Annotated in this window: 48 protein-coding genes (1 of these 48 only partly in view); 23 read left to right on the top strand and 25 right to left on the bottom strand. The window is 43.2% G+C overall.

Annotation, left to right across the window (positions count from 1 at the left end):
- Positions 1–100: 100 nt before the first annotated feature.
- Positions 101–631 (bottom strand): transposase, encoded by a 531-nt coding sequence (locus Q8M62_RS19235; RefSeq protein ID WP_304900331.1) that lies wholly within the window; start codon positions 629–631, stop codon positions 101–103.
- 197 nt (positions 632–828) lie between these two features.
- Entirely contained in the window at positions 829–1,956 is a 1,128-nt protein-coding gene (locus tag Q8M62_RS19230; protein ID WP_304900330.1) for a Fic family protein, read from the bottom strand.
- Between the two features lie 230 nt (positions 1,957–2,186).
- Between Q8M62_RS19230 and Q8M62_RS19225 the strand changes: the two genes are divergently transcribed.
- The gene (locus Q8M62_RS19225) at positions 2,187–3,695 is read left to right on the top strand and encodes a sulfatase (RefSeq protein WP_304900329.1); all 1,509 of its coding nucleotides are present in this window, start codon (positions 2,187–2,189) and stop codon (positions 3,693–3,695) included.
- A gap of 12 nt (positions 3,696–3,707) precedes the next feature.
- On the opposite strand, the gene Q8M62_RS19220 is transcribed toward Q8M62_RS19225, so the two are convergent.
- Both Q8M62_RS19220 and Q8M62_RS19215 read right to left on the bottom strand, forming a co-directional pair.
- Positions 3,708–4,874: a S9 family peptidase gene (locus Q8M62_RS19220; RefSeq protein WP_305668239.1), complete on the bottom strand. Its 1,167-nt coding sequence runs from the start codon at positions 4,872–4,874 to the stop codon at positions 3,708–3,710.
- Positions 4,875–4,891: 17 nt separating this feature from the next.
- The gene (locus tag Q8M62_RS19215; RefSeq protein WP_304900327.1) at positions 4,892–6,523 is read right to left on the bottom strand and encodes a sulfatase; all 1,632 of its coding nucleotides are present in this window, start codon (positions 6,521–6,523) and stop codon (positions 4,892–4,894) included.
- Between the two features lie 323 nt (positions 6,524–6,846).
- Here Q8M62_RS19215 and Q8M62_RS19210 point away from each other — a divergent pair, with 323 nt between their 5' ends.
- The 4 genes from Q8M62_RS19210 to Q8M62_RS19195 all read left to right on the top strand — a co-directional run bounded on the left by Q8M62_RS19210 (position 6,847) and on the right by Q8M62_RS19195 (position 13,380).
- Positions 6,847–7,422 carry an NADPH-dependent F420 reductase gene (locus tag Q8M62_RS19210; protein WP_304900326.1) on the top strand — a complete coding sequence of 192 codons (576 nt, stop codon included), beginning with the start codon at positions 6,847–6,849 and terminating at the stop codon, positions 7,420–7,422.
- A gap of 209 nt (positions 7,423–7,631) precedes the next feature.
- Positions 7,632–8,588 carry a calcium/sodium antiporter gene (locus tag Q8M62_RS19205; protein WP_304900325.1) on the top strand — a complete coding sequence of 319 codons (957 nt, stop codon included), beginning with the start codon at positions 7,632–7,634 and terminating at the stop codon, positions 8,586–8,588.
- 153 nt (positions 8,589–8,741) lie between these two features.
- Entirely contained in the window at positions 8,742–11,135 is a 2,394-nt protein-coding gene (locus Q8M62_RS19200; protein ID WP_304900324.1) for a TonB-dependent receptor domain-containing protein, read from the top strand.
- Between the two features lie 67 nt (positions 11,136–11,202).
- On the top strand, positions 11,203–13,380 hold the full coding sequence (locus Q8M62_RS19195) for a DUF5916 domain-containing protein (protein WP_304900323.1): 2,178 nt from the start codon (positions 11,203–11,205) through the stop codon (positions 13,378–13,380).
- A gap of 70 nt (positions 13,381–13,450) precedes the next feature.
- On the opposite strand, the gene Q8M62_RS19190 is transcribed toward Q8M62_RS19195, so the two are convergent.
- Complete coding sequence (locus Q8M62_RS19190) at positions 13,451–14,020, bottom strand: pyridoxamine 5'-phosphate oxidase family protein (protein ID WP_304900322.1); 570 nt, start codon at positions 14,018–14,020, stop codon at positions 13,451–13,453.
- Positions 14,021–14,175: 155 nt separating this feature from the next.
- On the opposite strand from Q8M62_RS19190, the gene Q8M62_RS19185 reads away from it, so the two are divergent.
- Positions 14,176–14,928: a carboxypeptidase-like regulatory domain-containing protein gene (locus Q8M62_RS19185; protein WP_304900321.1), complete on the top strand. Its 753-nt coding sequence runs from the start codon at positions 14,176–14,178 to the stop codon at positions 14,926–14,928.
- Between the two features lie 140 nt (positions 14,929–15,068).
- Here Q8M62_RS19185 and clpB read toward each other — a convergent pair whose 3' ends face one another.
- Complete coding sequence (clpB, locus tag Q8M62_RS19180; protein ID WP_304900320.1) at positions 15,069–17,690, bottom strand: ATP-dependent chaperone ClpB; 2,622 nt, start codon at positions 17,688–17,690, stop codon at positions 15,069–15,071.
- Between the two features lie 296 nt (positions 17,691–17,986).
- Here clpB and Q8M62_RS19175 point away from each other — a divergent pair, with 296 nt between their 5' ends.
- Both Q8M62_RS19175 and Q8M62_RS19170 read left to right on the top strand, forming a co-directional pair.
- On the top strand, positions 17,987–18,244 hold the full coding sequence (locus Q8M62_RS19175; protein WP_092728020.1) for a DUF6364 family protein: 258 nt from the start codon (positions 17,987–17,989) through the stop codon (positions 18,242–18,244).
- The gene (locus tag Q8M62_RS19170; RefSeq protein WP_304900319.1) at positions 18,241–18,669 is read left to right on the top strand and encodes a PIN domain-containing protein; all 429 of its coding nucleotides are present in this window, start codon (positions 18,241–18,243) and stop codon (positions 18,667–18,669) included. Before Q8M62_RS19175 ends, Q8M62_RS19170 begins: the two co-directional genes overlap by 4 nt.
- 46 nt (positions 18,670–18,715) lie before the next feature.
- Here Q8M62_RS19170 and Q8M62_RS19165 read toward each other — a convergent pair whose 3' ends face one another.
- Positions 18,716–19,960 (bottom strand): dipeptidase, encoded by a 1,245-nt coding sequence (locus tag Q8M62_RS19165; RefSeq protein WP_304900318.1) that lies wholly within the window; start codon positions 19,958–19,960, stop codon positions 18,716–18,718.
- 176 nt (positions 19,961–20,136) lie between these two features.
- On the opposite strand from Q8M62_RS19165, the gene Q8M62_RS19160 reads away from it, so the two are divergent.
- The 5 genes from Q8M62_RS19160 to Q8M62_RS19140 all read left to right on the top strand — a co-directional run bounded on the left by Q8M62_RS19160 (position 20,137) and on the right by Q8M62_RS19140 (position 26,285).
- On the top strand, positions 20,137–21,861 hold the full coding sequence (locus tag Q8M62_RS19160; RefSeq protein ID WP_304900317.1) for an alpha/beta hydrolase-fold protein: 1,725 nt from the start codon (positions 20,137–20,139) through the stop codon (positions 21,859–21,861).
- An 8-nt stretch (positions 21,862–21,869) separates the two neighbouring features.
- The gene (locus Q8M62_RS19155) at positions 21,870–22,751 is read left to right on the top strand and encodes an ATP-binding protein (protein ID WP_304900316.1); all 882 of its coding nucleotides are present in this window, start codon (positions 21,870–21,872) and stop codon (positions 22,749–22,751) included.
- 225 nt (positions 22,752–22,976) lie between these two features.
- Entirely contained in the window at positions 22,977–23,975 is a 999-nt protein-coding gene (locus Q8M62_RS19150) for an acyl-ACP desaturase (protein ID WP_092728015.1), read from the top strand.
- Positions 23,976–24,057: 82 nt separating this feature from the next.
- Positions 24,058–25,353: a Zn-dependent hydrolase gene (locus Q8M62_RS19145; RefSeq protein WP_304900315.1), complete on the top strand. Its 1,296-nt coding sequence runs from the start codon at positions 24,058–24,060 to the stop codon at positions 25,351–25,353.
- A gap of 77 nt (positions 25,354–25,430) precedes the next feature.
- Positions 25,431–26,285: a pirin family protein gene (locus tag Q8M62_RS19140; RefSeq protein WP_304900314.1), complete on the top strand. Its 855-nt coding sequence runs from the start codon at positions 25,431–25,433 to the stop codon at positions 26,283–26,285.
- On the opposite strand, the gene Q8M62_RS19135 is transcribed toward Q8M62_RS19140, so the two are convergent.
- From Q8M62_RS19135 to Q8M62_RS19115, 5 genes are all read right to left on the bottom strand, one after another.
- The gene (locus Q8M62_RS19135) at positions 26,286–27,059 is read right to left on the bottom strand and encodes a Rossmann-like and DUF2520 domain-containing protein (RefSeq protein WP_304900313.1); all 774 of its coding nucleotides are present in this window, start codon (positions 27,057–27,059) and stop codon (positions 26,286–26,288) included. It lies immediately after the preceding gene.
- Positions 27,060–27,143: 84 nt separating this feature from the next.
- Entirely contained in the window at positions 27,144–28,541 is a 1,398-nt protein-coding gene (gene lpdA, locus Q8M62_RS19130; protein ID WP_304900312.1) for a dihydrolipoyl dehydrogenase, read from the bottom strand.
- Positions 28,542–28,592: 51 nt separating this feature from the next.
- Positions 28,593–28,946: a four helix bundle protein gene (locus tag Q8M62_RS19125; protein WP_304900311.1), complete on the bottom strand. Its 354-nt coding sequence runs from the start codon at positions 28,944–28,946 to the stop codon at positions 28,593–28,595.
- A 99-nt stretch (positions 28,947–29,045) separates the two neighbouring features.
- A complete protein-coding gene (gene odhB / locus Q8M62_RS19120; RefSeq protein WP_304900310.1) occupies positions 29,046–30,584 on the bottom strand; it encodes a 2-oxoglutarate dehydrogenase complex dihydrolipoyllysine-residue succinyltransferase in 1,539 nt (512 codons plus the stop codon).
- Positions 30,585–30,680: 96 nt separating this feature from the next.
- Complete coding sequence (locus Q8M62_RS19115) at positions 30,681–33,473, bottom strand: 2-oxoglutarate dehydrogenase E1 component (RefSeq protein ID WP_304900309.1); 2,793 nt, start codon at positions 33,471–33,473, stop codon at positions 30,681–30,683.
- Positions 33,474–33,819: 346 nt separating this feature from the next.
- On the opposite strand from Q8M62_RS19115, the gene Q8M62_RS19110 reads away from it, so the two are divergent.
- Complete coding sequence (locus Q8M62_RS19110) at positions 33,820–34,323, top strand: antitoxin Xre/MbcA/ParS toxin-binding domain-containing protein (RefSeq protein ID WP_304900308.1); 504 nt, start codon at positions 33,820–33,822, stop codon at positions 34,321–34,323.
- Positions 34,323–34,781: an RES family NAD+ phosphorylase gene (locus tag Q8M62_RS19105; RefSeq protein ID WP_304900307.1), complete on the top strand. Its 459-nt coding sequence runs from the start codon at positions 34,323–34,325 to the stop codon at positions 34,779–34,781. The genes Q8M62_RS19110 and Q8M62_RS19105 overlap by 1 nt, the downstream gene beginning before the upstream one ends.
- 62 nt (positions 34,782–34,843) lie before the next feature.
- On the opposite strand, the gene Q8M62_RS19100 is transcribed toward Q8M62_RS19105, so the two are convergent.
- From Q8M62_RS19100 to Q8M62_RS19090, 3 genes are all read right to left on the bottom strand, one after another.
- Positions 34,844–36,988 carry a cytochrome c biogenesis protein CcdA gene (locus Q8M62_RS19100; RefSeq protein WP_304900306.1) on the bottom strand — a complete coding sequence of 715 codons (2,145 nt, stop codon included), beginning with the start codon at positions 36,986–36,988 and terminating at the stop codon, positions 34,844–34,846.
- Positions 36,989–37,076: 88 nt separating this feature from the next.
- Positions 37,077–38,465 carry a dipeptidase gene (locus tag Q8M62_RS19095; protein ID WP_304900305.1) on the bottom strand — a complete coding sequence of 463 codons (1,389 nt, stop codon included), beginning with the start codon at positions 38,463–38,465 and terminating at the stop codon, positions 37,077–37,079.
- 158 nt (positions 38,466–38,623) lie between these two features.
- Positions 38,624–39,019 carry a GxxExxY protein gene (locus tag Q8M62_RS19090; RefSeq protein ID WP_304900304.1) on the bottom strand — a complete coding sequence of 132 codons (396 nt, stop codon included), beginning with the start codon at positions 39,017–39,019 and terminating at the stop codon, positions 38,624–38,626.
- Between the two features lie 73 nt (positions 39,020–39,092).
- On the opposite strand from Q8M62_RS19090, the gene Q8M62_RS19085 reads away from it, so the two are divergent.
- Positions 39,093–40,067 (top strand): NADPH:quinone oxidoreductase family protein, encoded by a 975-nt coding sequence (locus Q8M62_RS19085; RefSeq protein WP_304900303.1) that lies wholly within the window; start codon positions 39,093–39,095, stop codon positions 40,065–40,067.
- A gap of 61 nt (positions 40,068–40,128) precedes the next feature.
- Here the strand turns inward: Q8M62_RS19085 and Q8M62_RS19080 are convergent, their stop codons facing one another.
- The 5 genes from Q8M62_RS19080 to Q8M62_RS19060 all read right to left on the bottom strand — a co-directional run bounded on the left by Q8M62_RS19080 (position 40,129) and on the right by Q8M62_RS19060 (position 46,347).
- Positions 40,129–40,794 carry a YceI family protein gene (locus Q8M62_RS19080; RefSeq protein WP_304900302.1) on the bottom strand — a complete coding sequence of 222 codons (666 nt, stop codon included), beginning with the start codon at positions 40,792–40,794 and terminating at the stop codon, positions 40,129–40,131.
- Entirely contained in the window at positions 40,787–41,410 is a 624-nt protein-coding gene (locus Q8M62_RS19075) for an intradiol ring-cleavage dioxygenase (protein WP_304900301.1), read from the bottom strand. Before Q8M62_RS19075 ends, Q8M62_RS19080 begins: the two co-directional genes overlap by 8 nt.
- Before the next feature lie 78 nt (positions 41,411–41,488).
- Complete coding sequence (locus Q8M62_RS19070; protein WP_304900300.1) at positions 41,489–42,316, bottom strand: LytTR family DNA-binding domain-containing protein; 828 nt, start codon at positions 42,314–42,316, stop codon at positions 41,489–41,491.
- Between the two features lie 260 nt (positions 42,317–42,576).
- Positions 42,577–43,701: an amidohydrolase family protein gene (locus Q8M62_RS19065; protein WP_304900299.1), complete on the bottom strand. Its 1,125-nt coding sequence runs from the start codon at positions 43,699–43,701 to the stop codon at positions 42,577–42,579.
- Positions 43,702–43,794: 93 nt separating this feature from the next.
- On the bottom strand, positions 43,795–46,347 hold the full coding sequence (locus tag Q8M62_RS19060; protein ID WP_304900298.1) for a M14 metallopeptidase family protein: 2,553 nt from the start codon (positions 46,345–46,347) through the stop codon (positions 43,795–43,797).
- A 92-nt stretch (positions 46,348–46,439) separates the two neighbouring features.
- Between Q8M62_RS19060 and Q8M62_RS19055 the strand changes: the two genes are divergently transcribed.
- The 4 genes from Q8M62_RS19055 to Q8M62_RS19040 all read left to right on the top strand — a co-directional run bounded on the left by Q8M62_RS19055 (position 46,440) and on the right by Q8M62_RS19040 (position 47,754).
- A complete protein-coding gene (locus Q8M62_RS19055; protein WP_304900297.1) occupies positions 46,440–46,691 on the top strand; it encodes a PLD nuclease N-terminal domain-containing protein in 252 nt (83 codons plus the stop codon).
- Positions 46,692–46,699: 8 nt separating this feature from the next.
- On the top strand, positions 46,700–46,924 hold the full coding sequence (locus tag Q8M62_RS19050; protein WP_304900296.1) for a PLD nuclease N-terminal domain-containing protein: 225 nt from the start codon (positions 46,700–46,702) through the stop codon (positions 46,922–46,924).
- Positions 46,925–46,927: 3 nt separating this feature from the next.
- Positions 46,928–47,095, top strand: a complete 168-nt coding sequence (locus Q8M62_RS19045; protein WP_304900295.1) for a PLDc N-terminal domain-containing protein — start codon at positions 46,928–46,930, stop codon at positions 47,093–47,095.
- A 272-nt stretch (positions 47,096–47,367) separates the two neighbouring features.
- Positions 47,368–47,754, top strand: a complete 387-nt coding sequence (locus Q8M62_RS19040) for a type II toxin-antitoxin system VapC family toxin (protein ID WP_304900294.1) — start codon at positions 47,368–47,370, stop codon at positions 47,752–47,754.
- A gap of 9 nt (positions 47,755–47,763) precedes the next feature.
- Here the strand turns inward: Q8M62_RS19040 and Q8M62_RS19035 are convergent, their stop codons facing one another.
- Positions 47,764–48,657 (bottom strand): TIGR01777 family oxidoreductase, encoded by an 894-nt coding sequence (locus Q8M62_RS19035; protein ID WP_304900293.1) that lies wholly within the window; start codon positions 48,655–48,657, stop codon positions 47,764–47,766.
- A 150-nt stretch (positions 48,658–48,807) separates the two neighbouring features.
- Here Q8M62_RS19035 and Q8M62_RS19030 point away from each other — a divergent pair, with 150 nt between their 5' ends.
- On the top strand, positions 48,808–50,022 hold the full coding sequence (locus Q8M62_RS19030) for a voltage-gated chloride channel family protein (protein ID WP_304900292.1): 1,215 nt from the start codon (positions 48,808–48,810) through the stop codon (positions 50,020–50,022).
- Positions 49,982–50,503, top strand: a complete 522-nt coding sequence (locus Q8M62_RS19025; protein ID WP_304900291.1) for a GNAT family N-acetyltransferase — start codon at positions 49,982–49,984, stop codon at positions 50,501–50,503. Before Q8M62_RS19030 ends, Q8M62_RS19025 begins: the two co-directional genes overlap by 41 nt.
- Here the strand turns inward: Q8M62_RS19025 and Q8M62_RS19020 are convergent.
- Genes Q8M62_RS19020 through Q8M62_RS19005 form a run of 4 tightly spaced genes read right to left on the bottom strand, consistent with a single transcriptional unit; the run spans position 50,500 to position 55,619 of the window.
- Positions 50,500–51,309, bottom strand: a complete 810-nt coding sequence (locus Q8M62_RS19020) for an ion transporter (RefSeq protein ID WP_304900290.1) — start codon at positions 51,307–51,309, stop codon at positions 50,500–50,502. The genes Q8M62_RS19025 and Q8M62_RS19020 overlap by 4 nt on opposite strands.
- 23 nt (positions 51,310–51,332) lie before the next feature.
- The gene (locus Q8M62_RS19015; protein WP_304900289.1) at positions 51,333–53,801 is read right to left on the bottom strand and encodes a bifunctional UDP-N-acetylmuramoyl-tripeptide:D-alanyl-D-alanine ligase/alanine racemase; all 2,469 of its coding nucleotides are present in this window, start codon (positions 53,799–53,801) and stop codon (positions 51,333–51,335) included.
- Position 53,802: 1 nt separating this feature from the next.
- Complete coding sequence (locus Q8M62_RS19010) at positions 53,803–54,867, bottom strand: lysylphosphatidylglycerol synthase transmembrane domain-containing protein (protein WP_304900288.1); 1,065 nt, start codon at positions 54,865–54,867, stop codon at positions 53,803–53,805.
- 2 nt (positions 54,868–54,869) lie between these two features.
- Complete coding sequence (locus Q8M62_RS19005) at positions 54,870–55,619, bottom strand: ScpA family protein (RefSeq protein ID WP_304900287.1); 750 nt, start codon at positions 55,617–55,619, stop codon at positions 54,870–54,872.
- 178 nt (positions 55,620–55,797) lie between these two features.
- Here Q8M62_RS19005 and dxs point away from each other — a divergent pair, with 178 nt between their 5' ends.
- Positions 55,798–57,671 carry the 5' portion of a 1-deoxy-D-xylulose-5-phosphate synthase gene (gene dxs / locus Q8M62_RS19000; RefSeq protein WP_304900286.1) on the top strand. 40 nt of this gene lie beyond the right edge of the window, so 1,874 of the gene's 1,914 nt are visible here — the first part of the coding sequence; the start codon lies at positions 55,798–55,800; its stop codon lies beyond the right edge, outside the window.

Below are 57,671 nucleotides of genomic sequence, written 5' to 3'. Positions count from 1 at the left end.
GCCTCGAAATTGCAAATTTCGAGGAGCTCAGCTCGCAGCTGCTCGAGGTTTGTAACCTCGAGAACCTATAAAGGGATTTGTAATCTATTTTGAAAGAGCTTTAACCAAAAAATTCCAATTCCAAAAGTCCTCTTCTGGTTCCATAAAAGTCCCCTGCACTGCTTAAAATGTAATCTTCTGGCTTTTCTACTATTCCTGCCCGAACAGGGTTTTCATGGATATATTTCACTTTGGTTTCAAAAAATGGCAGAGAGAAAATTTCCTCGCCATGATATCCACCTTCCCAAAACCAAATTTGGTTCTCGAAAGTAAGTGTCATTTCAAGCCATTTTTTCCGGCTTTCTTGGGTGTTCTCTTGAATGGCTTTGAATATCTTTTTCGCAGTGAATTTGCGAAAGTCCCGAATTACATCGGGGAGATTTTCATTTTTTGCTCTAATGATCAGGTGACTGTGATTGCTCATGATTACCCAAGCAAATATTTCTAGTCCCTTATTTTTTTGACAAAATCTCAAGCTATCCAATAGGATTTCACAATAAATTCTTCTTGTAAACACATCAACCCATTGGTGAACAGTAAATGTCACAAAATGGACTGCTCCTCGATTTTTAGCAACATATTCTTTACCCATAAAAAGTCGGTTTAAAAATGATAGATTAAAAATCTAGTGATAAGTCCTCGAAATTGCAAATTTCGAGGAGCTTTCCGCTGCTCGAGGTTTGTAACCTCGAGAATTTATCAAAGGATTTGTAATCCAAAATTCAATTAATAGATTAAAAATCTAAGGATAGGGCCTCGAAATTGCAAATTTCGAGGAGCAAGGAGCTTTCAACTCCCCAAAATCCGATACAACTCCAGATTCAGGTAATAATGTCCGCCACTTATTTCCCGCTTTTCGCAGATTCCCAGTTCTACGAGTTGATTTAAGTATTGGCGGGCGGTGTTTTCCGCATAGAGTTTTTTGTCCACCAGATGCTTGACTTTGGTAAAAGGTTGGGTGAAAATGGCCTCCAAGATCGATTCGGGTCGTGCGATGCTGGTTTCCTTTTCCAATACCTGAAGAATGGCTTCTTTGGCATCAAGGATATCGGTGATTTTTTGAAAAGTATCCAAAGCCGTCTGCTCAATCCCCCGAAACAGGAACAGAAACCACTCCTTCCAAGCTGCCCGATGGGTCACTCCGGCGAGGTTGGCGTAATACTGATCTTTTTCCCTTAAAATGTATTTGCTCAAATAGAGAATAGGTAAATCCAGCAATCCACTTTGAACCAAGTAATGGATGTTGAAAATCCGCCCTGTTCGGCCATTTCCATCACGGAAAGGGTGAATCGCTTCAAATTGCAAATGTGCAATCGCCACTTTGATCAAGGGATCGAGTTCAGGATTCTGGGTCTGATTGACAAACTGTACCAGATTCCCCATCAAATCTTCCAATACACCTTCGCCCCGTGGAGGAGTATAGATGGGTTTGCCGGCATTCGGTCCGGATCCACCCTGCCGGATGTAAGTCTGCGCAAACGGCTTTCGCAGGCCATCGGAATATTGGGTGGTCGTTCGATAGATTAATTCGAAGTATTCCAAATCGAAGGTTTGCCGTTGATCAAGATATTCCTGTCCGGACCAGATAGATTCCCGATAGCGCAAGACCTCTTTTGCAGGTCCTTGGATTTGGGAAGATTCATCACTGAAAGCCTTGTACAATTCATCATCCGTGGTGAAAATATGCTCGATTTCACTCGATGCTTTTGCCTCTTGCAAACTGATCGTATTGACCAGAATCCCCTGATTTGGAATAGCAATGCTGCGACCTTGAAGCTTTCCAAGTGCAGCCTTTGCTTTTCCCAAACTCTCAAAAACATCTAAATCCCTGTAAAACGAAGCATCAATTGGAAGTTTCGGGAGGTTATTCCAAGGAAGTGTTCGGTCTGGGTTGATTCGATAAAGCTGATCTGACATTAAAATTCCTTTATTTTAATGTAAGGTAGATAATCTGACCTTAAATTCAATACATATTTCGAGATTTAACATTAAAAAATGGAAAAAATAAGGTGAGCGTGGTTTTTAGACCTCAAATGTGAGGTCTAAAATGGTATTAGCCTCAAAAAATAGGAATTTTGAGGTTCGATTTACCTTTGTCAACCTCTCTTTTTCAAGTAACTTATGTGAGTTTCCCAAAATGACTTCTTATGAAATTGATCGGATTTGCTCTGCTTTTATTCCTTTTTCCCTTCCAAAAGCCAATAGAGAGCAATCCGCCAAATATCCTCTTTCTTATAGCGGATGACTGGTCTTATCCACATGCGGGAGTTTATGGCGATCCGATAGTTCGTACGCCTACCTTTGATTGGCTTGCTAAGGAGGGCGCACTTTTTACTCACGCATTCACTGCCTCGCCATCCTGCTCACCATCTCGGGCGTCGATTTTATTGGGTCGATATCCTCATCAAAATGGCGATGGAGGTAACCTTTGGTCTGAGTTCCCAAATGTCCATCCCACCTACGTTCAGATTCTGGAAGCAAATGGCTATTTCTCCGGTTCCACACGAAAAGGATGGGGACCGGGAGAACATAAAGTCACAGGTTTTGCCAATAACCCTGCTGGGAAATCCTTTGATGATTTTGCCACATTTCTAAATGAAAAGCCAAAAGATCAGCCTTTTACTTTTTGGTTTGGGAGCTCAGACCCCCACAGGGAATATGTGACAAACACAGGAATCCAATCGGGAATGAACCTTCGGGATGTAATTGTCCCTGGTTTTTTTCCCGACAATGATTGTGTGCGAAATGATATTTTGGATTACTACTTTGAGATCGAACGATTTGATCGGGAAAGTGGTCAACTCATCGCGTTGCTGAAGGAAATGGGTGAATTGGATAACACGATCGTCGTGATGACTAGCGATAACGGGATGCCATTTCCTCGGGCAAAAGCTAATCTTTACGATTACGGAACCCGAATGCCTCTGGTCATACGCTGGCCTGAAAAGATCAAACCCGGAACAGTAGTCGATGAGTTTGTGAATTTTGTGGACTTTGCTCCAAGTTTTGTGGAAGCGGCAGGTTTGAGTCAAAGTAGCATGTCAGGCCAATCTCTCTGGGGACTGTTATCAGGGGAAAAGCAGGAAAGAGCACAGGTATTTCTTGAGCGGGAACGCCATGCCAATGTGAGAAAAGGCAATTTGAGTTACCCGATGCGAGGAATTCGCGATCAGGATTATTTGTATATCTGGAACCCAATGCCTGAGCGCAATCCAGCAGGGGATTCCACTGTCCATCAATCCGTAGGTCAATTTGGAGACGTGGATCATTCGATCACCAAATTTTTAATTATGGAACTGGCGGGGAAAGCTACAGAAGGCAAGCCGGATCTATTCAATTTGAGCTTTGGCCAACGGCCCGAAGAGGAACTCTATGATGTGAAAAATGATCCATATCAACTGAATAACCTAGCTGCTGACCCTGCACTTTCTTCCATTAAGACGAGGCTGAAATCTGAGTTGCTCCAATGGATGACAGAAACCGGTGATTTGCGGGCTGATTATCCACGCTCGACGTTTTGGGATGAAGTTCGGTATACGCCAACGTACCAAATGACAGATGCTGATGTTTCGCAAAAAATCAAAGAATACCGGATTATGACACCTTTTGGCACTGCTTCGCAAAAGGGGATTCCGTGCTTATCGGAATCAAACTGACAGTCTTTAATTCTATTTTAGATTCAAATACCTGATCACCGCCTCCTCCCCTTTCAGCGCATTTGAAGGAATCGGAGTCTGCTCATTGAACACCCGCAATTCATCTGCAGAAAGTAGCGTCACAAAGCTTTCATCAAATCCATCCTGATAGGGTGGTATCCGACCCGCATTCAGGCCCAGGTAATGACCGAAGAAATTGTAAACCGCCGCCCGCTTATTTTTTCCATAGTCATGCCGCTCTCCAGGTAAGTGGACATTATCTGTTCTACTTTCTGCGTCGAAGGAGGCATATACTTTTTGGACATAGGGAAATTCAATTCTCGGTGTGTTTTTCGTCCAATCTCCACCATCCGAAACCAACAACATTGGCCTTGGCGCTGCCAAAGCTGCGATTTCCACATTGTTGGTTTGGTGATGCTCACTTTTGTGAATGGGCATCCCGCTTTCGCATTCACAGCCGCCAAAGAAGTATGCGGAAACCATCACCACAGGCGCAGAGACGGTGATCCGTGGATCCAAAGCTGTGATCAGGATCGTCTGGGTACCTCCTCCGGATTCTCCTGTTACCCCGATTCGCTCGGGATCCACATCGGGGCGGGAAATCAGGTAATCAAGTACCCGCTGGGAATTATAAGTTTGGATCGTTAGTGCGATAGGAATCTTGTGATCAACCTGCTTGGAGTCACCATAACCAATCATATCATAAGCAAATACCACAGCGCCCATACGGGCAAAGGCCGCACTGCGCTTTTGCATACTTTCCCCAAATCTTAAATCCGGTCCATGGCCATGAACACTGAGGATGCCTGGATTTTTCTGAAAAGGAGTTGGGTTCAAAGGACGATAAAGATTCCCTGTGATAAAGAATCCAGGAAAACTCTCAATGGCAATGTTCTCGACAATGTATCCATCCATTTCGCGTGTGCTGTGGATGATGGGGTTAAAGGATGGGGTTCGAAGAGGCATTTGCTCCAGCTTCATTCCGTCAATAATTCCTTTCCGGATCATTTTGGCCCTTCTTTCCCAATCCGCTTGACTGGACCATTCCGATGCAGTTTTTTTCATAAAAACGGCAGCCTCATCCTCTGTCCAATAAGCTCCTTGACAAAGCATGTTTTCCTGAGCAAAAATGGCGTTGCTCAACCAGAAGAGGAAATACAAACTCATTACCTTTTTCATAAATACGGTCGTCAAAATCATTTCAGGATTAGTGCAATTTCACTTGGTTCAAAGCCGATCCGATGAGCATTCACATAGAGCGAATCTCCGGGGTTACCTTCAAAAGGTCCAACGTAAACTTTCCAACCTACATTTTTTGATTTTCTGTAAGCAATAGAAGCACTTGATGTAGCCGAACTTAAGGTTACTTTTCCATTTTCAAATTTGACTTGGGCAGGTTCGGTGGTCGGTGCTCCATCCTTCCCTCCCCACCAGTTTCGGACCATTTCCATTTCGTTCAAGGCACCCATATCTCCATATTTAGCAATCCAATCTTCATGTGCTTTGCGAAGCTCAGTGAGCTTTCCGGAATACTCTGGATTGCCTGCCAGATTATTAAATTCCCATGGGTCGGATTTGGTATCGTAGAGTTCTTCATCAGGCTTGGATTTGGCAAACCATCGCGCTTGATTCTTGTCAAGAAGCCCTTTTTTATTCAAATCCAAAAGATGAACCATCAGCGGATTCTGAAGCCGATACTGAACATTTTGATAGTTAGGCTTCTCCGGCATGTAATTTCGGATGTATTTGAACCGGCCGTCGCTGACAGCACGGACTCGATCATATTCGGAGTCCATGCGATCCCGGGCGGCAAAGCTGTATTTTCTGGGGTTTTCAGCTTTTTGGGATCCGAGGAAAGCTTGCCCTTGCATACTTTCCGGAATAGGAATTCCAGCCAATGAAAGCAAGGTTGGAGCAAAATCCACAAAGCTGATCAGCTCCTCCGATTGAGTTCCTCCATCCAGAAAAGGAGCTTTGATCAACAGTGGAGCCCGCAAACCCCGATCATACAACTCTCTCTTATAATACGGCATCCCGTCTCCATGATCAGAGTAGAAAAAAATAATTGTGTTTTCGTACAATCCATCTTCTTTCAACTGTGCGATGACTTCACCGACCTGCATATCCATTCGCATGGCGTTGGTGATAAATCGAGCCAAAACATGTCTTGTAATCGAGTCATCAGGATAAACTGGAGGAACCTTTACGTCTTTTGGATCTACCAACAGCTCTTCATTGGCACGCACCCAAACCTGAGATTCGTGGCTTATCGTGAAATTGAAAATTGCGAAAAATGGCTGATTTGGATCGGGTCGGTTACGATAATGAGCTTTGGGACTGCTTTCGTCCCACATCGTTACCGGGCTTTTAAACTGATAGTCTTCTTTGGAATTATTACTTGTGTAATACCCTGCCATTCGGAGTAGCTCGGGATAGGTTTTCATACCCTCAGGAAGAACAGTAGAATATCCCTTGAATCCGGTTGGATAAGCATCACCTGCGGCTGCTGATGGGGCAAGTGTTCGCATGTGCATGGCGCCGATGGAAGTTTGATACGCTCCTGTGATCAGTGCCGCGCGGCTTGGCGCACATACTCCCGCTGTTGCAAAAACTTGATTGTACTGCACTGATTCAGCCGCTAGGGCATTCAAAAATGGAGTTTTCCCACCTGTGCCGCCATAGGTTTCCAAATGCTCGGGGGACAAATCCTCACATACGATCCAAACTATGTTTGGCTTTTCCGGATATTCGGGTTGTTTGATTTCCGTAGGGGTGCCTTTGCAGGCAAAAAACAGGACAGCGAACAGAGGAAAGAGGCGAATCTTCATAGGTTGTGGCTTTATTGATTTTTAAAAGATAGACTTTAATTTAAAAAAATCTGTCCTATTGGGTCATGGGAATACCTACTTCTTCCATCTTTCCTTGTGACATAAAAAAAATAGTCGGTAGGTTTTGACTATTGATAATAAGATCAAGGGCAGCTCAAAAAAGAGGTATAATGTCAAAGCCAAATTCTCTGCTAATCTGCCAAATAAAATTGGACAAAAACTAAAATTTCAGAAAATGGAACTGATTTTCAGGTAAATCTGTCATTACTTAGCTTGTGTACTTTTCTGTAAGCATAGTCTTAGATATTTTAAATTAGTAATGAATGAAAAAAATAGGCGTTTTAGGCTCAGGAGTTGTAGGAAGAACTTTGGCCGACGGATTTGTAAAGCGGGGCTTTGAGGTCATGCTGGGTACTGGAAATCCAAACAAACTTTCTGACTGGCAGTCTGGGGCAAATGGGAAAGTAGGTAGCTTTGAAAAAGCTGCTGACTTTGGAGACTTGATCATCCTGGCGGTGAAGGGAACAGCTGCCCTAAAAATCGCCGAGCAGGTAAAAGTCGGGATTAGCGACAAGACAGTTCTGGATGTCTGTAACCCAATTGCTGACGAATCTCCAAAAGATGGCGTTCGCAAATTTTTTACCACAGAAGAATCCCTGATGGAAATGCTTCAAAATCTTGTTCCTGAGGCCCGTTTTGTAAAAGCTTTCAATTATATAGACAGTAAGGCGATGATCAATTCAGCCAAATCAAAGGCTCAGATTATGAATATTTGTGGCAACGAAGACGTGGCAAAAACCGAAGCTAAAGAGGTTTTGGCACTATTTGGATTTAAGCCAAAAGACATGGGAAAGGCTGAAGCGGCAAGAGAAATCGAACTAATGGCTATTTCCATTTAATAGTTAAGCAACAAAACTCAGTTCCAAAAATCCAGATCATAACGGTCTGGATTTTTTTCAGAACTTTGAAAAATTCAATCATTCAGACCTGTCTTGGGAGGATTTGGGGTATTGTAACTTTTCAAAAGGCATAAGAATTTTTAATGTTAGCTTTGGGGCTTGATTCTTAAAAAGGCTGCATATACCCCTGAAATCCCTTTCTCAAAGCTATGATTATACAGCTTGTATTACTTGTCGTTGGATTAGTACTATTGGTCAAAGGAGCGGATTGGCTCGTAGACGGTGCCTCTGTCCTAGCAAAGAAAAACAACATCTCTGATCTCGCAATCGGATTGACCATTGTGGCTTTTGGAACATCAGCCCCGGAATTGGTTGTGAATGCCGTTGCCGCATCAGGCAATTATCCGGATATCGTTTTTGGAAATGTCATCGGCTCCAATAATTTCAACCTCTTTGCCATTCTTGGAATAGCGGGATTGATCACACCATTGGCTGTTCAATCGAGTACAGTATGGAAAGAAATCCCTTTCTCGCTGGTAGCTGCTCTTGTATTGTTGGTTTTGGCAAATAATTATTTCTTTTCTGAACCCACTCATCTCTCGCGATATGATGGCTTTATTTTATTGGGCTTATTTGCTGCATTCCTCTATTATGTGGCCACCCAGCTCAAAGCTGACCCATTGGTGGAAGGGGTGGAAAACAAGGATTATTCCACAGGAAAGATCTGGTTTTTAATCCTAATCGGTCTAGCAGGCTTAGTTGGTGGCGGTAAACTGGTCGTAGACAATGCTGTGTCGATAGCTCAAGCACTTGGAGTGAGTGAAAAAATAATAGGTCTCACCATTATAGCAGCAGGGACATCACTTCCTGAATTGGCCACTTCTGTGGTAGCAGCGATGAAGAAGAATGCGGACATTGCCATCGGGAATATTGTGGGATCCAATATCTTCAACATTCTTTTGGTGTTGGGGGTTAGTGTACTTGTTCGTCCACTTGACTTCAATACCGCCTTTAATACAGACATTTACTTACTTTCTGCCGGTACGGCTTTCTTGTTTATTTCCATGTTTATTGGTAAAAAATACCGGCTGGACAGATGGCAAGCTGCTTTGTTATTGATGATTTTTGCATCATATACTACGTATCTAGTCATGCTTGAGCTTTGATCTTCTTGGGTGTTCCTCTTGCAAAGGGTTTCTGAATAAGAACCCTTTTTTTTTGCCATTTGTAAAAATTAGAATGCTCCAGTCTAGGTTTCGTTCTAAATTTCAGCCAGTTAATTTGAGATTATTTTTGGATTAGCTAAGAAACCCAAACCTATGAAGCCTATTTTGCCCAAAAACCTATTGGTTATTCCGATTTTATTATTGGGAATGATCACCACCCACTCTTTTGCTCAGCAAAACCGGGGTAAGATCCGAGGAACCATCGTTGAAAGATCGAGTGCGGAGCCCCTTCCCTTCACTACAATTGGTGTGTATACTGAGAAGGACAGTCTCGTTGGTGGAGGCATCTCTGATGAAAACGGGAAATACTCGATCGATCTTCCCTTTGGAAAATTCTATGCCTTGATCGAGTTTATGGGTTTTGAGGCTCAAAAAACAAATTATTTCGCTCTTACGAGGGAAAACCAAAATTTGGATCTTGGCGAAATTGGACTTTCACCTACAGCTTCTGATCTCAGTGAAGTCGTGGTCCAGGGAGAAAAAACCATCATGGAACTTTCCCTCGACAAACGGATTTTCAATGTCGGAAAGGATCTGGCAAATGCCGGTGGAAATGCCTCAGATATTTTGATGAACCTACCTTCGGTCGCGGTAGATCCTGATGGAAATGTCCGACTTAGAGGCTCAGCAAATGTGCGGATCCTTATCGATGGGAAGCCATCAGGTTTGGTCAGTTTCAAAGGGAGTAGTGGACTGCGTCAGCTTCCCGCCAATATGGTGGATCGGGTGGAAGTAATCACCAATCCATCTGCTCGATACGAGGCAGAAGGAATGGCAGGGGTAATCAATATTATTCTTAAAAAAGACAGCAAACAGGGATTCAATGGCTCATTTGAACTAATTGCTGGCTATCCGGTAAACACGGGTTTTACGACTAATCTGAATTATCGGCACAACCGGATCAATTGGTTTATCAATTATGGGCTTTCCTACCGGCGGACACCCGGGATCAGCGAACTTTATCAGGAGGTGTATAATGAGGATGGCACGACTTCCATCCTGAGCCAAAACAATTCATCGACTGTCACTGGACTAAATAACAATCTTCGTGGCGGATTGGATTATTACTTCAACGAGAATAGCATCCTGACTGGCTCTTATCTCTGGAGAAGAAGCGATGTAAGAAGGATAACAGATATCCGATACGAGGATTATCTGAATAGTTTTGACGATTACCTGGGGTATTCGCTTCGAAGACAAGATGAAACAGAAGCCGAGCCAAACAAAGAGGCAATCTTAAACTATAAACGAACTTTTGCTCAAAAAGGACATGAATTCACCGCTTCCTTCACCTATCTCAACTATTGGGAGCGATCCGATCAGCTTTTTACTGAAAATGCTTTTTCTACTCAAGGTGTGATAATTCCCGAAGGGGCGCTGGTACAGACCTCACTCAATGACGAATACGAAAATCAGTATTTACTTCAGATGGACTATGTGAAACCTTTTGCTACCAAAGGGAAATTTGAGTCAGGAATTCGAACCAGTTTTCGCGAAATGGAAAACGATTACTTGGTTCAGGAACAAAATGAGTCAGGAGGTTTTGTGACACTCCCCGGGCTGGACAATATCTTTCTCTACAATGAAAATATCCTGGCTGCATATGGGATCGTCGGGAATGAAACGGGAAAATGGAGCTATCAGGGAGGACTGCGGGCAGAATATACCGATGTGGAGACTATCTTGGTTGAAACCAATGAAAGCAATCCAAGAGCCTATACGAACCTCTTTCCATCTGCACATTTAACTTACAATGTGACAAAAGAAAATGCCTTCCAACTGAGCTATTCCAAGCGGGTCAGAAGACCGGTCTACAATGATCTTAGCCCTTATGTCACCTTCTCCGATCAACGAAATTTCTTCAGTGGAAATCCCGATTTGGATCCAGAATTCACAGATGCTTTTGAACTGGGCCACATCAAATATTTCGAAAAAGCCACTTTATTCTCCACGGTTTATTTCAGAAACACCGTGGATAAAATTGAACGGATCAGACAAGTGAAGGAGGACGGATTTTCGGTTACTGCTCCCGTCAACTTAACCGGAGAAAAGTCCTTTGGATTGGAATTCAGCGGAGACTATCGGGTAAAAGACTGGTGGAAGCTGGACTTCAACGCCAACTTTTTTCACGCCCGAATTGATGCCAGCAACATTGGGCAAACTGAATTAAGAAAAACCTACTCCTGGTTATTCCGACAGACTTCCCGATTTAGCTTTGGAGAAGGATGGGATGTCCAAGCCCGGGCAAATTATGAAGCAAGACAGAAAACAGCTCAAGGCGTCAGAAAGGGCATTTTCTTTATGGATCTCTCGGCAAGTAAGCGAATCCTTCAAGACAGGGGAACATTGGTCTTGAACGTAACGGATGTGTTTAACACAAGAATCAACCGGTACATCTTCGAGGGCTTTAATTTCTTTACCGAAGGAGAATCTCAGATGATAAGAAGACAAACAAATCTTACATTCGCCTACCGAATCAAGCAATAAATCTGTATTTGAACCCGAGGAAAACTTTAGCCCCCTATTTTCTCAAGGTTTTAACCTAATCGCGACTATGCGTTTCCTAATTACATTCCTTCTGTTTAGCCTTGGCTTGACTGCTTCTTCTTTTGCCCAAAAAATCAATGCGGATTACCGACTTGCAATTCAAAAAGCAAGCTCAGCCATAATCATTGATGGGGTTTTGGATGAAAAAGCCTGGGAAGATGCTGCTGTGGCCACGGACTTTTTCATGATTACACCGATGGACACGAGCTTTGCACGGGTGAAAACAGACGTGCGGATGAGTTATGACGAAATTAATTTGTACCTGATCGTAGTCAATCACCATGCGCTTGAAGGGCCCTACATGGTGGAGTCGCTGAGGAGAGATTTCAGTTTTGGAAAAAACGACAATTTTCTCCTTTTTATGGACCCTTTTGATGACATGACCAATGGGTTTTCGTTTGGAGCAAATGCAGCAGGAGCCCAATGGGACGGACAAATGCACAGTGGAGGCAGCATTGATCTCAGCTGGGACAATAAGTGGGTTTCGAAAGTCAAAAACTACGAGGACAAGTGGATTTTTGAGGCAGCGATTCCATTCAAATCCATCCGATATAAAAAAGGGATTTCTGAGTGGGGGATTAATTTTTCAAGACTGGATCTGAAAACTACCGAAAAATCAGGCTGGGCGCCGGTTCCTAGACAATTTCCTTCAGCATCACTTGCTTACACGGGCACACTCGTTTGGGATAATCCACCACCTGATGCGGGATCCAATATTTCGGTTATTCCGTATGTTTTGGGTGGAATTAGCAAGGATTTTCGAAGTGAAGGATCAAATCAATATCGTAGAGATGTGGGAGTCGATGCGAAGATTTCCCTGACTTCCTCACTGAACTTGGACCTGACTGTAAATCCGGATTTTTCTCAGGTGGAGGTGGACCGTCAGGTGACCAATTTGGATCGATTTGAGCTCTTTTTTCCGGAGCGAAGACAGTTTTTCCTGGAAAATGGCGATTTGTTTGCAGGTTTTGGATACAGTACGATCCGGCCCTTTTTCTCGAGGAGAATAGGACTCGAGGCACCCATTCAGTTTGGTGCGAGAATGAGTGGAAAAATCAACAAAAACTGGAGAATGGGCGCCATGAACATGCAGACCGGAGAAGTTGAAGAAAGAGCCTTGCCATCACAAAACTTTACCGTAATGTCCTTGCAACGACAGGTTGGAGCCCGATCAAACATCGGAGCAATCTTAGTCAACAAGCAATCGTTGAACTACAATCCCGATCCTGAGTCAGGGCAGCCTGTTTATTCGCAATTCAACCGAAATGCAGGCCTGGAATACAACCTCGCTTCTGCCAACAATCTCTGGACAGGAAAAGCCATGGTCTTGCAATCCTTTGGTCCGGATAATGTGGGGAATGGTCTGGTCCATGCCGCCAATCTCCGATATTCCAGCGGAAATCTGACTTGGAATTGGCAGCACGAGTACGTATCTGAAAATTATACCGCTGAGGTGGGTTTTGTCCCTCGAAATGGATTTTACCGTATCAATCCGATGCTCGGATATCGCTGGTTTCCAAAAAGTCAAAAAATCCTAAGTCACGGACCTGACTTCAACACGTCCTTGTTTTTTAATATGGGGGGAGAAAAAACTGACAATACCAGCTATATAGCTTACAATGTTCGATTTAGAAGTCAAAGTAATCTGACGGCATGGCTTGCCTATGATTTTGTAAAGCTACAGCGGCCCTTTGATCCTACTAATTTCTCAGGGATCAGTTTGGAGACAGGTACCGAACATAGCTGGAATGCAATGGGAATGGAATACTCCTCAAAGCCCCAAAGTGTATTTACCTATTCATTTTCGACTCGTTTTGGAGGTTATTTTGCGGATGGGGAGCGGTTTAACTTTACCACTGATTTTGGGTACCGTTTTCAGCCGTATGTGAGTTTGGCTTTAAGTACCAATTTCAATCAGATTAATCTCCCAGAGCCTTGGGGAGAAACGAGTTTTTGGTTGATCGGTCCGCGGGTGGATGTCACGATGACCAATACGGTCTTTTTCACAGCTTTTGTCCAATACAATGAACAGATTGAAAACATTAACCTGAATACCCGATTTCAGTGGCGCTTCAAGCCAGCCTCTGATTTATTCATCGTCTACACAGACAATTACCTGCCGGCACCATTCAATGTAAAAAACAGGTCGATTGTATTGAAATTCACCTATTGGTGGAATGTTTAAAAAAGTCGGAAGACCGGAGACCGGAGACGGAAGAACTTTTGTCTTCGGTCTCCCGTCTTCCAGCTCTTTGCTATGGTACGAGCCACTGACCTTTCCAATTCTCACTTTTTGAAAATAGAATTCTCAAATGTTTTAACCCATTTAGCTGTAAGGCTTCTACTGTTTCTGGAATAAATTTCAATACAGCAAAGGAACTATCATCGCCATTTTCTGGCCAATCAAATCCCTGATTTGGATCTGAGATTGGCGTACTCGGAGCCAAGGTTGAAGTGTACCCTTTCTGCGCTTCGCCCTGAACTTTCGGCCAAAAGCCTTTACTTACTTCATTTTGGTTGTGAATTTCAGCTTTAGCTTTGATTCGGATTTGGACTCTTTTTCCCGGGTGGTAAAAATGAAGGGTCGCTGATGGATTTGCGCATAATTCATTGACTTTCTCAGAGCGGGAATCTGTGAAAATATGGAACTCCAATTCTTTGCTTACAGACCTGACCACGACGGTTCGTATTTCAGGACTTATTTTCCCAATTGTACCTAAGTTGACATAGCGAAAGGGATGCTTGGGATCAAGTGCTCCTCTATGAAGCTCATGACTTATGGATTTCCAAATTTCTGATTGTAATTCGTTTTCGGAGAATAGCATTTTAAACGGTTTTGCATGTAAACCCTTCCTGACAAATAGAGTTCAACTGACGGAATTTACATTAATTGCGTCAACTGACTGACGGAATTAACATTAATAGCGTCAGTGAATATTTTAGTTAATGTTAAACGTCTTTGATTTTTTACCAAGAAACAATGGAAAATTTATCCCTCAAAATACCAAATCCCTGTTCCCAAAACCCAAGGAATTTTACGCCTACTGGTAAAGGCGGATTTTGCCAATCTTGTCAAAAGGAAGTGGTGGATTTTAGGAAAATGAGTCAAAAGGAAGTTGTTGATTTTTTGAATAACAACTCATCCAGTCGATGTGGTATTTTTGTTCCTTCCCAGTTAGAATTCAAGGAAATATCAAAAAAGAGAGTCCAAAAATCATGGATTTGGGGATTGGGAATTATCGGAATTTTAGGCTTGGCATTACCCGGTTATTCTAAGACAGCTCCTGCGTCCTCCACTGAAAGAAGCGACACATTAAAAACATCAAAAACACTAAAACCAAAATCCAATTTCTCAAGAATTGTCAAAGGCACTGTCCGAGACCTTGAAAATCAAATGGAAGTTTCGGGAACCACCATCCTAATCAAAGGCTATAAAATTGGAACAGCTGCCGATGTAAATGGGAATTTTGAAATTATCATTCCCAATTCTATTCAAGACAAGAAAATTGTTTTAGTTTTTTCCTTTAACGGGTATAACATGAAAGAAATCTCCTTTCACCAAAATCAGCTTCCTTTGACTATTGGGGAGGTTTTCTTGGAGCAAGACAATTCAGCAATTCTTGGAGAGTACGTGTATATCTCACAGAAAAGAAATTTTTGGCAAAAACTTAAAGGCATTTTCCAAAAAGATGACAAAGCAAATTGCTCCATCCCATCCCATTTGCATTCTTAAATAAAAACCCTCAAAGTCACTAAAGACCTTGAGGGTTCTAACCTATCTCGCGAAGCTTATTTCATCCGCGTAGCGGATTTATTTCACAAAGCGAAGCGAAGTATATCTAGCGCCAGCGTATTTCGCGAAGCATATCTCTCTTATACCTCCACAGCTGCATCTACATTCTTGAAATAAACCTGCTTATCGGCATCCAAGTCCACCAACACCGCTGAGTCATTTTTAATATATCCTGAGAGAATCTGCTTCGAAAGCTCGTTTAAGACCAATCGTTGCATGGTTCGCTTCAAAGGCCTCGCTCCGAAATTCGGATCAAACCCCACCTCGCCCAAATAATCCAGAACCTCGGTCGTAGCCTCAATCTCGATATTCGCTTCAGAAAGACGCTTCTGAATTTCTTTCCACTGAATGTCTACAATCTTTCGGATGATATCCTTGCTCAGTGGCTCAAACATGATCGTTTCATCGATTCGATTTAAGAATTCAGGCCGCACGGCTTTCTTCAGCATTTCGTACACCTCGACTTTGGTCTTTTCCAAAATCTCCTCCCTGTTCCAGTCTTCCATCTCGGCAAATCGCTCCTGAATCAAGTGCGAACCGATGTTGGTCGTCAGAATGATGATGGTGTTTTTGAAGTTGGCCAATCGACCTTTGTTGTCTGTCAAGCGTCCATCGTCCAAAACCTGCAGCAGAATGTTGAACACATCCGGGTGAGCTTTTTCAATCTCATCCAACAGGATCACAGAGTAAGGCTTTCTTCGCACCGCTTCGGTCAGCTGTCCGCCTTCATCGTATCCCACATAGCCCGGAGGCGCTCCCACGAGTCTGCTGACGGCATGGCGCTCCTGATACTCGGACATATCGATTCGCACCATGGCATTGTCATCGTTGAAGAGATATTCTGCCAGAGCTTTTGCCAGTTCAGTTTTACCGACACCTGTGGTGCCCATGAAGATAAAGCTTCCAATCGGTCGCTTTGGATCCTGCAAACCAGCCCGGCTTCTTCGAACAGCATCGGACAAAGCAACAATCGCCTCTCGCTGACCGGCCACCCGTTTTCCTAATTCCTCTTCCAAATGCAGGAGTTTTTCCCGTTCGGATTGGATCATCTTAATTACAGGAATTCCAGTCCATTTCGAAACTACCGAAGCGATGTCTTCCTGATCCACTTCTTCTTTCAGAAGAGGTGAACCAGCCTGCATTTCCGCCAGTTGGCTTTTGAAGGATTCCAGCTTCTTTTCCGCATCCACGATTTTACCGTATCGGATCTCAGCCACTTTGCCAAAATCTCCGGCTCGTTCGGCCTGTTCTGCTTCCAGTTTCAGCTTGTCAATGGCTTCTTTTTCTCGGCGAATGCCCATGATGACTGCCTTTTCGCTTTCCCATTTGGCTTTCACATTTTGACGCTTCTCGGATAGTTCGGCGATTTCCTTGCTCAGGACAGTTTCCTTATCCCGATTATTTTCCCTTCGGATTGCTTCCCGCTCAATTTCCAGCTGCATGATCCTTCGGTTCAGTTCATCCAATTCCTGAGGCAAAGAGTCAATCTCCATTCTCAATTTGGCTGCTGCCTCATCCATCAGGTCAATGGCTTTGTCAGGGAGAAATCGATCGGAAATGTAACGCTGAGAAAGTTCCACGGCGGCGATCACCGCATCATCCTTGATTCGCACCCCGTGGTGCAGTTCGTATTTGTCTTTGATCCCTCGAAGGATGGATATCGCATCGGCAGCGTCCGGTTCGTCGACAATTACCGCTTGGAATCTACGCTCCAAGGCCTTGTCTTTCTCGATGTATTTCTGGTATTCCTTTAGCGTAGTTGCACCGATTGCATGGAGTTCGCCCCTTGCCAATGCCGGCTTCAGTAGATTTGCCGCATCCATTGCCCCTTCTCCTCCACCACCGGCTCCGATCAAAGTATGGATCTCATCGATGAAGAGAATAATCTCCCCCTCAGCATCTGTCACTTCCTTGATTACCGCTTTGAGTCGCTCTTCGAATTCCCCTTTGTACTTGGCGCCTGCTACAAGCAAACCCATATCCAAAGAGATCAAAGTCTTAGACTTGAGGTTTTCGGGTACGTCGCCGGAGACGATTCGCTGAGCCAAGCCTTCGACAATAGCCGTCTTACCCACACCCGGTTCACCGAGGAGGATGGGATTGTTTTTGGTGCGTCGGGCGAGGATTTGCAGCACACGTCTGATTTCTTCATCTCGGCCAATAACAGGGTCGATTTTACCCTTTTTGGCCATATCGTTCAGGTTTTTGGAGTATTTCTCCAGTGCCCTGTACTTGCTTTCTGCGTTTGGATCAGTCACTTTATTTCCTTTTCTAAGTTCCTTGATTGCTTCGATCAGTGGCTTCTCAGCCAATCCCTGATTTTTGAGTAGTTGAGCAGTGGCATCGCTTCCTGCCAGTATCGCCAAGAGTAAATGCTCAATGGCAACGTATTCGTCCCCAAAAGTCTTGAGGTAATCTTTTGCTTTGGTCAGGACTTGATTCGCCGCATTGGATAGGTAAGGCTGTTGGTTTCCCCCGCTTACTTTGGGCAGCTTGGCCAATTCCTGATCCAGCTTTTGATCGATTAGTTGTTTATTCGTTCCGAGTTTTTTGAATAGAAAATCAGTTACATTCTCGTCTTCCACAAAGATTCCCTTTAGCAAATGAGCCGTTTCAATAGCCGGAGTTCCTGACCCGGTTGCCAGTTCAGCGGCTTTCTGAATCGCTTCCTGAGATTTGATAGTGTATTGTTTGAAGTCCATTTTGAAAGTTAGTGGTTAGTTGTCTACCCTCTTGGGTCAAATCTTTCGCCAACCCCAAATTTCGGACAGAATGGCCGTAAATCAGGGGTTTTGAGAATGAAATCAGGAAATTTTGTCTGTATTCAGGGATATTTCCCCTTTAATTTGGACAGAATATCAGTGGAGAATAAGGAATTTGGAAGTCGCAATTTGCGACTTCAAATTGGAATAAACGGAGACGGCTATATAATTTAGAAAAACTGAAAATTTGAATTGACGTATAATTTATTTTGATTTGTACGTCAAATAACTCAAGTATGGATACCAAGCTTACATTAAGATTAGATTCAGAGATAATCGAACGGGCGAAGAAATATGCTTCTGATCAAAAAATCAGCCTTTCTAAACTTGTGGAGACCTATTTGGATACAATATCAAAGTCCAATTCAGAAGAGTCGAATGATATACAATTAACTCCCTTAGTGAAAAGTCTCTTGGGGGCCGCTGGTTCTTTGCCAGAAAACTATGATTACAAAAAAGAGTACAGGGATTACCTCGACAAAAAATATCAATGAAGAAGTTATTTATTGATACCAATATCCTCATTGATTTTTTGACTCAAAGAAAGCCTTTTGATTTTCAGGCAGGGAAGATATTTTCATTGGCAGAACAAAATTTAATATCCTGTGGCGTTTCCTCACTTTCAATCGCAAACACCCATTATCATCTTCTCAAATTGATGAATCCCAATGCAGTAAATGAACTTTTGCGAAGATTTAAAATTTTGCTCAAAGTCCATCCTCTGGATGAAAAACTGATTGATTTGGGATTGAATAGCTCAGATTTCAGTGATTTTGAATATTCCCTTCAATATTTCACCGCACTTGAGTTTGAGTATGATGGGATCATCACCCGTAATCAAAAGGATTTCAAAAAATCAAGTCTTCCGATTTTGGCTCCTGATCAGTTTCTTGAAATCTTTAAAAAAGAAGAACTCTGATTTTTCAATTCAGAGTTCTTAAAAAAGGCATTTTGTTTAGGCTCTATTACTGATTAGCTGCATAATCCTCTACGGCTTTCCAGACCCGAAAGACATTTTTGTAGCAGATTTTTTCAATGTCTTCTTTTGAATATCCTCTTTTCAAGAGTTCGGCAATTAGATTTGGAAACATCGACACATCTTTAAGTCCGGTAGGAAGTGAATCACCCACACCATCAAAATCAGAACCCAAACCTACATAGTCGATACCCACCAAGTTTTTCACGTGATCGATGTGATCAGCTACTTTCTGTACAGTTGGGAAAGGATTGTTGGCTGCAGCATATTCGTTGATGTAGACTTGGGCGGCGGAATCTCTGCGGCTGAGATTATTTTCTGCCAACCAATTCACAATGTGTTCCCGTACCTTTGCTCCGCCTGCTGCATAGGCTGAATCAATGAAACTGCCTCCAAAATTGATCATCATCACGCCGCCGTTTTTGGCCATAGCTTGGATCAATTCATCACTCATGTTGCGCTCAAAACCTGGAGTAAACTTCCGGACAGAGGAATGAGAAGCAATCACGGGTGCTTTAGAAATAGCCAAAGCATCCCTAAAAGTATTATCAGAAACGTGGCTCAAATCCACCATGATTCCGACTCGGTTCATTTCAGCAACTACTTTTTCCCCAAATTCACTTAAACCTCCATAAGTGCCCGTTGTATCATAGCTCGCATCGCCGATAAGATTATCTGTGCCGTGAGTTAAAGTGATGTATCGAATTCCCCGCTTGTGAAAATATTGCACATTTGCCAGATCGTCTTCGATTCCTGCGCCGTTTTCCATTCCCATCGGCAGTGAAATCAAGCCTTTGGCAAAATTCGCTTCGATATCTGTCGGACTGTAGGCCATTGCAAATTTATCAGGAAAAGTAGAAGCCAATCGCTCAGTCATCAGAATGAGGGAATCTGCCAATGCTTTAGAAGCGCCCGGGATTTTTTGATTTGATGCAGGAATATAAATGGACATAAATGGCGCATCCAATCCCCCTTCTTTGGCTCTTGGATAGTCAAAATTCCCATCCGGAGTTCGGACTGAGACGTCAAGGATTTCGCGTTGGAGGGTAAATCCTCCAACCTTCATCCGGTAGGGAAGATCCACGTGCCCATCTACCATAATGGTAGATTGCGCGATCTGAGTCGCTGCTTTGAGCCGCTCCTCATCTGTCATTTTTGTATAATCGATTACCGCTTCCTTTTGACTACAGGAAAATGCTCCGACTAGAAATATTAAGGCAAAAATCTTTTTCATTCGAATGGTGGTTTTTAGAATTACTAAGTTAGGCCCTTTTCAATATCTGCTACAGAATAATCCATAACCGGCTCCAAAAACAAAATAAAATCAAGGTTAGGGTTTGAATAAAACTAGACTTCAGAAGATTAATCCGAAATTGAGTAAATTAGCTTTTGCATCCAACCACAATTCCAATGATTAAATCACTTTTCCTTTTTCTCCTAGCAGTTCTTTTTTGGAATTGTTCCGGTTCTACCTCGGAAAATATCGAGATCAAAATAGATTCTGAACTTGAATCAGACCTCAAGGATGGCCGGTTACTTCTGATCTTTTCGAAAAATCATGAGGCAGAACCGAGATTTGGAATCAATGACAATGTAGGCACAAATCAGGTTTTTGGGATGGACTTTGAAAACTTCAGTGCGGGGAAACCCTTGATTTTTGACCCAAAAAGCTTTGGCTATCCCATACAAAACCTGCACGAAATCCCTTCAGGAGAGTATACCGTTCAGGCTTTCATTCAAAAATATGAAACCTTTACCCGCTCGGATGGGCATACTGTTAAACTACCCATGGATCAAGGTGAAGGCCGCCAATGGGCAAGAGCTCCAAAAAATATTTACTCGGCCCCTGTAAAAGTCAACTGGGAAAAAGGCAAAAGTTTAACACTTGATATAAATCAGATCATTCCGCCAGTAGAGGAACCTCAGGACACCAAATACATTAAACACATCAAAATCAAGAGTGAAAAACTCTCTGAGTTTTGGGGCAGAGACATGTATCTGGGAGCACATGTTTTAATACCGGAGGGTTTTGAGGAAAACCCAAATCAATATTATCCTTTGATGATCTATCACGGTCATTTTCCTTCTGATTTTGGAGGATTCCGAACAACTCCTCCTGATCCGGAATTAGGTGATGACGATTACAGTGCACGATTTGGGATCTATGGATATGCCAAAATGCAGCAACAGGAAGCGTTTGACTTCTACCAAAAGTGGATTTCACCTGATTTCAAGCGTTTTATAATAATCGAAATACAACATGCCAACCCATTTTACGACGACAGCTATGCGGTCAATTCCGCAAACCTCGGACCTTACGGAGATGCTATTACCTATGAATTGATTCCCCATATTGAGAAAGAGTTTAGAGGAATTGGTGAAGGTTGGGCAAGGTTTTTATATGGAGGATCTACAGGAGGATGGGAGGCCTTAGCCGTTCAGGTTTTTTATCCTGACGAATACAATGGATGTTTTGCCGCTTGTCCGGATCCAATAGATTTCAGAGCATATACCACAGTAGATATTTATCAAGATCAAAATGCGTACTTCAAAGAAGGGGAGTTTAGAAAAACACTTCGTCCCGGGCACCGCAATTATTTAGGTCATGTAGACGCCATGGTGCGGGATATGAATCATCGAGAGTTGGCGATCGGTGGCGACAAATCCAGGTCTGGAGACCAGTTTGACATCTGGCAAGCGGTTTATTCTCCTGTTGGAGATGATGGCTATCCAAAGCCAATTTGGGACAAATATTCCGGAGAAATTGACAAAGAAGTGTCTGCCTATTGGAAAGAAAATTTCGACCTTCGCCACATCATGGAGCGGGATTGGGAGAAATTAGGACCAAAATTGGAGGGGAAAGTCCATATTTACTGTGGTGACATGGATAACTATTACCTCAACAATGCGGTTTACCTAACTGAAGATTTTCTGGAACAAACCAAAAAACCATACTATGATGGAAAAGTGGCTTATGGAGATCGGGCAGAACATTGCTGGAACGGAGATCCAAATCTTCCCAATTACATCACCAGACTCCGATACAATACGATGTATCTGGATGAAATTCAGAATCGATTCCTGAAATCCGCTCCGAAAAACTTTAACCAAAAGAATTGGACAATAATCAAATAATCTAAAAAATGAACACTACGCTTAAAATCGGGCTTATGGGCCTTTCTGCAACACTTCTTTTCTCCCAATGTGCGCCACAAAAAACAGAAGAAGTTGTGGAGGAAATCCTCGTTGAGGCTAAAACTCCAACGCTCACCTTACTTTGGGAGACAGAAGCTTCTCTAACTACAAACGAGTCCGTCCTTTTTGACGAGGCTTCAGGTACCATTTATGTCTCAAACATCGGAGGTATGGATCCTCAAGCTAAAGACGGAAAAGGATCCATCGCAATTATTGACAAAGATGGTAAAATCGTTAATCCAGTGTGGGTTGGTGGATTGAACAGCCCCAAGGGAATGGCCATTTCGGAGGGTAAACTGTATGTCACCGATATCGATGAATTGGTTGAGATAGACATTTCCACGGCAAAAGTTTCCAACAAATGGAAAGTAGAAGGTGCAATATTCCTAAATGACGTTGCTTCACATGAGGGAACTGTATATTTCACTGACATGAACACCGGAAAAGTTCACGCTTATGCAGATGGCTCGATCTCAATGGTATCAGAAGGACATGCTTCGATCAATGGCATTGCAGTAGCCAAGGACGGGACGATCTATGGCCTTGATGGCTCAGGGCTTAAAATGTGGAATGCAGATGGCACCGCCTCTGTCGTAAATGCAAACGTGACCGGAGGTGATGGTTTAATCATCTTGGGTGATGGCAATTTTGTTGCTTCAAGATGGCAAGGTGAAATATGGTTTGCATCTGCTGATGGAGAGACCAAGATGCTGGACACAAAATCTGTAGAATCAAACACGGCCGATATTGGATACAATGCAGCCGAAAAGATCCTTTACGTTCCTACCTTTTTCAAAAATAAGGTGGCTGCATATAAGTTAGATTATTGATTCAATCGACTTGAAAGGCACATTACTTTCAAAATGGACCTTTTAATGATATTTTCACGTTAACAGAATCAAAGGAAGTTACTAAATCACGTAAATTCCATTCATGGAAACTGGTGCCAGAATTAGAATTTTTCTACAATCAATCCAGTGATTTGTGAGTAACTTTCCGAACCGAACAAGTCAACCCTACGCAATTTTAGCTTTGCGTAAATTTCAAGTAACCTAATGAAAACAGGCGAAATCAATTACGAACTAGAAAAGAATATTGAGGTCATTTCCCAATTGGATGGCTTAGTTGCTGATGCTGTGGATAATATTCTGGTAGATCCGGATAAATGTTGGCAGCCATCAGATTTTCTTCCGGATTTTGGAGATCCCAATATCCATGAAGAAATCAAGCTTCTTCAAAAAAGAGCAGAAGGAATTCCCGACACGGTATTGACGTCCCTGATTGGTAATATGATCACTGAGGAAGCCCTTCCCAGTTATCAGACCTATTTCAATCTGTTGGAAGGCATAAATCCAGAGCGAAATCTGCTTGCTCCGGGAGGCTGGGTAAGATGGTCTAAGTCTTGGACTGCTGAGGAGAACAGACACGGCGACTTGCTCAATAAGTACCTTTACATGACGGGGAGAGTGGATATGAAAGCCGTAGAGCGAACTATTCATAGACTGTTGACCAATGGATTTGATCCCAATTCGGGTGGAGATCCTTATCAGGCGATTGTCTATACATCCTTTCAGGAAAGAGCGACCAAGATATCACATGTCAATACCGGAAAACTGGCAGATATAGCCGGGGATTCTGTGTTGGGAAGAATATGCAAACAAATCGCTGGTGATGAAGCGAGACATGAAAAGGCATACAAATCTTTCATGTCAAGAATCTTCGAGATCGATCCAAATGGTGCGATCCTCGCTTTTGAGAAATTGATGAGAAAGCAAATCGTCATGCCGGCGGTATTGATGGGTGAAGGAAGTTCAAATCCGTCCCTGTTTACTCAATTTTCTGAGATTACCCAGAAAGTAGGGATCTATACTAGTTGGGATTATGCACGAATCATCGATCACCTAGTTGGACTTTGGAAGATCGAGGCGCTCACAGGATTGGATGCAGCCGCGGCAAAAGCGCAGGATTACCTAGCGAAATTATCGGAGCGATATATGAGAGTAGCTGACCGAATGAAAGCTCCTGATGAAGTAAAACTCGCTTGGCTTAAATAACTGAAATTTACTTCAAAGAAGTCCTTCCCAAAAGAAGGACTTTTTTTATGCTATCTTGAACTGTTTAGAATTCCATCTTCCCATGACAAAATCCTTATTCCCATTCCTTATTCTGCTGATCACCTTTGCTTTCACTGGTTACGGACAGGAAATCAGCGTTAATTCTGATCGATTGCATGAAAGTCTGATGAAGCTTTCTTCCTACGGGAAAAATGCAAATGGCGGATCTGATCGCCAAGCGTACACCAAACATGATATCGAAGCTCGAGCGTATGTGAAAGCGCTGATGGAAGATGCAGGAATGCAGATTTTGGTTGATTTTGCGGGGAATATAATTGGAAGGAAAGCTGGTAAAAATCCAAGTCTTAAACCGATTGCATTTGGTTCGCATATCGATGAAGTGCCAAATGGAGGAGATTATGATGGGCCGGTCGGGTCAATGGGCTCCATAGAAGTGGTGAAAACCTTGTCTGAAAAGGGGATTCAAACCGATCACCCTTTGGAAGTGATCATTTTTACCAATGAAGAGGGAGGAGTCGTCGGAAGTAGGGCCTTGGTTGGGGCTTTGAGTAAAGAAGCATTGCAGGTGGTGAGTTCGAGCGGATTCACACAATATGAGGGGATCAAACTACTTGGAGGAAATCCCGATCGTATTCCTGAACTCAAAAGAAACGTCGGAGACTTGGCTGCATTTCTGGAACTGCATATTGAGCAAGGCGGAAATCTATACTCTGAAAAATTGGATATAGGTGTGGTGGAGGGAATTGTGGCGATCGAGTGGTGGGAGTTTTCTTTCTTGGGAAAAGCCAATCATGCAGGTACGACTCCAATGAATATGAGAAAGGACCCGATGCTTCCGGCTGCAAAATTTGTTTTGGCGGTCAATGAAATCGTTAACAGCTATGAAGGTCGGCACGTGGGTACGGTTGGCAAAATACAAGCTTTTCCCGGAGCCGGAAATGTGATACCGGGAGAGATTAAAATGACCTTGGAAATACGTGACCTTTCTTCAGAAAAAATTTGGGAGATTTATTCGCAAATAGAGAAAAGCGCAAAATCACTGGCTTCAGCAAGTGAAATCGGATTGGATATCAAGCATATAGAAGTTGCCAGTAAGCCTGCTTTGGCTGATCCCATGATCCGTGAAATCATCAAATCCCAAGCAGAAAAGTTGGGATTCACCACCAAAAGCCTTCCAAGCGGTGCTGGTCACGACGCACAAGAAATGGCGCGTATCGCTCCCATGGGAATGATTTTTATCCCAAGCAAAGATGGAATCAGTCACGCTCCGGAAGAGTTTTCGACGAAAGAAGACATTGCAAACGGGACAAATGTCCTGATGAATACGATTTTGGAATTGGACAAAAGGCTAAAGTAGCCGAGTAAAAAAACTTGTTGTGGTAAACTTTTTTGCTTCAAATTGTATTTAATGTATATACACTAAATAAACTCAAAATGAGATCCATTAAAAAGATACATAAAGCCGAATATAGACCGATTGCTGATTTGGTGACATACAGTCCAATGCCGACACGCAGTCTTCAGCAGATTGACCCCTTCATTTTCTTAAACCATCACGGCTTTCAGACTTATCCTGAGCGAAATCAAGGCTTACCATTTGGTCCCCACCCACATCGGGGAATGGAGACGGTGACGTTCATATTGGAAGGTGACATCATGCACAAGGATTCTTCAGGCCATGAGTCGGTCATTGGACCGGGAGGAGTACAATACATGACTGCAGGAAGCGGATTGATCCATGCTGAAGTGTCGAGTACTGACTTTAAGCGAAATGGTGGGGATCTTGAGATTTTGCAACTTTGGCTCAATTTGCCTGCGGCAAAGAAAATGATTACTCCGAATTACCTTGGCTTGCAGCAAGAGGACATTCCTACCTTTGATTTGGATGGAGGAAAGCTAAAAGTACAGCAGCTTTTCGGAGAGTGGAATGGAGTGGAGGGCGCTTTTGAGGGTACTTTTCCAATCACCATGAGTACAATCTACCTCGAAAAGGGAGGGAAATTCGAAAAAGAAATTTCTGCTGAAGAAAATATCTTTTTCTATATCGTGCGAGGTGAACTTAATGTGAATGGAACAGAAGTGATGTTTAGAAATCTGGTGGAATTTGGCAATTCAGGACAAAAAATTGAGGTGGAGGCGCTTGAAGATTCAATCCTGATTTTAGGTCATGCATTGCCTTTCAATGAACCGATGGTGGCTCAGGGGCCATTTGTGATGAATACCCAACAACAAATTCAGGAAGCTTACACGGATTATCAAGCCGGAAAATTTGGGGCCTGGAACCATTGATCAACTGTCAATAATATCCTGGGAGATCAGCTTGTATATTTCGGCTAACGATTCATTGTAGCTGAGAAATCGATGGTGATCTTCCAGGGTTTCATAGTCTTCGCGGATTGCGGGTCCGGTTTGGGCATTTTTGGCTCCGAGCTGAAGGCTTTTAGAAATGGTTTCGATGATCAGGGGTTTTAGCATTTCAAAGTCTGCGCCTTGCCTTCGCATAATTTCCTCGGCAATGCGGATCATGTGATTGGAAAAGTTGCTTGCAAATACCGCTGCAACATGTATGCCTTTCCGATCCTTTGATCGAACTACATAGGTAAGTGGAGAAAGGCTTTTTGCCAGTTTTTTAAGTTTTTGTAGTGTCTCTTCATCATCTGCTTCCAGCAAGAATGGAACTTCGTCAAGATCGATTTTCCTCCCTTTTGTAAAGGATTGGAGTGGGTAAAAAATCCCGGTATAACTCGCCGAACTGTAACCTAAAATGTCCAAAGGCATTGTGCCGGAGGTGTGAATCAAAATGCTTTCCTCAGGCAAAATGATCTGATCCGCAATTTCAGCGATTGCGGAATCCTTTACTGAGAGAATGAAAATTTTGGCTTTACTTTCCGAAAAGTCGAGGTCGTCTTTGGGCTCAGCGGAATAAACCCGCTCAGTTATTTGCTTGGCTTTTTCAATATCTCTGGCATAGATTTCAGTGATCTCGTGACCGGCATCTTCCAATGCTGGCGCTAAATGCCAAGCCACATTTCCTGCACCCAAAATGGCAATTTTGAACTTCATGACGGAATTAAACCAATTTTAAACAAAACAAAAAGCCATCTCGATCAATCGGGATGGCTTCAATATAATTCAGTGTTTTAAACCTTAAATATGTAATGCTCGATTGTCAGTAGCAGCCAAGCAGGCCTCTTTGAATGCTTCAGTATAAGTTGGGTGTGCGTGGGACATTCTGGCAATATCCTCAGCCGAAGCGCGGAATTCCATCGCTACGACCGCCTCAGCGATCATGTCAGCTGTGCGTGGACCGATCATGTGTACGCCTAGGATTTCGTCCGTCTCGGCATCTGCCAAAACTTTCACCAAACCATCCGTATCCATCGATGCTCTTGCACGGCCGGAAGCCATGAAAGGGAATTTTCCGGTTTTATATTTTCTTCCCTGCTCCTTCAGTTGCTCCTCAGTGTAGCCAACTGCAGCGACTTCTGGCCAAGTATAGACTACACCTGGAATCAGTAGGTAATTAATATGGGGTTTTTGTCCGGCGATCGTTTCAGCAACGAACACACCTTCTTCTTCAGCCTTGTGAGCGAGCATGGCACCTTTGACCACATCACCAATGGCATAAATATGAGAAACTGATGTCTGCAGATGCTCATTCACTTCAACTTGACCTCTTTCAGTGATTTTTACGCCGGCAGCTTCAGCATTCAATCCATCGGTGTAAGGTTTACGTCCGATAGAAACCAAGACATAGTCTCCTTTGATTTCGATGGTTTCGCCTTTTCCGTTTTCGGCTTTAACTACTACTTCTTTTCCGAGATTTTCTACGCCGGTTACTTTATGCTTGAGATAAAATTCAAAGCCAAGCTTCTTCAGTGACTTCTGAAGCTCTTTGCCCATTGTTTTATCCATTGATGGGATCAAAGAATCCATGAATTCTACCACAGAGACTTTCGCTCCCATTCGTCCATAGACCGAACCCAGTTCCATTCCGATCACACCACCGCCAATGACAATCAGGTGTTTTGGGATTTCTTTCATCTTCAAAGCCTCGGTAGAAGTGATTACTCGCTTTTTGTCCAGTTTGATAAATGGAAGCGAAGCAGGTTTTGATCCGGTTGCGATAATGATGTTTTTGCCTTGAATGTCATTGGAGGAACCGTCATCTTTAGTCACTTTCACGGTGTTGGCATCAACAAATGAACCGACTCCTTGGAGGACTTCGATTTTGTTTTTCTTCATCAAAAACTGAATACCATCCACATTTTGCTTAACTACATCGTCTTTTCGGGCGATCATTTGTGCCAAATCAACTTTCAAACCGTTGAGGTTGATCCCGTGAGTTTTGAAGGTATGGGCGGCGTTGTGGTAGTGCTCTGAAGAGTCCAAAAGTGCCTTGGAAGGAATACAGCCCACGTTGAGGCAAGTACCACCAAGCGTTGGGTATTTTTCAATAATTGCGGTTTTCATGCCAAGCTGTGCTGCTCTGATAGCTGCAACATATCCACCCGGACCGGAACCGATTACTATGACGTCGTACATTTTTTTGTAGTTGTACGATGTACGAGGTACCAAGTACCAAGTACACCGAGGTTATACATTTAAACTTTGCTTGAGCTTCGCGATCATATTTTGAATATGCTCAAGCTCCGATTCAATTTTTTCAAAATCATCTGAAGAGACATATCCTAGCCGATTTGAAATCACGAGTTGAGTATCTAATTCAAATGAAGACCCTAAGGAAATTCCAAGAAAATTATCAAAATCCTTTTTGGTATTTCTCCCCGCTCCTTCAGCAATATTTGAAGGAATTGAAACTACACAACGGTTAATTTGACTGATTAACCCGTATCGTTCTTCTTTGGGCAGTTTTTCAGTTATTTGATATACCTCAACAGCTAGGTCAATGGCCTTTTGCCAAACTTTTAATTCTTTGTAGCGATGCATGATTAGTAGAGTTTAGGTTAAACGAATAGATTCAATTTACCAAAACTCGGTTAATCGTGGAACTACTTGGTACATGGTACTTTGTACTTAGTACAATTTTTAAACACCAAACAAAAGTCTTGTCGGATCTTCAAGCAACTGCTTGACACGTACCAAGAAGCTTACCGATTCTCTTCCGTCGATGATTCTGTGATCGTAGGAAAGTGCCAGGTACATCATTGGGCGGATTACAACCTGACCATTTTCAGCAATTGGACGCTCCACGATGTTGTGCATTCCAAGGATCGCAGACTGAGGTGCATTGATGATCGGAGTGGACATCATGGATCCAAAGACTCCACCATTGGTGATAGTGAATGTTCCTCCTGTCATTTCTTCGATTGACAATTTGTTGTCTCTTGCCTTGCCTGCCAATCTCATGATTTCTTTTTCGATTTGGTCAAAGCTCAACGATTCGGCGTTTCTGATGACAGGGACTACCAAGCCTTTTGGAGCAGAAACAGCAATAGAAATATCGCAGAAATCATTGAAAATCATTTCATTTCCATCGATTTGAGCATTTACAGCAGGCCATTCTTTCAAGGCAACACAAACCGCCTTGGTAAAGAATGACATAAAGCCTAAACCTACACCATGCTTTTCTTTGAATTGATCCTTAAACTTGGATCTCAGATCCATAATTGGCTTCATATTCACCTCATTGAATGTGGTGAGCATAGCCGTTTCATTTTTCACAGCTACTAAACGACGGGAAACCGTCTTGCGAAGCGATGACATTTTCTCTCTACGTGAATTTCTAGCGCCAGGAACGATAGGTGCAGCAGGAGCTGATTCTACAGGTTTTGGAGCCTGAACTTCTGGTTTAGCAGCAGGTTTCTGAGCGCCCATTGCATCCTCTTTTGTGATTCTGCCGTCTTTTCCGGAACCGGAAACTGCAGAAGGTGTGATCCCTTTTTCTGCCAAAATCTTAGAAGCCGCAGGAGAAGCATGCCCCGTTGCGTAATTCTCGTTTGACGAAGTTGTTTTTTCAGGTGTGGAAGAAGCAGCTGCAGGTGCAGATTCTTTTGCAGGAGCAGCGTCAGTTACCTCGATTTTGCAGATCAATCCTCCGATTTCCAAGACATCGCCTTCTTTTGCTACATGTCTTAGAATTCCCGTTGCCTCTGCTGGAAGTTCAAAAGTTGCTTTGTCTGAATCCACCTCTGCGATGATTTCATCCAAAGTCACAAAATCACCATCCTTTTTGATCCAATTGGCCAACGTAACTTCAGTGATGGATTCCCCAACGGTAGGCACGATCATTTCTTTGATTTCTCCAGTGCCAGAAGCCTTTTTTCCCGGAGCTTCGGCAGGGGTTTCTTTCGCTGGCGAAGTTTCAGCTGGCGCAGATTTCTCAGCACCTTCAGAATCTTCAATCACGCAAATCAAGCCTCCAATTTCGACGGTATCACCTTCTTGGGCTTTGATTCTTAATATCCCCGCTGCTTCAGCAGGGAATTCAAAAGTTGCTTTGTCGGACTCCAATTCACAAAGGATCTCATCCAATTGCACCTGGTCGCCGTCTTTTTTAAACCATTGCCCAACAGTGACTTCAGTGATCGATTCACCCACTGTGGGTACTTTCATTTCTTTGCTCATGGTTCTATATTTTTTCCCTTCGGGTTATTTTGGAAGGAGGTTTAGTATGATTTTTATCAAAAACAACCCCGAAATCAATCGGGGAAGTAATCAAGATTAAAGTTTTAGCGCCTGAGAAACAATATTTTTCTGCTCTTCTACGTGGACTTTGTTATATCCGGTAGCAGGAGAAGCGCTTGGTTTACGGGCGATTAGGGTCATTGGGATTTCCTTGTAAAGTAACCTCAAGAGGTAGTTCCAATAGCCCATGTTTTCTGGCTCTTCCTGTACCCATACGACCTCAGCACCTTTGTAGGATTTGAGCACTTCAAGAATTTGGTTTTTGGGAAGTGGATGCAGCTGCTCGATTCTGACGATAGCTACATTTTTTATTTTCTCTTTTTCCCGAGCTTCTTCCAGATCATAGAATACTTTTCCAGTACAAAGCACAACTCGCTTTACCTCTTTTGGATTGACCACCGTATCAGGAAGGACTTCTCTGAATTTGCCTGAAGTGAATTCCGAAAGCGGAGAAACGACTTTTGGATGTCTCAGTAGTGACTTTGGAGACATTACAATACATGGTTTTCTAAATTCCCATGTGAGTTGTCTTCTCAGCAAGTGGAAGAAGTTTGATGGCTCGGTGATATTGGCTACGACCATGTTGTATTCTGCAGAAAGTTGCAAGAATCGCTCCGGACGAGCATTGGAGTGCTCTGGTCCCTGACCTTCGTAGCCATGAGGAAGAAGCATGACCAATCCATTCATCTTTTGCCATTTGGATTCTCCGGAAGAGATGAACTGATCAATCATCGTCTGAGCGCCATTGGCGAAATCACCAAACTGACCTTCCCAAATGGTCAATGCGTTTGGATTTGCCATGGCATAGCCATATTCAAAGCCCAATACTGCATATTCCGAAAGAAGAGAATTGTAGATGTGGAATTGACCTTTTCTGTCTTTCAATTCAAGAAGTGAATTGAAAGGCTGATTGGTATTTGCGTCGTGAATGACCGCATGACGATGAGAGAACGTGCCCCGTTGCACATCTTGTCCGGTCAAACGGACTGTCTTTCCATCCAAAAGCAAGGAACCATAGGCAAGTAGTTCTGCTGAAGCCCAGTTAAGCTCTTTGGACTCAAAAAACATGTCCTTTCGCTGCTTCATCTGAGCTTCGATTTGTTTGATCGGCTTAAATCCTTTTGGGATAAAAGTTAAAGCTTCAGCTACTTTATTGATAGATTCAATGGAAACGCTGGTTTCCGGAGAGGATTCAAAATCTTCAGGCTTGGACCTTCTAAGGTTGGCCCATTCTTTTTCAAATTTGGTGGCTTGATACGGAAGTGGCTTTTCCTTGACCATGTTTAGTCGATCCTGAAGCAATTGGCGGAACTCCTCATCCATCTGAGCTGCGATCTTCGCATCGAAATTACCGCGCTCAGTCAATTTCTTTACATAAATTTCTCTCGGATTTGGATGCTTGGAGATGATGTTGTAAAGTTCTGGTTGTGTGAATTTTGGCTCGTCAGACTCATTGTGACCATGGCGTCTGTAGCAGACCATATCTACGAAAATGTCTTTGCTGAACTTCTGACGGAACTCAGCAGCAAGCTTTGCTGCAAAAACTACTGCTTCGGCATTGTCACCATTGACGTGGATCACCGGAGCATCGATGATTTTGGCTACATCGGTACAGTAGATGGAAGTACGGGCATCGTCAAAGTCAGTGGTAAATCCGACTTGGTTATTTATCACAAAGTGAATCGTTCCTCCAGTATTATATCCTTTAAGACCTGCCATTTGTGTGACCTCATAGACGATGCCTTGTCCGGCAACTGCCGCATCTCCATGAATAATGATAGGGAGTGCCTTCGTTGCGTCATGCTTGTGTGCGTGATCGATTTTGGCACGAATAAAGCCTTCTACAACCGGATTGACCGCTTCGAGGTGAGATGGATTTGGAGCAAGTTTTAAGTGAACTTTAAAATTGCCATGAGTGACAATATCAGATGAATAGCCCATGTGGTATTTCACATCACCATCACCCATTGTCAGATCAGGCTTCGCGGTACCTTCAAACTCAGAAAAAATCTGCTCATAAGTCTTGCCCATGACATTGGCAAGGACATTTAAACGACCGCGATGCGCCATTCCGATCATTACTTCCTCTACGCCATTTTTTGCTGCGGTGTTAATTACTGCGTCAAGAAAAGGGATAGTGCTCTCTCCTCCTTCAAGTGAAAACCGCTTTTGGCCGAGGTATTTTGTGTGTAAAAAGTTTTCAAAAACTACAGCTTGATTGAGTTTAAAAAGAATGCGCTTTTTGTCTTCTTCCGATGGATTGAAGGCTAAAGCTTCTTTTTCAACCTTTGTTTTAAACCAATCCAGCATCTCAGGATCTCGGATATACAAATATTCAAAGCCCATTGGGCCTTCATAAATGGTTTTGAGTGACTCAAGAATTACGGAAAGCTTTGCTGTGCCGATTCCTATTTCTTTACCAGCCTGGAACTCTGTGTTCATGTCCTCTTGACCTAATCCAAAGTCTTTTGGGTCGATCAATGCCTTGCGGTCTCGTCTTTCTCTTACAGGATTGGTCTTGGATCTGAGGTGCGCTCTTGAGCGATGTGCATGGATTAGAGCCCGAACTTTGATTTCTTTTGGCAACTGCTCCATATCCATGATGGTACCCGGAGTGGCTAAAGAACCATTCTTAGGGACTGACTGAGAAGCAGATTTTGCCACTTCTGATCCGTTTTCATCCTGACCGTAATTTGCCAAGGCAAAATCAAAACCGTCAAAAAATTCTTTCCAGCTTGGGTCTATTGATGCAGGATCACTTTTGTAAGAAGCGTATAACTCATCGATGTAGGTCACATGAGCATTCGCAATGTATGAGAATTTATCCATCGTTAGTTTTTGAGAACAGACAAAACTAACGCCAATTATCCGCAATCAAAAATTGCTTATTTGCTTGTACAAATGTATGTTTCTGGACCAAATAAAATTTCCTTTTATTAATCCAATGCCTAAATTAAGTGTCGAAATAGATCAGTTGTGGAGCTTTTTGGAAATTTTTTCTCCGAACCTCAAGTTAAAAACTAAGTGAAGGTGGTTTCGAAGTCCATGAAAAGTTGGATTGGATTAGGGAAAACACAAACTGGAGATTAGGAGGTCTATATATTTTAATAAATATTTGAAAATTTCGAATCATTTTTGGAAAATTGTCGTAAATTAAAGGACAAATTTCCAAGACATGAGCGATTCTGATTATCAAAGAGTAGATATGGTAGCCGAAGAAATGGCCACTTATGTCACAAGCCTCCCCAGATATTCCCGTTATTCGGCCTTGACCAAGGGGATTCCTTTGAGTAGTTTTTTTTCAGATCGTATGTTGGTTGTAGATGTGATTCGTCAGGGGATTCCTACATCTCTTTTTATGTCTATCAAGGATATGGCGCCTTTTTCGGATCAGGAATGGTCAGACTTTTTAGATATTTCTTTAAAGTCTCTACAGCGCTACAAAAAAGAATCAGACTATGTCTTCAGATCGATTCACTCCGAGAAAATCATCGAGCTGGTAGAGGTGACTGCTGTTGGTTTGGAAGTTTTTGATTCACAGGAGGATTTTGCTGCCTGGCTTAATGCAGCAAGTCATGCCCTCGGCAATAGACGACCGATAGAGTTATTGAGGGATTCCTATGGCAAGGAATTGGTGCTCAGTGAGCTTCATCGCATTGATCGGGGGATATTTGTCTGATGCGGGTTTTTCGACTCATTCGAAAAAAATACGGGATAGAACTATCAGGCAAAGGCGCAGCCCTCTCCGGTAACCGTTGGAATTCCAAGGGTACTGAACTCATCTACTGTGCGGACAGTCGCGCTTTGGCCATGGCGGAGGTTGCAGTACATCTTTCCTTATCCATTTTGCCCAAAGACTATGTGATGGTCGAAATCGAGATCCCGAATTCTGTTTCCATCTCGTCCTTGAAAACTGATGATTTACCTCAGGGGTGGAACAGCTTCCCCCATTTGCTGGACACTCAGAAGATCGGGGATGATTTTGTTGCGGAGCGAAAAAGCTGTGTCCTTAAAGTTCCTTCAGCAGTTGTGCCGGGTGATTTTAACTTTTTAATTAATTCTAATCATCTGGACTTCTCGGCCATAAAGATTGTTGGCTATAAAGATTTTCCTTTTGATCAGAGGCTTTTTCAATGATCAATTATCAAACTCAATTTTCAATGTTCAAGGAAAGGAGATCCTTGAACATTGAAAATTGATTATTTTTCATTGAAAATTTTCTTCGCGCCATCCAAAAACTCCACAAAAGCAGCGATATCCGTATTGTATCCTCTTGGTTTGGCTAAAAGCTGTTCCTTATGATCTAGAATGACATAAAAGGGCTGTGCGTTATTGTTGAATCGGGTGATCTGGAAATCGGCGTTTTGCTTGCCCAAAGTCTTTTTCACCTTATTGTCATAGGAAGAGGTGTACCAATCGCTTTCCGGTAAATCCAGACGCTCGTCGATGTATAAAGCTACCATTACAAAGTCCTCCTTAAGTCGCTTTAGAACTTGAGGATCAACCCACACATTCTCCTCCATTTTTCGGCAGTTGACACAACCATGTCCAGTAAAGTCGATCAAGAGCGGTTTGCCTTCTCGCTTGGCTGCTTCCAAAGCTTGTTCATAGTCAAAGTATCCAGGAATACCATGAGGAATTTTGAGCCGATCGGCATATTTGATGACTTCTCCACTGGTAGAAAAGCTTTCCTCAGATCCTGCTCCACCTGTTAATTTGAATTGTTGAGTGGTGATCGGAGGTAAATAGCCACTCAGTAATTTGAGTGGTGCTCCCCAAAGTCCGGGAATCATGTGTACTACAAATGTGAAAGTAAGCAAGGCCAAAAGCAACCGGGGAACACTGATGTATTCCAGTTTGGAGTCATGCGGTAATTTGATTTTTCCCAAAAGATAAAAGCCCAAAGCCGAGAAAATCACTATCCAGATCGCTAGGAAAATATCCCGGTCCAAAATACCCCAGTGATAAACCAAATCGGCGATAGAAAGGAACTTGAAGGCCAAAGCCAGTTCCAAAAAGCCCAACACGACTTTGACTGTATTCAACCATCCACCGGATTTTGGCAAGCGCTGCATCCATCCAGGAAAAATTGCAAACAGGGTAAACGGAATTGCAAAGGCCAACCCGAAGGCAAACATGCCAAGGACCGGTTTAATTAATTCTCCTCCAGCAGAGGAAATCAGGATTGAACCAACTATCGGTCCGGTGCAGGAAAATGAAACCAACACTAGCGTAAATGCCATAAAGAACACGCCTCCAAGGCCACCTTTCTCTGCTTTTGCATCTATTTTATTGACAAAGCTGGAAGGCAAAGTCAGTTCGAACATGCCCAAAAAGGCCAGAGCAAAAAAGATAAAGATCAGGAAGAAAAAGACATTAGGAATCCAATGAGTCGCTAGCCAATTGGCAAATTCAGGTCCTTGGATCGCAGCGACGGCAGTTCCAGCAACAGTATAAATAGCAATTATTGAAAAGCCGTAAATAAATGCCTGACGAATTCCCTGCGCCCGCGATTTTGATCTTCCGGTGAAAAAGCTCACCGTCATAGGAATCATCGGAAACACACATGGCGTAATCAAGGCTGCCAATCCCGCCAGAAAAGCTAAAACCATAAATCCCCAGAGCGATTCTTTTTCGCCTTCGGCAGTGAAATCTTGGGGTTCAGTTATTGGCTGTCCTGCTTCTCCCTCTTGCTGTCCTGCTTCTCCAGAAGCAGGACTTAGGGAAAATGGAGATTCTCCTTCTATATTTTCGCTATTTGAACTATCAGCGCTTAGTTTTTCAGTTTCTTGTTTAAGATCTGGTTTAACTCCTGCTTCTGGAGAAGTAGGAGAACTGTTGGTAACGGAACGACTAGATTCTTTGGCCGTAAACTTAATTTCAATATCCTGCTCATAGTTGATGCATTGACCGGTCAAGTCAGAACACATTTGGTATTCGAGTGAACCCTTGATAGTTCCGGACGTGGCTTTGATAATGATGGGCTGCTCAAAACGACCTTTTCCAATAAAATAGGTTACTTCCCCTTCCCAGACTTCGTCAAACTTCTTCTTGGGATTGATGGCTTTTAACTTCGCCTCCACGGCATAATCTCCAGTTTCCGCAGGAATAAATTCAGTCAAAAGAGGACCCAAATCTTTGTCAAAATCATTGGAGTACACATACCAGCCCATGGGAATTTCTGCTTCCATGACCAAAGTTGCCTTTTCTCCAACTTGCAATTCTTTTGGCTCTAAAGAGAAAGTCCACTTTGGTGGCTTAACCATTTGAGCTTGGGCAATTGAAGAAATCAAAAGAAAAACCGGAAGTAAGAGCTTGCCGATCTTTTGGGCGCTAAAGGTCATGCGGAATTGGGATTTACTTTGGCGAACAAAGATTTAGGTATTGAAGTTCGAAGTTAGGATAGTAAGACAAAGTTTTTGGCGACATAGATCACTTGCCGCTCAGCTTTCTGAAATGTCTAAAGAAAGCTGCTATAGTCTCAATTCCGATAAAATAATTTTTGACACCATAGTGCTCATTTGGTGAATGAAGCGCGTCTGTATCCAATCCAAAGCCAAATAGTATGGGATCAGATCCTAATTCCTTTTGAAATAAAGCTACAATGGGAATCGAACCTCCTTCACGGGTCGGAATCGGTCTTTTGCCAAAAGTCTCCTCCATCGCTGCCTCTGCTGCCTGGTACCCTACCGAACTGTCAGAAACCACAGCTGGAGCTCCACCATGATGGGTTTTGACTTTCACCTTTACAGATTTTGGAGCAATTGATTTGAAGTGATTTTCGAATAGTGTTGCGATCTCATGCCAATCCTGATCAGGAACAAGTCGCATGGAAATCTTTGCAAAGGCCTTCGAAGGCAAAACTGTTTTAGCACCTTCCCCAATGTAGCCTCCCCAGATTCCGTTTACATCTAAGGTCGGCCGAATTCCCACCCGCTCGATGGTCGTGTAGCCTTTTTCCCCATGGACATCATCTATGGAAAGCTTTTCTTTATATTCATTAAGGTCAAAAGGAGCCTCGTTTAGTCGGTTTCGCTGAGCTTCTGTCAGCTCCTGCACTTTTTCATAAAAGCCGGGAATCGTGATGTGCTCATTTTCGTCCTTCATCGATGCGATCATTTTGCAAAGGACATTGATTGGATTAGCTACTGCGCCGCCATAAGTACCGGAGTGAAGATCCCGATTTGAACCAGTCACTTCCACTTCCATGTAGGACATGCCTCGGAGACCAACGGTGATGGAAGGATCCTGCATGCTGATCATGTGTGTGTCAGAAATCAGGATTACGTCGGCCTTTAGCTTTTCTTTGTTCTCTAGGACGAATTTGTCCAGGTTGTCCGAGCCGACTTCCTCCTCACCTTCAATCATAAATTTTACATTGCAAGGCAAATCTCCAGAAGTCATCATCGCTTCAAAAGCCTTCACATGCATGTAAAACTGCCCTTTGTCATCCGCTGATCCTCGGGCAAAAATGGCTCCCTCTGGATGAATTGCTGTATTTTTGATCACAGGTTCGAAGGGTGGAGAATCCCATAATTCATAGGGATCGGCCGGCTGTACATCGTAGTGTCCATAGACCAAGACAGTAGGCAAGGCAGGATCGATGATTTTTTCGCCGTAAACAATGGGATAGCCTGCCGTTTCGCAGATTTCAGCCACATCGGCACCTGCTTTTTCCAGCGATTCTTTGACAAATTGAGCTGCCGCAAAGACATCCTTTTTGAATTTGGGATCAGCACTCACGGATGGGATTCGCAGGAGGTCCAAAAGTTCGTTGAGAAATCGGTCTTTATTATTTGCGATAAAATCGGATACTGACATATTTTGGGGTTTTAATTTCTAAGGAGCTCAAAATTATTCCTTTCGGGATGATTTGCCTAGAAATTTTTGATTTAAGCAAAAAAGGGAATTTTGCCACTAAGGCACGAAGACACAAGGAAGAATTTAATTGCCACGAAGATAAAAAGGAACAAGGAAGATCAGGTATTGACAAAACGCCGAATTCCTTTTTTGATTAATGGCACGTTAAAATTAACCAGATAGCCCAGGTTTAATTTTGAAAGTTTGAGGTGACTGATGATTTGTGCTTCCCAAACAGGATTTACCACATCTACAGCTTTAAGTTCCACAACCACACGGTCTTCTATAAGCAAATCAAGCCTTAGTCCTTCATCAAACCATAATCCGTCATAGCAAATCGGTATGTTGACTTGTCTTTTTACATCAAATCCTGCTTTTTTGAGTTCATGCTCCATGCAGACTTCATAAATCCTTTCCAAAAGTCCTGGCCCAAGTTCCTTGTGAATGGTAAAAGCTGCATGAACTACCGCTGTCCAAATTTCCTCTTCAAAATCTGTAGGTTTACTGTAATTCATTGTAATTAAAAGCTTTGAACCTTAATTTAAATAATCCTTAGTGTCTTAGTGCCTTCGTGGCAAACCTAAAATTATGAAAGCTCTTCTCTGTACCCAATTTGGCCTGCCTGAAACTTTAGCTGTCCAAGAAATTCCTGATCCCATTCTCGCTTCCAATCAAATCCTGATCGCCGTGGAAGCCTGCGGGGTCAATTTTCCGGATGTCCTGATTATCCAAAACAAGTATCAGTTTAAGCCTGAGTTGCCTTTTGCTCCAGGAGGAGAAGTCGCCGGAAAGGTCATTGCTTTTGGTGATCAAGTGCAGAATTTTCAGATCGGACAACCCGTCCTTGCACTTTGCGGTTGGGGAGGATTCGCGGAAAAAGTCGCTGTAGATTCCGATCGGGTTTTTCCTCTGCCTCCCGGACTTTCTCCTGAAGTGGCAGCGACGACGCTGTATACTTATGGCACTTCATACCATGCGCTGAAAGACCGGGCGAATCTTCAAGCCGGAGAAACCTTGCTTGTGCTGGGTGCTGCGGGAGGAGTCGGTTTGGCAGCTGTTGAACTTGGGAAGTTGATGGGAGCCAAAGTCATCGCAGCCGCTTCTTCGGAGGAGAAGCTTGTACTGTGTAGGGAAAAAGGAGCCGAACTCACCATCAATTACGAAACAGAAGATCTCAAAACCCGCATCAAAGAACTCACCCTTGGGAAAGGCGTCGATGTCGTTTATGATCCTGTCGGTGGAAAATTCACAGAATCCGCTCTCCGAGGCATGGCTTGGAAGGGGCGCTACCTCGTTGTGGGTTTTGCTAACGGGGAAATTCCCCAAATCCCCATGAATCTGCCTTTGCTAAAAGGTTGTGCAATTTTAGGGGTGTTTTGGGGGGAGTTTTCTAAACTAGAGTCCAAGACCAGTTTCCAGAATATCCGCCAACTCGTCACCTGGATTCAGGAAGGAGAAATCAAGCAGCATATTGGACGAACTTACAGTCTTGAAGAAGCGCCCGAGGCATTGAGAGCAATTCTAGATCGGAAAATGTTGGGTAAAGGCGTAGTGGTGATATGAGCGTTAGTTAGAAAGATCGGTGGTGATTGTTTAAAACAATCTTAGTTCCACTCCTTCACAATTACCTTATATCCACCTCCGAAGAGTTACCATTTACCAGCATTAATTCAATCCGAAATTGGATATCCCGATCCACGAGGGTTCGGTCTGTCCATGACCCTTCGTATGCGATATTCCATTCAAAGCGATCTAATAGAAATTGCGCAACAATAAAATCACCTTTTTGAACGGCTGGGAAGGTGATGTTTTTAGTGATTCCACGGATGGTTAAATTTCCTGATACTTCCAGATTTTCAATGGAATGAGTCTTAATTTCGGTGATTTCAAAATAGGAATTTGGGAAGTTATCCACATCGAAAAAGTCCTCCTGCATCAGATGCTCCGTCAGATTTTTAATTGGAATCGGGTCGGTTTTGGGAATGTCCGAGATGGAAATAGTCCTCATATCCACCTCAAATTTGCCTCCAACCAAACCAATTTTGTCTTTCAACATAAATCCCTGACTGATGTGAACTTCACCTTCATGGCTTCCGGCTCCCCGCATTTTGGTTCCTTTCCAGTATAGTTTTGAGTTCTGCAAGTCTAAATTCAGCGTGTCCAACTCACCTAATTGAACTTGGGATTGACTGCTTTCACCATGGAAAAGCACTTTTGAAGTATCGGATACAGGCTTTTCCCCGCAGCAACATAAGATAAGAAGCAAGATGGAAATCCCAACCTTATTCATAGTTAGGAATATTGAGGCCGAGAATAATGTCCCGTCGGAAAGTGAGTATTCCGTTTTCCGGCTTTGGCATACCAATTCCCGAACCTCCGCGATTGCTCAGGAGGGTCCGTTTTTCCTGAGTTAGAATTGGGTCATCCTCAAACAGGAAATCATCTAGGTAATACTCATTCTTGTCAGGTTCTTTGACTGTGAGGTGTATATGTTCCGCCTCTGTTCGGTCAGGATAAGCCGCCGGGCGGAAGGTGTAAAAAGTATAGCGCCCACTTTGATCCGTTTTTATCCAACCTCGGAGATGTCCGTGTCGTCTTGCCCAACCGGTTTCATTACCTGTTCTGGGATAGAGGCCTGTTCGGTCGGTGTGGTAGATGTAAAGTATGACTCCACTGGCCGGAGTTTTTCCGTCCAGATGGAATACTGTTCCTGTCAACTTGAGCTTGGGCTCTGTGCTATCAAAATCTGGGAGTGTGTCTATGGATGAAAGTTTTTTCTCTCCAAACTCAAAGATCGCTTCGCAACCTTCACAGCCTCCGCCGACTAATTTTCGGGATTGAGCCGTGCAATTAAAATTCAGGAAAAGACAAAAGAGGATCAGGCATCTCTTCAGGATTCGGTTCATCGCTTTTTTTTTCCTACAAATTGAAAGAAAGAATTGGAGGCCGACAAAATGGATGGTTTGACCTGTGGGAATTCTATATCAACCTGAGTGAGCACGATTAAATTTGCTTCGGAAGTCGTGGACGTAATTTCTACTCAGTCTCAGTTCCGGACCGTTAGAAAGTGTAAGGTCATAATCTCCGTTGCCGCGGGAAATGATTGAATTTACTTTTTGGACATTTACCAAAGTGGTTTTATGGATTTGTACAAAAACAGAAGGATCCAGCTTTTTAGAATATGATATAAGCGAACCCTGTTGCAGATATTTTTTTTCAGCTGTAAAAAACTCAACGTATGGTGTGGCTGAAGAAATGTAAAGAATTGAATCGGTGGCCACTTTCTCCGTTTTTTTGCCGGTCTGTAGGAGTAAAAAATCAGGATGCTCTCTGGGTATTTGAAGTTTAGTATCCGTGGGTTTTTCCAGAGGAATCAAGGAAACCGCAGTGTAAATCAGTAGATACTTGTAGAAATCATTGGATACCGAGTAAACTAGATTTCTCCAAAAACCGAAAGTATGATCATAGAACAAACCAGAAATTGAGAATACTAAAAGGGAAAAAAGCAAAAGGTGGAGAATCGTAGCCACGAGTACAAAAAGAGATCTGACCGCCCATTTGGAGTTAATCCTGAGAATGATCCTTGCCTTTCTGAAGGTATATCGCAGCAAGAAAGTGACTGGAAGAATCAAAACCCAAAAGAGATTAAAAAGCAGCGACTCAGAAAAATAGAAAGAATAAGACTTATATCTGGCCTGAAGGTAGTCTTGAAAAATTGTTGCAATTAATATCACAAATAAAGCGGCAAGAAATTTAAGGGTAGTCTTGATTCTTGCTTTTCTGAACTTGAAAAATGTCACGGATTTGAACATAAAAGAATTACGGGATTTTAACCCGAAAGTCAAAATCGATCAAATTTACCAGCTTTAATCGGCTCCTTTTAGTTTACGACAAGCCTTCCTTTTCTTCTTTCTTTCTTCCAAAAAATCTGACCAAAAAACCAATACCAAAAATCATCAGTCCACTGATCCTGCCCCGAAACATATCAGGCCAATTTAAATACCAAAAGGTGATTCCAATGAAAAACAAGGCAATTCCCAATCCCATTAAAACATTCCCCAATCGGTTCATTTTACTCGGGAAATAAGGTCTTGTCCAGTCCAGGCACGATTCGTAATGCGTTTTTATAATACACTTTTTTCAGGACCTCATCAGGCAGACCCAATCCGTACATTTTCCAGTAGGCATGGTATTTTTTGTAGTAAGGAAAATACTCGTCCTCGGTCTCCAGCACCCTGAAGTAAGTGTAAAACTCCTCTTTGTTGTAAGCGTCCTTTCCGAAGAGAATACGGTCCTGATATTTGGTGAAAAATTCCTTTGTACGCCTTGGCTGGCGTCCCAGTTCTGCGATAATTGCTCCAATTTCATAGTTCACATTCGGATATTTGTCCAGATGAGCACCTGCGGCATCGAGGTCGTTGGCCATCCAGCCCATGTGGGCGTTGATGAAGGTTGTGTTGGGATGCTTGGCAAAGACGCGGTGCTGTTCGTCTATAATTTGCTCAAACGGTGCCGGATCAGTTGCTGATCTTTTGCGGTTTGGGTTAAGCTTCAGTTCCAGCCAGCGTTCGTTTGTGGAGTCCATCGGCTCCCAAAACTGCGCCGGATCGGCAGAGTGGATCAGCACAGGGATGCCCAGTTCACCGGCTTTTGCCCAGACAGGATCCAGATCAGGATGATCTACCGGGATGCGTTTGCCGCTGTTGTCCTTGGAATTCAACCCAAGGCTTTTGTAAATCTTCAATCCCACAGCTCCCGCACTGACATCTTCCCCGAGTTCTTTTACTGCCAAAGCTGTCCATTCAGGGGTGCCAAAGCCATTGAAATTAAGATTGGTGAATACCATAAATCTTCCAGGAGCGTGAGTTTTAAACTCATCCATCATGCCTTTGATGTATTCCTGTTGGGCGTTCGAATTCCCCTGACCAAACCCTCGACCGCTCAAATTGATCATGATACCCATGTTGATTTCATCCATTTCGGATGTGAGCTGATCGATTTTTCCTTTGTTGATTCCTCCCTGATGGCTGTGAATATCGATGAAAGGAAATTTTGCCCTGATTTTTGGATTTTCGGGGACTTTAAGCGTGGAGGGGGGATTATAATTTTCAAAGCTCATTTCCTGGGCCCCAGAAAATCCTGTTGTCAGGCTAAAAACTAAAATGCTTCCGGAAAGCAAGCGCAGCGGTTTATTCATGTGCGATTAAACTGATTTGGAGGGGAAATGGGTGCATAAATTCTTTGAGTGGGAAAAAACAAATCCCGGAGGGAAATCCGGGATTTCAATGATTTATCGGGCTGTGCCTCCGTCAATTACCTGACCGAAGAAAATTGAATTCATGAAGAGCTTATTGGTGCCAAACCAAAACGCCCGGAAGTTTGGATTATCTGCAAACCCCACAATCCTTCCTCTTCCCACACCGGAAATCCGGATTACGCTGCCATTTTGGATTCCCGGCAGATTGCTTGGATGAAGGTACCCTGAAGCAAGCGGCTTATCAGTATAGACCAGCGGGTTTGCGTATGGATTTGGAGACACCTCCATGAAGAAGTTATCGTTTCTGAAGGTATAGACTTCCTTTTTGGAATACCCATATCCTATTGGATGGGTTACATCGAGATTTGCCTTGAAAATAGCCCCGAAAGTTCCTTTCGCTCCAGTCGCATTTTCGAAGTTTGCATAGCTTTTTTGCAAGCCTTTTTCTTGATTCTCTACTGTTCGGAAGGTGAAGTTTCCTATTTCATTTTGTGCCAAAAACCGAAGTGCTCCACCTTTTGCCACAATTGTTCCTCCTTTGGAAGTCCATTCTTTCAGTTTTTCAGCACCCACTTTCCCAAGAGAATTATAGTTACCATCAGCCATCAAAATCACGTTGTAGCGATCCAGGTTGGTCATAGTAACGGAGCTAACAGGCAGCAAGGTGACCGGCATATGCATTCGTTGGTCAAGTAAATGCCAGATCTCTCCCGCTTCGCCACTGTCCACTCCACCATCTACAAGCAGGGCGATTTGTGGGGTTTTCAGAGGAGCTATAAACGTAGAGCCCATATTTACCCCACTTGTGTAGCCTGTGCTGATTGCGTGAATGTCTACATGAGCAAAAAGGGCAACCTCTTTCAGCTTCGCAAAAAACGCCTGACTGTCCATGCCCGTCTCGCCTTTATCGATCAAAATGGTGCCACGTCCAAAGGTTTTTCCTTCAGGAGTTGTGAATTCTGCATTGGATACGCGCACCAAAAATCCAGCTTTCAATAGCTGATATGCTGCTTTTGGAGCGTAATAATCTGTCCATTCCAGCGCGTATTGATAGGCTCCGGCATCGCCGATGACTTTGCCGGGAGTTAGTGCAAAATCGGATTTATTGACCTGCTTGACACTGGCAAGGTTTAAGATTTTGCTGTTGAGCGCCATGAAATCCAGATCAAAAGCCATTGGATAGGTCCAGGCAGAAATGTCGTAAAACAAGCTGTCCTGGAAGCTTGTCCGAGTCTCAAACATTGCTTTGATCAACCGGTATTGAGGTTGATCGGCAGGTACGATGTAAGAACTTTCTTTTTTGAATTCCTGACCGTTTATGGTGATATTTTCATTAAGGGAAAAGACTTTGATGTCATGCTGCAAGATCAAATCTGCCAAATGGAAGCTTCTTGCGTCATCGTCCTTGGCTCCGAAAATGTAAGCCTTGTTGGCATCTGCATCTGTTTCTGTCTTGATTCCTTTGTAAAAATCCTTCATCCACTGATTCAGCTCCACTCGCATTTCTTTGGCAGCCTGGTAGGATGATAGATTGGCTGTAAACTGATTCCGGATGGTGAATGGAAAGCTCAGCATCCCATTGGCACTCTCCTGAAGGTGACCTCTGGAGCTTGCTTGCTCAAATAAAATACCTATCGAACCCTGTACGTCCGGATAGGTGGATCCCTTTCCGTAGTAGAAATCATCGTAGTTTTCCTGATTGTAGTAAAGTGAGCCAATCTGATCCAAGGCTTTAGCATGGTAGGTCCCGATTTTTTCGGTTAGTTCAAAATTCTTGGCAGGAGTCAAAGGGTGCATCCTTGACGGTACGCCTGGTTGAAAAAAGAACGTACTGTTGGTCCCCATTTCATGAAAATCCAAGTGGATGTTTGGCAGCCAGCTTTGGAATACTCTTACCCGATTTCTTGATTCAGGATGCTGAACAGGTAGCCAATCGCGGTTGAGATCAAACCAATAGTGATTGGTACGACCACGTGGCCAGGCCTCATTGAGTTCCCGCTGAGCTGGATCACCGTTCATGGTGTAGGCTTTGTGGGAATTGACCCAGGAGGCAAATCGATTGAGCCCATCCGGGTTGATCGCAGGATCGAGCAAGAGGACGATGTTTTCCAGGTCTGCTGAGATTTCATTTGCTGCGGCGAAGTGATACGCCGCCACCAACGAAGCATTGGCCCCACTGGGTTCATTGCCATGTACAGAATAACCCATAAACATGACTACCGGCATATTTTGGATATTTACCGTAGCTCCGGGATCACGTAGTTTGGCTCGGTCAGCTTTGATTTGATCGAGTTTGGTGAGATTTCCGGGAGAGGTGATGGTTAAAAGTGTCTGTGGTCGCTTTTCGTAAGATCTGCCCGTTTCCTCAAAAATCACACGGTCTGAGGCTTCCGCCACCGCTTTCATATACATCACGAGCTGGTCGTGCGTGACGTGCCATTCGCCGACTTCATAGCCCAAAACTTGCTTTGGAGTGGGAATAGCCGGATTGTAAGTATAACCTTTGGGCAAATAATAATTCAGATCCTGAGCAAAAGCCGCAGTGATGAATAGCGCTAAAAGCACTGAAAGGGTGTACTTCTTCATGGGTTAAGTTTTAAACTTTGGACTAAATTCTTACTAAGTTTTGTCAAAAAAAGCTATTTTGGACTGATGGTAAAAATAATTGAAGAATCGATATGGATTTGATTACTCCAGGGCATGGTTTGCTGTTTTGGCAATTATCAGTCCTGTTTTACTTGGGATTTTGGGTTTACGCGCTTTTTGATTGCGTAAGAAACGAGTTTCGGGGTCCCAATCAAAAACTGATTTGGATCATCCTGTTACTTTTTGCTCCAGTGATCGGCACTTTCCTTTATTTAAGCATGAGCAGCAGTTCAAAAGAAAAAAGAAGATTTTACCCCGATTTTAATAAAGTCGTAAAAAAATAAACTCGAAAATGACAACATTATTTGTTCAAAATATGGGGGGAGGAGTTTTAGTTCTCTTTTTATTGTTTTCCATCGCCTATTTTATTCTTTGGGCCTACTGCCTCATCGATGCGATTCGATCCAATTTCAAGGACCCCAACATGAAGTTGATTTGGATTATCATTTTATTATTTGCTCACGGTTTGGGCCCGATCGCGTATTTGATTTTGGGCAAAGACTCTAAAACAAACTAGACTATGTGGAAATTTCTTGGAATCATCGTTTACGCCTATACCATTTATGATGTAGTGACAAGCAACTTTGCCAATCCCAATGACCGGCTGATTTGGATTTTAATTGTTCTTTTACTTCCTCTTTTGGGAACGGTTCTCTGGTTTGTGATTGGGAGGAATAAGAGGATTTAAACTTCTTGAAGATTTCTGGCGAACTTTTGAATAAAATTGGTGCTTATACCATAAATATCAGATATTTATAAAATGCAGGACACCGTAATCATAGAGATCACAAATCCAAAAGCAAAAGATTTGTTGACGCATTTAGAGGAATTACATTGGATAAAAGTTTTGAATAAAGTACCGAAAGAATCTCTCATTCTCCCGAAGAAGAAGTTTAGGGGGATTCTTTCCAAAAAACAAGGTTTGGACCTGAAGGAACACATTCAAACTTCAAGAAATGAATGGGGGGATATTTGATTGACTCAAACATTATTTCCGATTATTTTTCAGAAAATCTAACTCAAGATTTTTTAGATTTTTTAGATCCAATTTTTGAAAAGAGTCCATGCCTTTCGATCATTTCTCAAATTGAACTTTTGTCATGGAAAGCAGATCCAACCATTGAATCATTGATTCAGGAGTTTATTTCCGATTCTCGAGTATTTGAGTTGAGCCAAGAAATCATATCTACTTGTATTGCGATCAGAAGAAACTATTCCATCAAAACACCTGACGCAATTATTGCAGCTACAGCAATTGTGGAGGATTTGGTATTGATCACGAAGAATATTCGAGATTTTTCAAAAATAAAAGGGCTAAGAATTCTAAATACTTCAGATTTTGTTTGACAAATTCAATCAATTGCGAAATATGTCTTTTAGCGCAGCGGACAATTCATAAAACTCAAACTGAAATCCCGCCTTTTGAATTTTTTGGCAGGAAACCCGATTGCCTCCAAGCACCATTGCTGCCATTTCTCCCAAAACTAGTTTCAAAACGAAACCCGGAACTCCGATCCCGATATAAGTTTTTCCTTTGGCATGTGCGGCTTCTTGGGTGAGTTGCTGATTTGTTGCGGGGTTGGGAGCGACGGCATTATAGACTCCCTGTAGGGTGGTTTTTTCCAATGCAAAAACAAACATTCTGGCCAGATCTTCGATGTGGATCCAGCTCATCCACTGATCCCCTGACCCAAGGGGTGCAGCGACCGGTGGTTTTAACATTTCTCCTAAAGCGCCTCCCTCAGCATCCAATACTATTCCTATCCGAAGTAAGACTGTCCGGATGTCAAGACTTTCCATTTTTTTCACTTCATTTTCCCAAGCTTTTACGACCTCGGCAAGGAAGTCTGAACCTGCTGCACTGGTCTCATCCACTAGAGAAGTCCCGGTATTAAAGCCATAATATCCGACAGCTGATGCAGAAATAAATGTATTTGGTCGATTTTCAGCACTTTCCAAAGCTTTGAATAGTAATTGGGAACTTTGGGTTCGGGATTCGAGAATCAGTCTTTTTCGTTCTGGTGTCCAGCGTTTTTCGGCGACTCCGGCACCGGCCAAGTGGATGATGGCGTCTGCCCATTCCATTGCTTCGGGATCAATCTCTCCCTTTTCAATATTCCAGAGGAAAGTATTTTGGCCAGATTGAGCAGTTCTACTCAGCCACGCGACTTGATAGTCCTTTTTTTCAAGTAGTTCTGTGATTTGCTGACCTACCAGTCCTGATCCGCCGGTGATTAAAATATTTTGCATAGTGACAATTTCTAAAGTAACCTTAAAAACTCGGAATTGGTTGACGTGTACGATTTCGAGACAAACGTCCGAGCATTAAGTTTGGGTTTATTTCTTTGATTTTAACACACTTTTCTGTTTTGAACCTTATTTTGCGCCAAATCTCTAACCGTGAACGAAAAAGAATTAGCAAGATACGTTGCGCTTTGGCTTGGACTGGCTACTCTGGTAGGTATTCTTTCAGGCTCAGCATCTGCGATTTTTCTGGTTTTTCTGGATTGGGCAACAAATTTTCGAGAAGCAAATCTTTGGCTGATAGCGCTACTCCCGCTAGCGGGCTTCGGTATCGGTTATGTTTATTACCATTATGGGGCCAATTCTACAAAAGGGAATAATCTCCTGCTGGAAGAGCTGTACCAAAGCAAAAATCCTATTCCCTTGCGAATGACTCCATTCGTTCTTTTTGGGACAATTATTACCCATCTTTTTGGAGGATCGGCTGGACGGGAAGGAACGGCTGTTCAAATGGGAGGATCCTTGGCAGATCAGCTGACCAGGTGGTTTTCACTCAATCAAGAAAACAGACGACTGATCATTATCTGTGGAATAGCGGGAGGCTTTGCCTCAGTTTTTGGAACTCCTTTGGCAGGAGCTATTTTTTCGCTGGAGTGGATGATGACACGAAGGTTTCGGTGGGAATCAATTTTCCCGGCTTTTTTAGCCGCATTTGTGGCGGACTGGACTTGTGAATTGGCATGGGGAGTTGGGCATACGCATTATTCCATTCCGGAAATCCCGATTCACTCTTTTGTAAATTTGGCTTGGGTTATTCCGGCGGCAATTGCCTTTGGACTATCTGCCCGGCTCTTTGCCGAGACAGGCCATGCCATTTCCGCATTTTTCAAAAAGACTATTGCCTACCCTCCCCTTCGTCCGGTCATAGGCGGAACTTTGGTTGCCTTGATTGTGTACTTCTCTGGGACGACGACTTACATTGGTTTGGGAATTCCCAGGATAGTGGAGGCTTTCGAAACGCCCTTGCCTTGGTATGATTGGTTGGTTAAAACCGGTTTGACCGGATTGACATTGGGTTCGGGTTTCAAGGGAGGCGAAGTGACACCGCTATTCTTTACCGGGGCAACCTTGGGAAATGCACTTTCGGCGTGGATTCCATTACCCTTGGCCTTATTGGCAAGTATGGGCTTTGTCGGAGTATTTTCAGGAGCTACGAATACGCCGATGGCTTGTACAGTGATGGGCATGGAGCTATTTGGATATGAAGGGGGGATTTTCCTTGGCTTAGCCTGTTTGGTGGCTTACTTTTTTAGCGGAAAAGGCAGTATTTATGCCTCACAAAACATGGGGTGGAAAGGAAAACTTCCCTGAAATTGACCAGAAAAACAGAATGATGAATTCCAAAAATTTTTCAATCCAGCCCTATCAGCATCCGTTTCGGAAGCAAATTCTCACAGTTTGGGAAAAGTCAGTGCTTGCTACCCATGAATTTTTGACAGGAGGGGATTTTCTGGAAATCAAAAAAATGGTCGAGGCCATTGACTTTAATGAATTTGAAGTTCACTGTCTTTTGGACGACCAAAAACAGGTTTTGGGCTTTTTGGGGGTGCTGAACGGAAAAATTGAGATGCTTTTTTTGGATCCTTTTTGGATTGGAAAAGGAATGGGAAAGCTACTACTTTACTTTGCTAAAGTAAAATTGAATTGCAAAGAAGTAGATGTGAATGAGCAAAACGAAACTGCTCGAAAACTCTACGAGAAGTCTGGATTTGAAGTAGTCGGTCGTTCTGAAAAGGACGGTGCAGGAATGGATTATCCAATCTTACACATGAAACTAAAAAACCCAACTTAATCAGTTTTTTGTCCACATTTCCGGCAAAACTTATCATTTGGCTCCAATCGGTCAAATCCACAAGAGGTACAGCTTTTTAGCTGTTCAAAATGCTCCGAATTTCTTCTTTTAGCCATTTCCGAACTTACAATTCCTGTGGGCACAGCAATGATGGCATAGCCCATCAGCATGATTAGAGAAGACAGCAGCTGTCCAACCGGTGTTTGAGGAGTGATATCTCCAAATCCTACCGTCGTAAGCGTAACAATCGCCCAATACATCCCAACAGGTATGCTGGTATAACCGTTTTCGGGACCTTCGACTACAAACATTAGTGTTCCCATAATCAGTACAATAGTCAATACCGAAAAAAGGAAAATCTGAATTTTTGCTGCACTGGCTTTGAGAGATTCCCGGAGAAAATTAGCCTCCGAGAGGTACCTTCCAAGCTTTAAAATACGGATCACTCTTAGCAGGCGGAGTGCTCTGATGACAGATAACAATTGGGAATTGACGATAAAAAAACTGAGGTAGACCGGCAGAATTGCCATTAAATCCACAATACCATAAAAGCTCGTGACGTATTTGAGGGTTTTGCTGGTCAGCCAAATGCGAAGGATATATTCAAGGGTGAAGAGGAAAGTAAAGCCGAGTTCGAGCATGTAAAAAATCCTACCATACTTCAGATGGAGTTCGCCGACAGAGTCTAGAATGGCAATTATAATCGAGCCAAAAATTAACCAAAGCAACACGATATCAAAAGTCCTCGAGGCCTTGTCATTGGATTCAAAGACGATGTGCGCGAGTTTTCTTTTTGTCAGAACCATGGAGAAATTTAGAGGAAATTTGGTTAATCCAAATAATAGACCCGCTTCACGCGCGTGCTGATGTTGGTCAGCAATTCATAAGGAATGGTGCCAATTTGGTCGCCGAGTTCCTTTAATGAAATTTGCTCTCCGTAAATAATTGCCTCGTCACCTGCCTTGGCATCGATATCACTGACATCCACCATGGTCATATCCATGCATACATTTCCGATGACTGAAGCTTTTTTGCCATTGATCAGGACGTAACCTTTTCCCTGAGAAAATCTGCGGTCATATCCATCGGCATACCCAATAGCTAAAGTGGCGATTTTTCCTCCATGCGGCAATTTTCCTTTTCTGGAGTAACCTACAGTGGCACCCGGAGGAAGTGTTTTTACTTGAGAAATGGTGGTTTTCAGCGTACTGACTGATTTTAATTCAGCGTCACGTTTACCTGTGACTTCTACTCCATAAAGTCCAATTCCCAATCGAACCATATCCATCTGAAATTCAGGATAGCGTATGATTCCGGCAGAGTTGAGTGCATGAATCAGCGGTTTATAATCCAAAACCCCTTCAATTTCCGCCTTCATTTCCTTGAATAGTCGGAGCTGGTCGAGGGAAAATTCTTCATGCTCTTCTTCATCCGCTCCCACTAGATGGGTATAGAGACTCGCAATCCCCAACTCAGGAAAAGAATGGATCAGAGCTTTCAATTCCCCTAAGTGTTGCTTTTCAAAACCCAATCGATGCATGCCGGTGTCCAAATCCAAATGAATACGCAGCCGGATTTGGTGGTTTTGTGCGTACTGACCCAGTTTTTTGAAAAATTCCGGACTGAAGACTACCGGCTCGAGATCAAACTCACGTAGCAAATCGAATGATTCTTCGACCGGATTGAGTACCATTATTGGGAGACGAATTCCCTGTTTTCTGAGAGAAACCCCCTCATCAGAAAATGCCACAGCCAAGTAATCTGCTCCCATGGTCTGTAGGTGGTTTGCTATTTCAGCTGCACCACCTCCATAGGCAAACGCTTTGACCATCACCATCATTTTGGTTTCTGGGCGTACTTGTCGCTTAAAAAAATTGAAATTATGCGTTAGGGCATTCAGATTGATTTCCAAAGTGGTACCATGGATTCGCTGCTGAAGCCTGTTGACGATTCGCTCAAAAGCAAATGGTCGGGCTCCGGTGATCAAAATCAGATCATTTTGAAATGCATCGGTATCTATCGACTGAAGGAGGGCTTCGGTAGTAGGATAGTTGCTAAACTGGTTTGGGAAAAAATCTCTCAGTCCACTGACATCACCTCCGACACCTATTATTTGATCGAGTCCATAGGATTTGATCAATTCTGAAACTTCGGAATAGATTTTTTCAGGAATTCCTTGCTGAAGCAGATCTGAAAGAATCAGGATTTTTCGACGTTTGGGTCGTTGTTGGCTTAGAAATTCAAGCGCGACTTTAAGACCGGCGATGTCATTATTATACGTGTCATCGATGATCAGTGAATCATTCAGGCCTGGTTTAAGTGTGAGTCGCATGTCCACGGGCTTGAGGTGGTTGAGCCCTTCCTGTATGGAGGGAATCTCTTGCCCTAATGTCAGCGCTGCAACAATGACATGTGTGATGTTTTCGATGGAGGCGGTATCTGTGAATGGAACCTGGAAAGTAAAGGTGTTCAGGTCAGGTTTTATAAGGATAATTTTAGCCTGAGTTTCCTGTTTTTTGGTAGATACTACAAAGTCGGCGCCAGCTTGGGTTGACCATGAAATCAGCCTATCAGCGGAGAAGGTTTCCTCGATTTCTCTGCTCACAAGTGCTTGATCTTTGCAGTAAATAAGCAGTTGACTTTGCGAGAAAAGTTGAAGTTTCTCCTTTATTTTTTCTTCGATACTTGAAAACCCTTCCTCATGCGCCGTCCCGATATTGGTGAATATCCCTAAATTCGGGCTGATCATTGCCGATAGCGTGGGCATTTCACCTAGTTTGGAAACTCCCGCCTCAAGGATGGCGACTTGATGATAAGCCTGAATCCCAAAAATCGAAAGCGGGACGCCAACTTGGGAGTTATAGCTTTTTGGGCTTTTGGCAACCGTAAAGCTTTGACTTAATACCTGCCCAAGCCATTCTTTCACAATTGTTTTTCCATTGCTTCCCGTGATCCCAACGACAGGTTTTATAAATTGACTTCGTTGGAATGACGCGATTGCCTGAAGTGCATTTCGGGTGTTTTTTACCGGAATAAAAGTGGCGTTTTTTGCTAATTCTGGGTCTATTGTGCGGTCCTGATGCACGAGAAATACACGAAGACCGGCTTGAATCAGCGTTGGGATAAAATCCGCTCCATCAGCTTTGACTCCTCTCAAGGCGACGAAAAGACATTGATCCGGTTGGATAATCTGCCTTGAGTCGATGCTGATCTGAGTAATCAATCCGGAAAATTCTTTCCCCTGAGCTTTTCCTCCCGTCAATTCTTCCAGTTGCGTTATGGATAGCGAGCTGAGCATATTATTCCTCTCCTACTGGTTTCTTTTTGAAAAAGACTTGCCGTATCCATCGTGGAAGAAAAATCGCTCCTAAAATCAAATACGGGTAGTAGGAAAACAACCTCCAGACAATACTTGTCACAAAGGTATAACCTCCCAGAAACTGGGTGAAGAATTGTGCATAGAAGAACTCCGCCGTGCCGCTGCTTCCTGGAGTTGGGGATATCATCATGACGATCCACATAATCACCTGTCTTGCAAAAACGATAATCTCTTGTTCGAATGATAAAGGAACAAATGCTGAAATCAGTGCATTCAGCATCAAATATCTGGAGGTCCAGATAAATACCGTGGCACCGGCTATGGGTAGCCAGTATTTCATTTTTTTTCCTCTAAGCTCCCGTGAAGCCTCGATGATCTGATTGCCATATTCCTGTGCATCATGTTTCCATTTTCGAAGGAATTTGATACTGAAAATTTTGATCAAAACCCATTTGAAAACTCTCGGGCGATAGAAAAGTGCAGCCGCCATCACCAAACTGTAGGATGCATAGAGGCTGTAGCTGATCCAAAAAATGGCCTGAAGGCTATTTTCCATTTGGGTTTCAAGCAGCTTGCTGTCGGGAAAAATGTTCCCTTTGGCGAAATAAAGGATAATCGGAGCTCCGATGACAAAGAAAAGATTATCCAAAATTGCCGTTACCATCACAAAAGCAATGGCCTTCCCCATTTTGATTCCTTCTTTGTTGAGAATAAACATCGCTACGGCAGTTCCTCCTACTACCGAAGGAGTCACTGCAGAGGCAAATTCCCAAAGGATTATGACATAGATCGCCCGTGTCCAAGTAAGTTGACGATCTGTAATCTCCCGAATCCGATATACATACCCGAAGTCTCTAAAAAACAATACCAGAATGGCAAAAAACAACCAAGGAATCGAGGCATCAAATACCCCTTTGAGTGATTCGGCTGTAATCGAGGGGTCGAGGTAAAACATCGCAAAGACTATCCCAAGTCCTATGATGATGGGTACCCAGACTTTATTTGGGTTTAATGTTTTAAAGATCTTCTTGTTGTCCAGCTTCATACTTAGGCTGCAGCTATTGGCTCAGTCTTTTCTACCCAAAAATTATTATACCCATCACCGATGATAATCGTGACCAGGGAAAGTTGAAGAAGCTCTAGGATCGCTAAGAAGGTATAAATCACAAAGATTTTTTCTGGGTTGAATTGGATGAACTCCTCAAAAGGTACTTGTTTTTTAAAACTTATTTTTTCCAAAACAAAGTCTTTTTGCTGCTCAATGGTATAAGGGTACTGAATTACAGTATGTTTTGTTTCGTCAACTCTGGAGGCAAGTCTTGCCATACATTTTTGGAAAACCTTGAGCAACTTGTAGAGATCAACATGTTGCATCTCAGCTTCAACGTCTTCATTTTTGCTTAGTTCTAAAAGTTCTTGTGCGAGATTCCCTCTTTTTTCCTTTGAGAGTCGGAGGGACTCCATTTGAGCCATTTCTTCAATTACAGACTTGTATTTTTTGTACTCCAAGAGGTTCCTGATGAGTTCTTCCCTCGGATCTACTTCTTCCCCTTTTTCATTGAGCTCAGGCCGGGGCAGCAGCATCCGTGATTTGATTTTCATCAGCGTGGCTGCAAAGAGGATAAAATCGCTGGCAACCTCAATCTCCATTTTTTCCAACTGGTGAATATACTCAAGGAAGTCATTGGTAATCTTGGAGATTGGGATGTCGTAAATATCAAGCTCATCCCGCTCGATGAAGAACAGCATCAGGTCGAATGGACCTTCAAAAAGCGGCAATTTGATCTCGAAACTCACCGGATTGTAATATTATTGGTTAATTTTGCGGACTATCTGCCAAAGATATTCAAATACGCTAAATTTATCGGAGGGGTAGGGATATAAAGCAAAACCGTCTTTCTGCTTAATTTAATAAGCAAGTGAAACAAACTATTCTGCTTTCTGTTAATCCTTACTGACACCTAGACTTCAGAAAATGCAAATCACTCCCGGAGAACTACTCGCACAAATCAATACTCCCGATGACCTGAAGAAATTTCCGAAGGAAAAATTAGTCCAAGTTTGTGATGAATTGCGTCAGTTTATCGTGGACAATGTATCGGTCTATGGAGGACACTTTGGGGCTAGTTTGGGTGTGGTAGAATTGACCGTGGCTTTACACTATGTGCTTAATACTCCGGAAGATCAATTGGTATGGGATGTAGGTCATCAGGCCTACGGACATAAAATTTTGACTGGAAGAAAAGAGAGATTTCACACAAATCGTGTCTATGGTGGTCTTTCAGGTTTTCCCAAGCGGAAAGAAAGTGAATTTGACACATTCGGTGTCGGGCATTCCAGTACCTCGATTTCTGCCGCACTTGGGATGGCAGTCGCTTCTAAATACAAAAACTCCAATATTCAGCATGTAGCGGTAATCGGTGATGGATCCATGACTGGAGGAATGGCATTTGAAGCCATGAATCACGCCGGTGTAAGTGATACCAACTTGCTGATCATTCTCAATGATAACTGCATGTCCATCGACCCGAATGTCGGGGCATTAAAAGATTATCTGACTGATATCACCACTTCTCATACTTACAATAAAGTAAAAGATGAAGTCTGGAAGATGCTGGGTAAGCTAAGCAAGTTTGGCAGCAGTGCTCAGGAAATTATATCCAAAGTAGAAGGAGCAATCAAATCTGCGGTACTGAAACAAAGCAATCTTTTTGAATCGCTCAATCTTCGTTATTTCGGCCCTGTTGACGGGCATGATGTAAACCATCTAGTCGAAATCCTCAACGATATGAAGGATATTCCCGGACCAAAAATTCTTCATTGCATCACGGTAAAAGGCAAAGGGTATGCCCCTGCCGAAAATGGCAATAAAACTACTTGGCATGCCCCCGGGACATTCGATAAAGTAACGGGCGAAATTTTCAAAAAAATACCAACTGCCCCTCAGGCACCAAAGTATCAGGATGTCTTCGGGCACACCTTGGTCGAATTGGCTGAAATGAACCCAAAAATCATGGGTGTGACGCCCGCTATGCCTTCCGGTTCATCGCTCAACATCATGATGAAGGCAATGCCTGATCGCGCCTTTGATGTGGGCATCGCCGAACAGCATGCGGTGACATTCTCTGCGGGTCTGGCTACGCAGGGACTTGTTCCGTTCTGTAATATTTATTCCACCTTCATGCAGCGGGCTTACGATCAGGTGGTGCACGATGTATGCCTTCAGAATCTCCCCGTAGTACTTTGCTTGGACCGCGCTGGTTTTGCCGGGGCTGACGGTCCTACGCATCACGGGGCTTACGATATTGCTTTTTTCCGTTGTGTTCCCAATCTCGTGGTGTCCTCTCCGATGAATGAAGAAGAACTGCGAAATCTAATGTATTCTGCCTCAATCCATGAGGGACCTTATTCGATCCGATATCCAAGAGGTAACGGTGTGATGCCGGAGTGGAGAACTCCACTTCGTCAGATTCCTGTCGGTCAGGGAAGGATTGTAAAAGAAGGCGAAGAAGTGGCAATTTTATCCATAGGACATATCGGAAACTATGCCGTGGAAGCCTGCGCCAAATTGGCAAAAGAGGGTTTGAATCCTGCACATTACGACATGCGCTTTGTGAAGCCATTGGACGGGGAGTTACTTCACGAGATTTTTGGCAAATTCAAAAAAGTGGTTACGATCGAAGATGGTTGCCTGATGGGTGGTTTCGGGTCGGCAGTGCTGGAATGGATGGTTGACAATGGCTATTCTGCTCAGGTAAGACGATTGGGAATTCCAGATGACGTGATCGAACACGGCGAGCAAATCGAGCTTCACCGTGAGTGTGGCTTTGATCCTGAAGGAATTGCGGA

This window comes from Algoriphagus sp. (genome assembly GCF_030694375.1).
Taxonomy (GTDB): Bacteria; Bacteroidota; Bacteroidia; order Cytophagales; family Cyclobacteriaceae; genus Algoriphagus.
Note: the sequence above shows the minus strand (reverse complement) of the source record. Positions and strands in the feature narration are given on the sequence as shown.

Coding starts and splice junctions, on each gene's coding strand:
- Q8M62_RS19235 (WP_304900331.1), bottom strand. CDS start 631: ATGGGTAAAGAATATGTTGCTAAAAATCGAGGAGCAGTCCATTTTGTG.
- Q8M62_RS19230 (WP_304900330.1), bottom strand. CDS start 1,956: ATGTCAGATCAGCTTTATCGAATCAACCCAGACCGAACACTTCCTTGG.
- Q8M62_RS19225 (WP_304900329.1), top strand. CDS start 2,187: ATGAAATTGATCGGATTTGCTCTGCTTTTATTCCTTTTTCCCTTCCAA.
- Q8M62_RS19220 (WP_305668239.1), bottom strand. CDS start 4,874: ATGAAAAAGGTAATGAGTTTGTATTTCCTCTTCTGGTTGAGCAACGCC.
- Q8M62_RS19215 (WP_304900327.1), bottom strand. CDS start 6,523: ATGAAGATTCGCCTCTTTCCTCTGTTCGCTGTCCTGTTTTTTGCCTGC.
- Q8M62_RS19210 (WP_304900326.1), top strand. CDS start 6,847: ATGAAAAAAATAGGCGTTTTAGGCTCAGGAGTTGTAGGAAGAACTTTG.
- Q8M62_RS19205 (WP_304900325.1), top strand. CDS start 7,632: ATGATTATACAGCTTGTATTACTTGTCGTTGGATTAGTACTATTGGTC.
- Q8M62_RS19200 (WP_304900324.1), top strand. CDS start 8,742: ATGAAGCCTATTTTGCCCAAAAACCTATTGGTTATTCCGATTTTATTA.
- Q8M62_RS19195 (WP_304900323.1), top strand. CDS start 11,203: ATGCGTTTCCTAATTACATTCCTTCTGTTTAGCCTTGGCTTGACTGCT.
- Q8M62_RS19190 (WP_304900322.1), bottom strand. CDS start 14,020: ATGCTATTCTCCGAAAACGAATTACAATCAGAAATTTGGAAATCCATA.
- Q8M62_RS19185 (WP_304900321.1), top strand. CDS start 14,176: ATGGAAAATTTATCCCTCAAAATACCAAATCCCTGTTCCCAAAACCCA.
- clpB (WP_304900320.1), bottom strand. CDS start 17,690: ATGGACTTCAAACAATACACTATCAAATCTCAGGAAGCGATTCAGAAA.
- Q8M62_RS19175 (WP_092728020.1), top strand. CDS start 17,987: ATGGATACCAAGCTTACATTAAGATTAGATTCAGAGATAATCGAACGG.
- Q8M62_RS19170 (WP_304900319.1), top strand. CDS start 18,241: ATGAAGAAGTTATTTATTGATACCAATATCCTCATTGATTTTTTGACT.
- Q8M62_RS19165 (WP_304900318.1), bottom strand. CDS start 19,960: ATGAAAAAGATTTTTGCCTTAATATTTCTAGTCGGAGCATTTTCCTGT.
- Q8M62_RS19160 (WP_304900317.1), top strand. CDS start 20,137: ATGATTAAATCACTTTTCCTTTTTCTCCTAGCAGTTCTTTTTTGGAAT.
- Q8M62_RS19155 (WP_304900316.1), top strand. CDS start 21,870: ATGAACACTACGCTTAAAATCGGGCTTATGGGCCTTTCTGCAACACTT.
- Q8M62_RS19150 (WP_092728015.1), top strand. CDS start 22,977: ATGAAAACAGGCGAAATCAATTACGAACTAGAAAAGAATATTGAGGTC.
- Q8M62_RS19145 (WP_304900315.1), top strand. CDS start 24,058: ATGACAAAATCCTTATTCCCATTCCTTATTCTGCTGATCACCTTTGCT.
- Q8M62_RS19140 (WP_304900314.1), top strand. CDS start 25,431: ATGAGATCCATTAAAAAGATACATAAAGCCGAATATAGACCGATTGCT.
- Q8M62_RS19135 (WP_304900313.1), bottom strand. CDS start 27,059: ATGAAGTTCAAAATTGCCATTTTGGGTGCAGGAAATGTGGCTTGGCAT.
- lpdA (WP_304900312.1), bottom strand. CDS start 28,541: ATGTACGACGTCATAGTAATCGGTTCCGGTCCGGGTGGATATGTTGCA.
- Q8M62_RS19125 (WP_304900311.1), bottom strand. CDS start 28,946: ATGCATCGCTACAAAGAATTAAAAGTTTGGCAAAAGGCCATTGACCTA.
- odhB (WP_304900310.1), bottom strand. CDS start 30,584: ATGAGCAAAGAAATGAAAGTACCCACAGTGGGTGAATCGATCACTGAA.
- Q8M62_RS19115 (WP_304900309.1), bottom strand. CDS start 33,473: ATGGATAAATTCTCATACATTGCGAATGCTCATGTGACCTACATCGAT.
- Q8M62_RS19110 (WP_304900308.1), top strand. CDS start 33,820: ATGAGCGATTCTGATTATCAAAGAGTAGATATGGTAGCCGAAGAAATG.
- Q8M62_RS19105 (WP_304900307.1), top strand. CDS start 34,323: ATGCGGGTTTTTCGACTCATTCGAAAAAAATACGGGATAGAACTATCA.
- Q8M62_RS19100 (WP_304900306.1), bottom strand. CDS start 36,988: ATGACCTTTAGCGCCCAAAAGATCGGCAAGCTCTTACTTCCGGTTTTT.
- Q8M62_RS19095 (WP_304900305.1), bottom strand. CDS start 38,465: ATGTCAGTATCCGATTTTATCGCAAATAATAAAGACCGATTTCTCAAC.
- Q8M62_RS19090 (WP_304900304.1), bottom strand. CDS start 39,019: ATGAATTACAGTAAACCTACAGATTTTGAAGAGGAAATTTGGACAGCG.
- Q8M62_RS19085 (WP_304900303.1), top strand. CDS start 39,093: ATGAAAGCTCTTCTCTGTACCCAATTTGGCCTGCCTGAAACTTTAGCT.
- Q8M62_RS19080 (WP_304900302.1), bottom strand. CDS start 40,794: ATGAATAAGGTTGGGATTTCCATCTTGCTTCTTATCTTATGTTGCTGC.
- Q8M62_RS19075 (WP_304900301.1), bottom strand. CDS start 41,410: ATGAACCGAATCCTGAAGAGATGCCTGATCCTCTTTTGTCTTTTCCTG.
- Q8M62_RS19070 (WP_304900300.1), bottom strand. CDS start 42,316: ATGTTCAAATCCGTGACATTTTTCAAGTTCAGAAAAGCAAGAATCAAG.
- Q8M62_RS19065 (WP_304900299.1), bottom strand. CDS start 43,701: ATGAATAAACCGCTGCGCTTGCTTTCCGGAAGCATTTTAGTTTTTAGC.
- Q8M62_RS19060 (WP_304900298.1), bottom strand. CDS start 46,347: ATGAAGAAGTACACCCTTTCAGTGCTTTTAGCGCTATTCATCACTGCG.
- Q8M62_RS19055 (WP_304900297.1), top strand. CDS start 46,440: ATGGATTTGATTACTCCAGGGCATGGTTTGCTGTTTTGGCAATTATCA.
- Q8M62_RS19050 (WP_304900296.1), top strand. CDS start 46,700: ATGACAACATTATTTGTTCAAAATATGGGGGGAGGAGTTTTAGTTCTC.
- Q8M62_RS19045 (WP_304900295.1), top strand. CDS start 46,928: ATGTGGAAATTTCTTGGAATCATCGTTTACGCCTATACCATTTATGAT.
- Q8M62_RS19040 (WP_304900294.1), top strand. CDS start 47,368: ATGGGGGGATATTTGATTGACTCAAACATTATTTCCGATTATTTTTCA.
- Q8M62_RS19035 (WP_304900293.1), bottom strand. CDS start 48,657: ATGCAAAATATTTTAATCACCGGCGGATCAGGACTGGTAGGTCAGCAA.
- Q8M62_RS19025 (WP_304900291.1), top strand. CDS start 49,982: ATGCCTCACAAAACATGGGGTGGAAAGGAAAACTTCCCTGAAATTGAC.
- Q8M62_RS19020 (WP_304900290.1), bottom strand. CDS start 51,309: ATGGTTCTGACAAAAAGAAAACTCGCGCACATCGTCTTTGAATCCAAT.
- Q8M62_RS19015 (WP_304900289.1), bottom strand. CDS start 53,801: ATGCTCAGCTCGCTATCCATAACGCAACTGGAAGAATTGACGGGAGGA.
- Q8M62_RS19010 (WP_304900288.1), bottom strand. CDS start 54,867: ATGAAGCTGGACAACAAGAAGATCTTTAAAACATTAAACCCAAATAAA.